The organism is Pseudomonas syringae (genome assembly GCF_002157375.1).
Lineage (GTDB): Bacteria > Pseudomonadota > Gammaproteobacteria > Pseudomonadales > Pseudomonadaceae > Aquipseudomonas > Aquipseudomonas syringae_T.
Map to the genome: position 1 here is coordinate 1 of NZ_MTSA01000018.1, position 56,648 is coordinate 56,648.

55 protein-coding genes, 2 tRNA genes and 2 pseudogenes (1 of these 59 running past the window's edge) are annotated in these 56,648 nt (G+C 57.9%); 31 read left to right on the forward strand and 28 right to left on the reverse strand.

Annotated elements, in window-relative coordinates; translation table 11 throughout:
- Positions 1-973, reverse strand: a 973-nt coding sequence (gene tnpC / locus BW686_RS20920; RefSeq protein WP_143514209.1) for an IS66 family transposase, incomplete at its 3' end; no start/stop codon positions are given.
- Positions 974-991: 18 nt separating this feature from the next.
- The gene (gene tnpB / locus BW686_RS20925) at positions 992-1,351 is read right to left on the reverse strand and encodes an IS66 family insertion sequence element accessory protein TnpB (RefSeq protein WP_245399245.1); all 360 of its coding nucleotides are present in this window, start codon (positions 1,349-1,351) and stop codon (positions 992-994) included.
- Between the two features lie 355 nt (positions 1,352-1,706).
- Here tnpB and BW686_RS26925 point away from each other — a divergent pair, with 355 nt between their 5' ends.
- On the forward strand, positions 1,707-1,958 hold the full coding sequence (locus BW686_RS26925; protein WP_179149342.1) for a hypothetical protein: 252 nt from the start codon (positions 1,707-1,709) through the stop codon (positions 1,956-1,958).
- A 30-nt stretch (positions 1,959-1,988) separates the two neighbouring features.
- Positions 1,989-2,174 (forward strand): annotated as a pseudogene (locus BW686_RS20940) (transposase domain-containing protein); the annotation flags it as partial.
- Between the two features lie 68 nt (positions 2,175-2,242).
- Here BW686_RS20940 and BW686_RS20945 read toward each other — a convergent pair.
- From BW686_RS20945 to BW686_RS20955, 3 genes are read right to left on the reverse strand one after another with little or no spacing between them, the layout of a single operon-like run.
- Positions 2,243-2,533, reverse strand: a complete 291-nt coding sequence (locus tag BW686_RS20945) for a hypothetical protein (RefSeq protein ID WP_084919401.1) — start codon at positions 2,531-2,533, stop codon at positions 2,243-2,245.
- Positions 2,530-3,057, reverse strand: a complete 528-nt coding sequence (locus BW686_RS20950; protein WP_084919402.1) for a DUF2778 domain-containing protein — start codon at positions 3,055-3,057, stop codon at positions 2,530-2,532. Before BW686_RS20950 ends, BW686_RS20945 begins: the two co-directional genes overlap by 4 nt.
- Before the next feature lie 19 nt (positions 3,058-3,076).
- Positions 3,077-3,577, reverse strand: coding sequence for an Hcp family type VI secretion system effector (locus BW686_RS20955; protein ID WP_084919403.1), 501 nt, complete (start codon positions 3,575-3,577; stop codon positions 3,077-3,079).
- A 452-nt stretch (positions 3,578-4,029) separates the two neighbouring features.
- Between BW686_RS20955 and mntA the strand changes: the two genes are divergently transcribed.
- The 8 genes and pseudogenes from mntA (at position 4,030) to BW686_RS20995 (ending at position 11,699) form a co-directional block, all read left to right on the forward strand.
- Positions 4,030-4,401: a type VII toxin-antitoxin system MntA family adenylyltransferase antitoxin gene (mntA, locus tag BW686_RS20960; protein WP_084919404.1), complete on the forward strand. Its 372-nt coding sequence runs from the start codon at positions 4,030-4,032 to the stop codon at positions 4,399-4,401.
- Positions 4,355-4,612, forward strand: a pseudogene (gene hepT, locus BW686_RS20965) (type VII toxin-antitoxin system HepT family RNase toxin); the annotation flags it as partial. The gene mntA and the pseudogene hepT, both read left to right, overlap by 47 nt.
- Before the next feature lie 114 nt (positions 4,613-4,726).
- Entirely contained in the window at positions 4,727-5,209 is a 483-nt protein-coding gene (gene gvpU / locus BW686_RS20970; RefSeq protein WP_084919406.1) for a gas vesicle accessory protein GvpU, read from the forward strand.
- 312 nt (positions 5,210-5,521) lie between these two features.
- The gene (locus BW686_RS20975; protein WP_084919407.1) at positions 5,522-7,213 is read left to right on the forward strand and encodes an NAD-dependent malic enzyme; all 1,692 of its coding nucleotides are present in this window, start codon (positions 5,522-5,524) and stop codon (positions 7,211-7,213) included.
- A gap of 236 nt (positions 7,214-7,449) precedes the next feature.
- Entirely contained in the window at positions 7,450-9,087 is a 1,638-nt protein-coding gene (locus BW686_RS20980) for a phosphoethanolamine transferase (protein WP_084919408.1), read from the forward strand.
- 184 nt (positions 9,088-9,271) lie between these two features.
- Positions 9,272-10,405, forward strand: a complete 1,134-nt coding sequence (gene rnd, locus BW686_RS20985) for a ribonuclease D (protein WP_084919409.1) — start codon at positions 9,272-9,274, stop codon at positions 10,403-10,405.
- Complete coding sequence (locus BW686_RS20990) at positions 10,402-10,695, forward strand: YcgL domain-containing protein (protein WP_084919410.1); 294 nt, start codon at positions 10,402-10,404, stop codon at positions 10,693-10,695. The genes rnd and BW686_RS20990 overlap by 4 nt, the downstream gene beginning before the upstream one ends.
- 71 nt (positions 10,696-10,766) lie before the next feature.
- Positions 10,767-11,699, forward strand: a complete 933-nt coding sequence (locus BW686_RS20995) for a D-2-hydroxyacid dehydrogenase (RefSeq protein WP_084919411.1) — start codon at positions 10,767-10,769, stop codon at positions 11,697-11,699.
- Positions 11,700-11,766: 67 nt separating this feature from the next.
- Here BW686_RS20995 and BW686_RS21000 read toward each other — a convergent pair whose 3' ends face one another.
- The gene (locus tag BW686_RS21000; protein WP_084919412.1) at positions 11,767-12,360 is read right to left on the reverse strand and encodes a nitroreductase family protein; all 594 of its coding nucleotides are present in this window, start codon (positions 12,358-12,360) and stop codon (positions 11,767-11,769) included.
- A 211-nt stretch (positions 12,361-12,571) separates the two neighbouring features.
- Here BW686_RS21000 and BW686_RS21005 point away from each other — a divergent pair, with 211 nt between their 5' ends.
- Positions 12,572-13,021 carry a YcgN family cysteine cluster protein gene (locus BW686_RS21005; protein ID WP_084919413.1) on the forward strand — a complete coding sequence of 150 codons (450 nt, stop codon included), beginning with the start codon at positions 12,572-12,574 and terminating at the stop codon, positions 13,019-13,021.
- 4 nt (positions 13,022-13,025) lie between these two features.
- Here the strand turns inward: BW686_RS21005 and BW686_RS21010 are convergent, their stop codons facing one another.
- The 7 genes from BW686_RS21010 to BW686_RS21040 all read right to left on the reverse strand — a co-directional run bounded on the left by BW686_RS21010 (position 13,026) and on the right by BW686_RS21040 (position 20,014).
- A complete protein-coding gene (locus BW686_RS21010; RefSeq protein ID WP_084919414.1) occupies positions 13,026-13,406 on the reverse strand; it encodes a YgaP family membrane protein in 381 nt (126 codons plus the stop codon).
- Positions 13,407-13,497: 91 nt separating this feature from the next.
- A complete protein-coding gene (locus tag BW686_RS21015; protein WP_084919415.1) occupies positions 13,498-13,998 on the reverse strand; it encodes an RNA methyltransferase in 501 nt (166 codons plus the stop codon).
- Between the two features lie 72 nt (positions 13,999-14,070).
- Positions 14,071-14,946 carry a copper resistance protein B gene (locus BW686_RS21020; protein ID WP_179149343.1) on the reverse strand — a complete coding sequence of 292 codons (876 nt, stop codon included), beginning with the start codon at positions 14,944-14,946 and terminating at the stop codon, positions 14,071-14,073.
- A gap of 11 nt (positions 14,947-14,957) precedes the next feature.
- A complete protein-coding gene (locus tag BW686_RS21025) occupies positions 14,958-16,679 on the reverse strand; it encodes a copper resistance system multicopper oxidase (RefSeq protein WP_084919416.1) in 1,722 nt (573 codons plus the stop codon).
- 281 nt (positions 16,680-16,960) lie between these two features.
- Positions 16,961-17,335 carry a YajD family HNH nuclease gene (locus BW686_RS21030; protein ID WP_002552611.1) on the reverse strand — a complete coding sequence of 125 codons (375 nt, stop codon included), beginning with the start codon at positions 17,333-17,335 and terminating at the stop codon, positions 16,961-16,963.
- A 65-nt stretch (positions 17,336-17,400) separates the two neighbouring features.
- Entirely contained in the window at positions 17,401-17,877 is a 477-nt protein-coding gene (locus BW686_RS21035) for a cyclic nucleotide-binding domain-containing protein (protein WP_084919417.1), read from the reverse strand.
- Between the two features lie 76 nt (positions 17,878-17,953).
- A complete protein-coding gene (locus tag BW686_RS21040) occupies positions 17,954-20,014 on the reverse strand; it encodes a S9 family peptidase (RefSeq protein ID WP_084919418.1) in 2,061 nt (686 codons plus the stop codon).
- A 132-nt stretch (positions 20,015-20,146) separates the two neighbouring features.
- Here BW686_RS21040 and BW686_RS21045 point away from each other — a divergent pair, with 132 nt between their 5' ends.
- The 3 genes from BW686_RS21045 to BW686_RS21055 all read left to right on the forward strand — a co-directional run bounded on the left by BW686_RS21045 (position 20,147) and on the right by BW686_RS21055 (position 22,057).
- Entirely contained in the window at positions 20,147-20,623 is a 477-nt protein-coding gene (locus tag BW686_RS21045) for an MFS transporter (RefSeq protein WP_084919498.1), read from the forward strand.
- 74 nt (positions 20,624-20,697) lie between these two features.
- Positions 20,698-21,486 (forward strand): class II glutamine amidotransferase, encoded by a 789-nt coding sequence (locus tag BW686_RS21050; RefSeq protein ID WP_084919419.1) that lies wholly within the window; start codon positions 20,698-20,700, stop codon positions 21,484-21,486.
- 46 nt (positions 21,487-21,532) lie between these two features.
- Positions 21,533-22,057 carry a DUF2937 family protein gene (locus tag BW686_RS21055; RefSeq protein WP_084919420.1) on the forward strand — a complete coding sequence of 175 codons (525 nt, stop codon included), beginning with the start codon at positions 21,533-21,535 and terminating at the stop codon, positions 22,055-22,057.
- A gap of 134 nt (positions 22,058-22,191) precedes the next feature.
- Here the strand turns inward: BW686_RS21055 and BW686_RS21060 are convergent, their stop codons facing one another.
- The 3 genes from BW686_RS21060 to BW686_RS21070 all read right to left on the reverse strand — a co-directional run bounded on the left by BW686_RS21060 (position 22,192) and on the right by BW686_RS21070 (position 25,517).
- Positions 22,192-23,370 carry a vWA domain-containing protein gene (locus BW686_RS21060; RefSeq protein ID WP_084919421.1) on the reverse strand — a complete coding sequence of 393 codons (1,179 nt, stop codon included), beginning with the start codon at positions 23,368-23,370 and terminating at the stop codon, positions 22,192-22,194.
- A gap of 39 nt (positions 23,371-23,409) precedes the next feature.
- On the reverse strand, positions 23,410-24,255 hold the full coding sequence (locus tag BW686_RS21065) for an AAA family ATPase (protein ID WP_084919422.1): 846 nt from the start codon (positions 24,253-24,255) through the stop codon (positions 23,410-23,412).
- A 191-nt stretch (positions 24,256-24,446) separates the two neighbouring features.
- On the reverse strand, positions 24,447-25,517 hold the full coding sequence (locus BW686_RS21070) for a DUF748 domain-containing protein (protein ID WP_084919423.1): 1,071 nt from the start codon (positions 25,515-25,517) through the stop codon (positions 24,447-24,449).
- A gap of 127 nt (positions 25,518-25,644) precedes the next feature.
- On the opposite strand from BW686_RS21070, the gene cysK reads away from it, so the two are divergent.
- Positions 25,645-26,619, forward strand: a complete 975-nt coding sequence (cysK, locus tag BW686_RS21075; protein WP_084919424.1) for a cysteine synthase A — start codon at positions 25,645-25,647, stop codon at positions 26,617-26,619.
- A 174-nt stretch (positions 26,620-26,793) separates the two neighbouring features.
- Entirely contained in the window at positions 26,794-27,732 is a 939-nt protein-coding gene (locus BW686_RS21080; protein ID WP_084919425.1) for an aspartyl/asparaginyl beta-hydroxylase domain-containing protein, read from the forward strand.
- A gap of 54 nt (positions 27,733-27,786) precedes the next feature.
- Here BW686_RS21080 and BW686_RS21085 read toward each other — a convergent pair whose 3' ends face one another.
- On the reverse strand, positions 27,787-31,260 hold the full coding sequence (locus BW686_RS21085) for a hybrid sensor histidine kinase/response regulator (protein ID WP_084919426.1): 3,474 nt from the start codon (positions 31,258-31,260) through the stop codon (positions 27,787-27,789).
- Between the two features lie 243 nt (positions 31,261-31,503).
- On the opposite strand from BW686_RS21085, the gene BW686_RS21090 reads away from it, so the two are divergent.
- Positions 31,504-33,378 carry an MFS transporter gene (locus tag BW686_RS21090; RefSeq protein WP_084919427.1) on the forward strand — a complete coding sequence of 625 codons (1,875 nt, stop codon included), beginning with the start codon at positions 31,504-31,506 and terminating at the stop codon, positions 33,376-33,378.
- Between the two features lie 401 nt (positions 33,379-33,779).
- Here the strand turns inward: BW686_RS21090 and BW686_RS21100 are convergent, their stop codons facing one another.
- The gene (locus BW686_RS21100; RefSeq protein ID WP_084919428.1) at positions 33,780-34,730 is read right to left on the reverse strand and encodes a bile acid:sodium symporter family protein; all 951 of its coding nucleotides are present in this window, start codon (positions 34,728-34,730) and stop codon (positions 33,780-33,782) included.
- A gap of 105 nt (positions 34,731-34,835) precedes the next feature.
- Positions 34,836-35,756, reverse strand: a complete 921-nt coding sequence (gene rdgC / locus BW686_RS21105; protein WP_084919429.1) for a recombination-associated protein RdgC — start codon at positions 35,754-35,756, stop codon at positions 34,836-34,838.
- 171 nt (positions 35,757-35,927) lie between these two features.
- Between rdgC and BW686_RS21110 the strand changes: the two genes are divergently transcribed.
- The 6 genes from BW686_RS21110 to BW686_RS21140 all read left to right on the forward strand — a co-directional run bounded on the left by BW686_RS21110 (position 35,928) and on the right by BW686_RS21140 (position 39,739).
- A tRNA-Val gene (locus tag BW686_RS21110) sits at positions 35,928-36,003 on the forward strand.
- A 21-nt stretch (positions 36,004-36,024) separates the two neighbouring features.
- Positions 36,025-36,101: transfer RNA gene (locus BW686_RS21115), tRNA-Asp, on the forward strand.
- 359 nt (positions 36,102-36,460) lie between these two features.
- Entirely contained in the window at positions 36,461-36,856 is a 396-nt protein-coding gene (locus BW686_RS21120; protein ID WP_084919430.1) for a hypothetical protein, read from the forward strand.
- A gap of 357 nt (positions 36,857-37,213) precedes the next feature.
- A complete protein-coding gene (locus tag BW686_RS21125) occupies positions 37,214-37,675 on the forward strand; it encodes a lipid II-degrading bacteriocin (RefSeq protein ID WP_143514210.1) in 462 nt (153 codons plus the stop codon).
- Positions 37,676-38,103: 428 nt separating this feature from the next.
- Positions 38,104-39,294 (forward strand): CaiB/BaiF CoA transferase family protein, encoded by a 1,191-nt coding sequence (locus BW686_RS21135; protein WP_084919433.1) that lies wholly within the window; start codon positions 38,104-38,106, stop codon positions 39,292-39,294.
- 55 nt (positions 39,295-39,349) lie between these two features.
- A complete protein-coding gene (locus BW686_RS21140; protein WP_084919434.1) occupies positions 39,350-39,739 on the forward strand; it encodes a VOC family protein in 390 nt (129 codons plus the stop codon).
- A 24-nt stretch (positions 39,740-39,763) separates the two neighbouring features.
- Here BW686_RS21140 and BW686_RS21145 read toward each other — a convergent pair whose 3' ends face one another.
- Positions 39,764-40,279 carry a hypothetical protein gene (locus tag BW686_RS21145; protein WP_084919435.1) on the reverse strand — a complete coding sequence of 172 codons (516 nt, stop codon included), beginning with the start codon at positions 40,277-40,279 and terminating at the stop codon, positions 39,764-39,766.
- 249 nt (positions 40,280-40,528) lie between these two features.
- On the opposite strand from BW686_RS21145, the gene BW686_RS21150 reads away from it, so the two are divergent.
- From BW686_RS21150 to BW686_RS21170, 5 genes are all read left to right on the forward strand, one after another.
- The gene (locus BW686_RS21150; RefSeq protein WP_084919436.1) at positions 40,529-41,944 is read left to right on the forward strand and encodes a DUF4329 domain-containing protein; all 1,416 of its coding nucleotides are present in this window, start codon (positions 40,529-40,531) and stop codon (positions 41,942-41,944) included.
- A gap of 206 nt (positions 41,945-42,150) precedes the next feature.
- Positions 42,151-42,915 carry an FKBP-type peptidyl-prolyl cis-trans isomerase gene (locus BW686_RS21155; protein WP_084919437.1) on the forward strand — a complete coding sequence of 255 codons (765 nt, stop codon included), beginning with the start codon at positions 42,151-42,153 and terminating at the stop codon, positions 42,913-42,915.
- A gap of 365 nt (positions 42,916-43,280) precedes the next feature.
- Positions 43,281-43,730, forward strand: a complete 450-nt coding sequence (locus tag BW686_RS21160; protein ID WP_005892166.1) for a YkvA family protein — start codon at positions 43,281-43,283, stop codon at positions 43,728-43,730.
- A 99-nt stretch (positions 43,731-43,829) separates the two neighbouring features.
- Positions 43,830-44,171, forward strand: a complete 342-nt coding sequence (locus BW686_RS21165) for a helix-turn-helix domain-containing protein (RefSeq protein ID WP_084919438.1) — start codon at positions 43,830-43,832, stop codon at positions 44,169-44,171.
- The gene (locus tag BW686_RS21170; RefSeq protein WP_179149344.1) at positions 44,168-44,539 is read left to right on the forward strand and encodes a hypothetical protein; all 372 of its coding nucleotides are present in this window, start codon (positions 44,168-44,170) and stop codon (positions 44,537-44,539) included. Before BW686_RS21165 ends, BW686_RS21170 begins: the two co-directional genes overlap by 4 nt.
- A 27-nt stretch (positions 44,540-44,566) precedes the next feature.
- On the opposite strand, the gene BW686_RS21175 is transcribed toward BW686_RS21170, so the two are convergent.
- Together BW686_RS21175 and BW686_RS21180 are read right to left on the reverse strand one after the other, a co-directional pair.
- Positions 44,567-46,339: a GGDEF domain-containing protein gene (locus tag BW686_RS21175; RefSeq protein WP_084919439.1), complete on the reverse strand. Its 1,773-nt coding sequence runs from the start codon at positions 46,337-46,339 to the stop codon at positions 44,567-44,569.
- Between the two features lie 132 nt (positions 46,340-46,471).
- A complete protein-coding gene (locus tag BW686_RS21180) occupies positions 46,472-48,553 on the reverse strand; it encodes a carboxy terminal-processing peptidase (RefSeq protein ID WP_179149345.1) in 2,082 nt (693 codons plus the stop codon).
- A gap of 137 nt (positions 48,554-48,690) precedes the next feature.
- Here BW686_RS21180 and BW686_RS21185 point away from each other — a divergent pair, with 137 nt between their 5' ends.
- Positions 48,691-49,653 (forward strand): NAD(P)H-quinone oxidoreductase, encoded by a 963-nt coding sequence (locus BW686_RS21185; RefSeq protein WP_084919441.1) that lies wholly within the window; start codon positions 48,691-48,693, stop codon positions 49,651-49,653.
- Between the two features lie 22 nt (positions 49,654-49,675).
- On the opposite strand, the gene BW686_RS21190 is transcribed toward BW686_RS21185, so the two are convergent.
- The 6 genes from BW686_RS21190 to BW686_RS21215 form a co-directional block, all read right to left on the reverse strand.
- Entirely contained in the window at positions 49,676-50,329 is a 654-nt protein-coding gene (locus BW686_RS21190) for an HAD family hydrolase (RefSeq protein ID WP_084919442.1), read from the reverse strand.
- A 70-nt stretch (positions 50,330-50,399) separates the two neighbouring features.
- Entirely contained in the window at positions 50,400-51,389 is a 990-nt protein-coding gene (locus BW686_RS21195) for an ABC transporter ATP-binding protein (protein WP_084919443.1), read from the reverse strand.
- Between the two features lies 1 nt (position 51,390).
- Positions 51,391-52,188, reverse strand: a complete 798-nt coding sequence (locus BW686_RS21200; RefSeq protein ID WP_084919444.1) for an ABC transporter permease — start codon at positions 52,186-52,188, stop codon at positions 51,391-51,393.
- The gene (locus tag BW686_RS21205; protein WP_084919445.1) at positions 52,175-53,017 is read right to left on the reverse strand and encodes an ABC transporter permease; all 843 of its coding nucleotides are present in this window, start codon (positions 53,015-53,017) and stop codon (positions 52,175-52,177) included. The genes BW686_RS21200 and BW686_RS21205 overlap by 14 nt, the downstream gene beginning before the upstream one ends.
- Entirely contained in the window at positions 53,014-53,820 is an 807-nt protein-coding gene (locus tag BW686_RS21210; protein ID WP_084919446.1) for an alkaline phosphatase family protein, read from the reverse strand. The genes BW686_RS21205 and BW686_RS21210 overlap by 4 nt, the downstream gene beginning before the upstream one ends.
- Positions 53,821-53,898: 78 nt before the next feature.
- Positions 53,899-54,966, reverse strand: coding sequence for an ABC transporter substrate-binding protein (locus BW686_RS21215; RefSeq protein ID WP_084919447.1), 1,068 nt, complete (start codon positions 54,964-54,966; stop codon positions 53,899-53,901).
- A gap of 353 nt (positions 54,967-55,319) precedes the next feature.
- Here BW686_RS21215 and BW686_RS21220 point away from each other — a divergent pair, with 353 nt between their 5' ends.
- Entirely contained in the window at positions 55,320-56,039 is a 720-nt protein-coding gene (locus BW686_RS21220; protein WP_084919448.1) for a UTRA domain-containing protein, read from the forward strand.
- Between the two features lie 490 nt (positions 56,040-56,529).
- Positions 56,530-56,648 carry the beginning of a beta strand repeat-containing protein gene (locus tag BW686_RS21225; RefSeq protein WP_084919449.1) on the forward strand. The gene runs 3,661 nt beyond the window's last position, so only the first 119 of its 3,780 coding nucleotides appear in the window; its start codon is at positions 56,530-56,532; its stop codon lies off the right edge, out of view.

Sequence of the window (56,648 nt, forward strand, 5' to 3'; positions counted from 1 at the left end):
CAAACTTGCGACGCGCATGGGCCCAGCACCCTAAACGCTCAACTCCAGCTTGGGCGCCCAGTGCGTTGTAACCGGCATAATCATCGGTCATGACGTAGCCACGATAGCCATCGAGCAGGCGCGTAGACACCTCCTGCGCTCGGCTGGTGGAGTCGTCAAAAAGGATCACCGGCTTATCCGGCGGGCCGCCGGTTTGCACCCACATCCATGACTGGCTGCCTGGCTCGCGGTCAGGCTCTTTCAACACCTGCACCCGCGTTTCATCGCAATGGATGACCCGGCTGGCCAATAGGCTGTCGCGCATTAAATTCAGCAGCGGCTGAAAGTGTTCGCCGCACTGGATAACCCAGCGTGCCAAGGTCTGGCGAGGGATATCGATGCCGTGGCGGCCCAGTACTTTTTCAAAGCGGTGAAGCGGCAAACCGTCCACATATTTAGTGGTCAGCAGCATCGCCAGAACGCTCGGGCTGGCCATGCTTTTTTCAATCAACTGAGCGGGCTTGTCCGCAGTCACCGGTGCAGTCTCGCAGTCGCGGCAACCGTAGACTTTACGAACGTGTTTGATCACCCGTATCTGCATCGGGACGATTTCAAGTTGCTCGCTGATTTCCTCGCCAATGGCGTGTTTGCGGCAACCGCAGGTACAAGTCAGCTCATGCTCGGGCAGTTCGTGGATGACTTCGATGCGCGGTAGATCGGCAGGCAATGGGTTGCGCTTGCCACGGCGCTTTGAGGGTGCGACAACCTCTTCTTCAGTGGTCTCGCACGCCAACTCGACCTCGTGCTCCGCTTCATTGAACAACGCCATTTGAGGCGTTGCCGGATCGACGGCCTGCTCTGATTTCCGGCCGAACAGGCGCTGCCTTAGTAGTGCAACTTGCTCTTCGAGCACGCCCACCCGGGACTGCATCTTCGCAAGCATCTGCTTGAGCAATTCAGGATCATCAGGAAGGTTGTCGGGCACGAAATTCATGCCCGGGATTATACCGAATCAGGCCACGAATCGCGGCGTCAAAACCTGATGGGGACGGTTACGCCAAAGGTCAAAGCCGTCGAGCATCCAGTTGAGCTCCTGGACAGTCAGGACAATTGCTTCGTCGGTTTGATCGGGCGATGTTTTGAAACGCTCAGACTCCAGGCGCTTGAGCCAAAGGCAGAAGCCGTTGCGCTCCCAGTACAAGATCTTCACGCGGTTGCGTGGCTTGTTGAGGAAGACGAAAAGCACGGGGTCGAACACCGCGACCTTAATGTCCAACTCAACCAAGGCCGCCAGACCGTCGATGGATTTTCGGAAGTCGACGGGCTTGGGGTACAGATACACTTTTTCGACTTTTGCATCGGGACGCATCATGGTTGGCGGGCTCCAGAAAGAAATCGGGAGCACAGCATCCGGGATCAAGCAGCGGCTTTGAATGTGGGGTTCATGGAGCGCTTACAAATTTTTGCCGTCTTTAGGTAATTTCAGTCACATCTTTGGCTGTTGATTGCTAATTCAGCTCCTTTTTATACATGTTTCTGACGTGTCAAATCCTCAAGCACGTTCTTCTGGTCATTCAGGGCTTGGAGAGACCGAATATCCGCTTCTAACGATAACGGTTGAGTCATGGAAAGGGCTGTTGCAATTGCCAGACCCATTTCCATACAGGCGAAAGCCCCACTCATGGCCATAGTTACCGACCGTATAAAGCTCCACATTTTCGAACCGTGTGAAAACCACTCCATCGTCAAAACATATCGTCCTTGAAGATTGGGAATTAATTGGCGTTCAAGCCACTGTCGCGTGTCAAAAGGCGGCGCTTCCAGTGGATTTCCTTGAGCATCATTTCTTCTTTGTCGGTGTGCTTGTCTGCGATTTCGAGGATGCTGAACCTGAAATTTTCTGCGAAATCCTTCCCGCGCTTGGTGTGCAGATCTCGAATGCGTGTGTTCCCACTGTGCCCGCTATTGGCGTAGTTTGACCATCGATCCATAAGCCCCCTGTGCCGGTCAGCGACACGCCCAAAGGCGCGACGGCCAGCGCTCAACTTTACAGTTTGGTCGAGACGGCCAAAGCCAACGGCCAAGAGCCTTATGCGTGGCTGCGCCACGCACTGGAGCGTCTGCCGCAAGCCAGGAGCGTAGAAGATTTCGAGGCCTTGCTGCCGTGGAGCTGCACGCCGAAAATTCCAAGATAGCCGTAGATCCCCACCTTTAAAATGTAGAGTTCATGGAGCGCTTACTGTTCAGTACAGTGATACAGCTCCTATTTTTTAAGTGTTCCTTGATACCGTCTTGAAGTGATGATCGAAGCCACGCAGCCAAGTATTGTCACAAAACCCAAAGAACCGATGAGCAGTACACTGATTATTAATGTTTCTGCCTGCTCGGATCCATTGACGTTGAAGAGATCAGAGAGAGTTGTATATAGCGCTTCACCGATAGAGGTTTCCAGTCCTTTTTGCACCAGCCCGCTTCCAATAAGGTATCGTGTGAGGAAAGACGCTATCAAAAAAATCACGAAAAATTTAATGAGTGCTTTAAGGATACTCATCATTTTCTTTCTCTCGGGTCTATTACGTCTAAAATGCCGAAGTATTTCTGTCCGGATCCTTGAAGTCTATCTCCCTCCATGTTGTGGAGGTATTTGCTTAGCTGATCAAATGCTATTTTAGATGTCATGGTGACACACCCTTCGCTTCGGCCCAGTGGGCCGACAGGATGTATTCTGAAATTTGCTCTTGTTACGTCATTGACGGTTGTTTGATCATCAATGCGCCCATCATCTCGGTAAAGTGACAACCAGCCACTCCGATCAGTTCGCGCATAAAAATCCTTTATTGGATCTCTGATCCAACCCAGCATCCCACCACGCTCCCTGTCCAGTATGTAATATCTGCCGGGCGGCAGCGGTCCAAACTTAGCATTGCTAATCTCGGCTGGGTCATTGACAAAGCCTTCTCTTCCTGAGAAGGCCTCATAGCCCTCATTATTGCTGCAGTGCAACATACTGGTTGTCTGGCCATTCAACTCATAGGTGCAATACGCAATCTTGTTCGTGTCAACAGTTGGAGAAACCATGAACGCAATCCTCTTGGTTTCAGGCATATACTTTATTGGCTATACCGTCCCAGCCACCTACAACCTGGCCTCCGCCCTGACCATCTGTACGTTTTTGGTGCGTATACGTCATTTTCATACGACCATAGTTTAAACGTATTGTTTTCGTAGGAAAACCGCCCTCAACGCTACCATTTCCGTTTAGCGTAACCGATGAAATAATCACTTCTTCAAGTGTGATTTCCAAATACTTTATCTTTTCTGCTCCTGCTCGATTGACTGCAATAGTAACTTCTTTGAAGTGCTTCCCGCTGCAGCATGCCTCATGAAGCTTTGGTGTGGATTTGTCCACAGTCTTGCGAAAAAATAGATCACTCATACGAGCTCGGCCACCTGTGGCTCCGCCAGCGCTTGTCGAAGTGACCGAAGCGGATTGGCTTGCTCCTACGTCGAAATCCTCCATCTCAATCCAGTCTTTGAATTGAGCGTCAAGCGTTTCGCCGGGGATACCTTCCATTTTCAAATAAGCGTCAAAAGCCATGAGGTTTTCATCCTTCCATGTTGGTTGTTTATGTGATTCTCAGCGCGGCACTTTAGATCAAGGGTTGCTTTGTTCAGGCGCTGGGTCAACTGGTCGAGTGATACAGTTGCCCATGCTGGAGTATACTCAGCCAGTTTTATGTAGTACCAATCCGTTAGCTATGTAAGTGCTTTCCTGTTTCGACCCTTTGCCAAATGCCGCATAACACCTGCATCCTGCTCACAGATATCAACATCCGAAGAGTGCAACTCGAATAGTGGACGCGCAAAGCACTGCTGCCGTGGAAATGCTCGCCAGAGATGCCGCGCTAATCCCAATCCTCATTTTTTGTCAGGTGGGGTTCGTGGCGTGGATACGTTTTTTGGGTTGTAGGCTGGTTTCCACAAATCTTGAGCAAGAATCCGACCCGGCTTCTGTTAGGGGCTGTCTAGGCCATATTTGAGACGTTGAATATGAACACCCACAGCTTGCTCACACACCTGCAATCCCGATTGCCTGACCTATTGGCTGTCTACCTGTTCGGCAGTCAAGCGACCGGTCACGCCAGCTCCGAGAGTGACCTGGATCTGGCCGTGCTTGTGTCTGGCACTCTTGATCCTGTAGCGCTGTGGCGTCTGGCGGGGGAAATTGCAGATATCGTTTATTTGCCTGTGGACCTGATCGATCTGCGTGCAGCTTCGACCGTCATGCAGTATCAGATCATTACCAGAGGCCGCCGTCTTTGGGCTAAAAATGAGGCTGCGGGAATTTTCGAGGCGTTCGTGCTCAGCGAAAAAACCTCACTTGATTGCGCAAGGGCTGGGCGTACCACAAAGCGCTCGTGATGTTTTCGCACTGCTTCATCGTGGGGGATGGCTTACTCCGTCATTACTGCCCGTCATGAAGAACATGGTCGGGTTCACGAATGTCGCGGTACACGAATATCAAACGCTGCAATTGCCGATCACTGTGGCGATCATTACTCAGCATCTGGGTGATTTTCTTCTGTTCAGCTCAGCGATTTTGCGCGGGGACGCGGCGAGACCGAATGGCTGAACTGCTTAGACAGCCCCTTGCCCAATCTCTATTAATCGCCCATCCCCGGTTTCCCTTTCGCCCGATCTGATCTATACCTTGGGTTCAACGTTTTGTGAGGCGAGGAGCTATCAGATGTCAGACGTAGATCAAGTACCAAAGGCGCAACCTTCTCCCAGCCAGAGCCATGATGACGTGATTGCCCAGTTCAAGTGGCAAGGCAAGCAGATCGACTGGCTGCTTCAGTGGCTGGTCAAGTTCGTGGCGAACACCAAGGTCGAGATGGGCGTGACGCTGTCGGTGGGCGGGAATCTAGTGTCTGGGCATCTGATTTCTCACGACACGTATTTCGAGCAGTTGGCCGAGGATATTTCCGCGCCGTTCAGTCAGTTTGCCAACGGCACTGACGCGTCGATGAAGGAAATGATCCTGTCCTTCAAACCGGGAGAGTCTTCGGAAGACACGCCGGCGTTCCACTTCATTCACCTGAAGGATTGCCGGACCTATTCCACAGATGGCAACCCGATCTGTGAAGCGGGTGTGCTGTGGCGGGGCCGGATCTCCGCGGTGGACGGTTTTACCATCGGGCTTATCGCCGGTAAGCCAGGCGGGGCCTGACGCCTGCATGCCCTGGCAATCGCCAGGGCTTTTTCATTCAATCGAGTGACAGTTTCCAGCGTGCGGCACGCGCTTGCTGGTCGTAGAGAGCTGTGCGTCGAATAGCATCACCTGGCCATTCTCTGCGCGACAAAATGCCGCAACCGCTCCCCGGACGAGTAATATGTGCCTCCTGACTTCACACGCCGAAAGGTTTTCGGCATGGCCTGATTGAGCACTGGCTACACGAAAAAACAATAAGAAAGCAGCCAGGCTGCCCGCCTCGGTCGACGTACAGAATTAATGAGTAGACGAAAAAGGCGACTAGAAAAAATGACCAAGACTTCGCGACCTTTATACATTTCCTACGCAGGTCCATCGCTGCTGGAAATGCCGCTGCTGAACAAGGGCAGCGCTTTTACCCCGCAGGAGCGGGTTGAATTTAATCTGATCGGGCTGCTGCCGCAGAACGTCGAGACCATCGAAGAGCAAGTCACCCGGGTTTACAGCCAGTACAAACAGTGCGCGAGCGACCTGGACAAGCATATTTACCTGCGTTCGATTCAAGACAATAACGAGACCCTGTTTTTCCGCCTGCTGGATTCGCACCTGGACGAGATGCTGCCGATCATTTACACCCCGACGGTGGGCCAGGCATGCCAGGAATTCTCCAAGATTTACCGCACTCATCGCGGCCTGTTCATCTCTTACCCTGAACGCGACCGCATTGACGACATCCTGCGCAGCGCCACCAAGGACCGGATCAAGATCATTGTCGTGACCGACAGCGAGCGAATCCTCGGACTGGGCGATCAGGGCATCGGCGGCATGGGTATTCCGATTGGCAAGCTGTCGTTGTACACCGCCTGTGGCGGCATCAGCCCGGCCTACACGCTGCCAATCGTGCTGGACGTCGGCACCAACAACCGCGAGTTGCTTGACGACCCTATGTACATGGGCTGGCGTCATGAGCGTGTGTCGGGCAAGGAATACGAAGACTTCATCGCACTGTTCATCGATGCGGTACAGCGCCGCTGGCCGGATGTGCTGTTGCAGTTTGAAGATTTTGCCCAGGCCAACGCCATGCCGCTGCTCGAGAAGTATCGGGATGAGTTGTGCTGCTTCAACGATGACATCCAAGGCACCGCTTCCGTGGCCGTGGGAACATTGCTGGCGGCGTGCAAGGCCAAGAATGAAACCCTTGGTCAGCAGAAAGTGGTGTTTGTCGGCGCGGGTTCGGCGGGTTGCGGGATTGCCGAGCACATCATCGCGGCAATGCGCATTGAGGGGCTGAGCGAAAGCGAGGCGCGCCAGCGTGTATTCATGGTCGACCGCTTCGGTCTGCTGACCGAGGACATGGGTAACCTGCTGGACTTCCAGCAACGTCTGGCGCAGAAAACCGCAGACGTTGCCGGCTGGACGGCAGGTGCGGAAGACTTCCCGCAGTTGCTGGATGTTGTGACGCATGCCGGTGCCACCGTATTGATCGGCGTGTCCGGACAGCGAGGTCTGTTCACTGAGCAGGTCGTGCGTGAGTTGCACAAGCATTGTGCCAAGCCGCTGGTGATGCCTTTGTCGAACCCGACTTCCAAAGTCGAAGCGACGCCGGAAGACATTCTGCGCTGGACTGACGGCCATGCGCTGGTGGCGACAGGTAGCCCGTTTGCGCCGGTCGAGATCAACGGTCGCACCGTACACATCGCTCAGTGCAACAACTCCTATATTTTTCCAGGCATCGGTCTTGGCGTCGTGGCTTGCAAGGCATCGCGCATCACCGACCGGATGCTGATGGCAGCGTCCAATGCGCTGGCCGAGTGCTCACCGATGGTGACGGGGCAGGGCGATGCGGTCTTGCCGCCGCTCAAGGAAATCCAGCAGGTCAGCCGCAAGATTGCGTTCGCGGTCGCCAAAGAGGCCCAGGCCGAGGGGCTGGCGCTGGACACCTCGGAAGAGGCCTTGCTGGAAGCGATTGAACGCAATTTCTGGCTGCCGGGCTATCGCGCCTATCGCCGTCGTTCGGTCTGATCGAGCGCAGTCGAGAAAATAATGTCTCCGCGAGGCTGCTTGCGGAGGCGTTTTTGTTGCAGCGTAAGGGCGGGCTCGTGCGCGAGTAGCGTTCCCTGTGAAATAACCTTCATTCAACCCAACCGTCTCACCGTTTTCACATAAAATTGATGATGCGCTGCTTACAGTGCGCGCCATCGGGGAACTGCCTGGTTCCTGCTACACCCGATGCACATTAATTAGATAAGCAGACCCCAATGCCGACACCCAGAACTGTTCGTCCAGAGGTTGTGACCCTCCTTGCCAGTGGCTTTCTGTTACTGGGTTTCAATATCAATTTGTGGCAGCACCTGTTTGCGATTACCAGTTCAGATGCCAAAGGCATTGCGATGCGTGTCGCGTTTGGATTGATGATCTTCTGTGTGTTCAATATAAGCCTGACGCTGGTGGCCTTCCGGGCCGTGTTTAAACCGGTCATGATCTTTTTGTTTATGGTCAGTGCCGGCGTGGTGTATTTCATGACCGAGTACGGTGTCATGATTGACGCGGGCATGTTTCGTAACTTCGCCGAAACCAACGTGACGGAAGTTCAGGGGCTGCTGTCCCTGAAACTGGTGTTGTCGATCGCTTTATTGGGCGTCTTGCCTTCGCTGATACTGTGGAAAATGCCCATCCGCTATCGTCCCTGGCACCGGGAACTGTTCAGCAAACTGGTGGTTATTGTGGTCTGTTGCGCCGCCATCGGCGCTGCGGCACTGGCAAATTATCAAGGCTTGTCTTCATTGTTCCGCAACCATCACGAGCTGCGCCTGATGGTGGTGCCGAGCAATTACATTGGCGCCTCAGTGGGTTATCTGCGCGAGCAGGTGGTCTCCGCTCAACGTCCGTTCGTCAAGATCGGCGAGGACGCCAAACGCTCGCCGGACTGGGCGACGCATGCCCGCAAATCCCTGACGGTGCTGGTGGTGGGCGAAAGTGCCCGGGCCGAGAACTTCGGGATCCTGGGTTATGGCCGCAACACCACGCCGACGCTGAATAAAGAGAGCGGGTTAGTGGCGTTCACCGATGTTTATTCCTGCGGTACTGAAACCGCAGTCTCGGTGCCTTGCATGTTTTCCAATATGGGGCGCAAGGATTACGACGCGACCGTCGCGCACAATCAGGAGGGCTTGCTGGATGTGCTCAAGCGCGCGGGCATAGAGGTTGTGTGGCGCGATAATCAGGCGGGCTGCAAAGGCACGTGTGATCGGGTGACGTTCCAGGATGTCAGCAACCTCAAGGACCCCCAGTTGTGTAACAGCCACGAATGCCGGGACGAGATTCTGTTGCAAGGCCTGCAGGGTTTTATAGACAGTCTCGATAAGGACACTGTTCTTGTGTTGCACCAGATGGGCAGTCATGGCCCTGAATACTACAAGCGTTACCCCAAAGAGTTTGAAACGTTTACCCCTGTGTGCGAAAGCAATGCGCTGAACAATTGCAGTCGCGACACGATCGTCAATGCCTATGACAACACGCTGCTGTACACCGATCACGTGTTGTCCAGTTTGATTGACTTGTTGCGCAAGAATCAAAACAAGGTCGATACGGCCATGGTGTATCTGTCGGATCATGGCGAATCACTTGGCGAGTACAACCTGTTTCTGCACGGTACGCCTTATGTGCTGGCCCCCGATCAGCAAAAACACGTGCCGATGCTCATATGGTTGTCTGACACGTATCAGAAGTCTTTTGCGGTCAGCCCGGAGTGCCTGGCAAAGGAGCGCAATGCACCATTAAGCCAAGACAATCTGTTTCACTCGATGCTGGGTTTGTTGAAAGTGGACACCAAGGTCTATAACCCGGGCCTGGACATGTTCGCCGGGTGTCGCAGTGAGGCAAGGGCGGCTGACTAAACGCCTCCCGCCCCACGCACCGGGGTTGGTGTGCATTGGCACGGGCGTCAGCCGGATAACCGTGCCGTGCATTCCTCCCTTTCTGCCTGTCATTTGCATGAAGAACGGCCAGACTCGGACGACAGACGCGCGATATTCTGCGATGACGATATATACTGCGCGCCATTGTTGAAGGGAGAGCCATGTGGCCATCGATATTCACTGGATTCGCGACGACGACAGCCTCGCCCGGCATTGCGCACAATGGCAGTCGCTGCCTTTTGTCGCGCTCGACACCGAGTTCATGCGGGTCGACACGTTTTACCCGATCGCAGCGTTGCTGCAGATCGGCGATGGAAAAAGCGCCTGGTTGATTGATCCGCTGCTGATCAATGACTGGCGGCCCTTGTCTGCGTTGCTTGAAAACCCCGACGTCATCAAAGTCGTTCATGCCTGCAGCGAAGACCTTGAAGTCCTGCTGCGCCTGACCGGCAGCCTGCCGGTTCCGCTGTTTGATACCCAGTTGGCGGCAGCCTACCTGAACCTCGGTTTTTCCATGGGCTATTCGCGCCTGGTGCAGGAGGTCCTCGACATTGACCTGCCCAAGGGCGAAACCCGTTCCGACTGGCTGCAACGCCCGCTGTCGGACACGCAGATCAGCTATGCCGCCGAAGATGCGGTGCATCTTGCCGAGCTGTTCGCCATCCTGCGCCCGCGTCTGTCCGATGACAAATACGCCTGGCTGCTGGACGACGGCGCGGAACTGGTCGCCAACCTGCGTCGTGAAGTTGATCCGTACGAGGTCTACCGGGATGCCAAGCTGGCCTGGAAGCTGTCCCGTGCCCAATTGGCGGTGCTGCGTGAACTGTGTGCGTGGCGTGAGCGTGAAGCACGTGCCCGCAACCTGCCGCGTAACCGCATCGTGCGCGAGCACTCGCTCTGGCCGTTGGCCAAGACCCAGCCGGACAACCTCGGCACGCTGGCCCGCATCGAAGACATGCACCCGCGCACCGTTCGCCATGACGGCGAGTTTCTGCTGGAACTGATCAAGAGCGCAGGCAGCCTGCCGCCCGAAGAGTGGCCACCGGCATTGCCCGAGCCGCTGCCCATCGATGCTGCCGGGGCGATCAAGCGTTTACGCGCGATTGGCCAGCAGTACGCCGAGCAACTGGACATGGCGCCTGAACTGATGCTGCGCAAGAAGACCCTCGAAGCGCTGCTCAAGAGCGGCTACCCCGACGGTCCTTACCAATTACCTGATTCGTTGCGTGGCTGGCGTCGCGAGTTGATGGGCCAGGCGCTGCTGGACAGCCTGGCCACACCCGGAGAACAGTCTTGAAGCGTATCTGCTCGATTTATCGCAGCCCGAAAAAGAACGAGATGTACCTTTACGTTCTCAAGAGCGATGTCCTCAAACGTGTGCCGCCCGAGCTGCTGGTGGCCTTTGGCAAACCGGTTCATGCCTTCGATCTGGTGTTGAGCCCCGAGCGTACGCTGTCGCGTGAAGACATCAATCTGGTGCTGGAGAACCTCGACAGCCAGGGCTATCACTTGCAGATGCCACCGGCTGAAGATGAGTACATCGAGCATTTGCCCGAGGAACTGTTGCGCCGCAACGATCCCATGTGATCATCGCTTACGTTGTAAAGCGGCCCACATCGGTTGTGGGTTGCCTGTCCTGTTTTTAAGGTTTTTGAAACATGCGCGTTCTGATTGCCGAGCACGATTACCCCGTTTATACCCAATTGTTGCGCAAGGCTGCGCCTGAGCTGGACGTCTTGAGCAGTGGTGACTCCGCCGAGCTGTCGCGGATGGCCAGCGATTGCCCGGTCTGGCTGGGACAGCCGGACCTGATGGCCAACCTGTTGCGCCAAGGGCACAAGCCGCAGTGGCTGCAATCCACCTGGGCGGGGATCAACCCGCTGCTGATGGGGGGCTTGCCGCAGGACTATCGCCTGACACGTGCGGTGGGCATTTTCGGTCAGGTCATGGCCGAGTTCGTTTTGACTTACATGCTCGGCCACGAGCGTGAGGTGCTGGCGCGCTTGATGAGTCAGGTCGAGCGCAAGTGGGACAACCGCACCGGTCAAAGCCTGGCGGGTCGCAAGGCGTTGATCGTCGGGGCCGGTGACATCGGCCAGCGTGTTGCCGAGTTCCTGTTACCCTTTGGCGTGCAGGTCTATGGCGTGGCGTCCACTGCGCGTACCCAGGAGCCGTTTATAGAAGTGGCCGCGTTGTCGGACATCGAGCGTCTGGTCGGCGAAATGGACTACGTCATCAACCTGCTGCCCAACACGCCGGACACTCACGATCTGTATGACGCGAAGCTGTTTGCCAGCTTCAAGCCCACGGCCCTGTTCATCAATGTCGGACGGGGCATATCGGTGGTGGATGCGGATCTGGTCGAAGCATTGAGGGTGGGGCATCTGGCCGGAGCGGTGATCGACGTCTGTCGTCAGGAGCCGCTGCCGCAGCGCCATCCGTTCTGGACCGCCTACGGGTTGCTGTTGACCGGGCACAGTTCGGCACCGACATCCCCGGTCGCCATGACCGAGCTGTTCGTACACAACCTGAACGCGTTTCAAGCCGGAGAAGCCTTGCGCGGAGAAGTGGATTTTTCGCGAGGCTATTGAGCTGGTTGCAAAAAGGCCGACGTTTTAAGCGTCGGCCTTCTTGTTTCAATGACGGCAAAAAAGCCGATTACAGCGAAAAATCACCTTCAGCCGCCAGCTCGGCCAGCGGTTTGCGCGGGCTAGGTGCTTCGCGACCTTGCAGGTAGTCCGGCAGCGTCGACTTGTCACCCAGTTTGCCGATGGCCACCGCGGCGTGCAGCGCATAGCCCTCTGGAATATTCAGCGTTGTACGGGTCAATTCCTGGTCGAAACCGGCCATGCCGTGGGTGTGCCAACCGCTCAGGCTGGCTTGCAGCGCCAGATAGCCCCACGCCGAACCGGTGTCGAACGTGTGCCACAGGGCCGGTCCTTCTTCGGTGGCGCCGGGGGCGGTGAAGGTGGTCTTGGAAATGACGATGACCAGTGCAGCAGCGTGTTGCGCCCAGCTGCGGTTGAATTCGTTCAGCAGGCCCAGGTAGCGTTCCCAGCTCGGCGTATCGCGGCGCGCATACAGAAAACGCCAGGGTTGCGAGTTGTAGGCTGATGGCGCCCAGCGTGCCGCTTCGAAAAAGCTCAGCAGCGTTTCCTGATCAATGCCTTCACCGCTGAACGCACGGGGCGACCAGCGTTCGGTGAATTGAGGATCAATGGGATGGTCAGCGATGCGAGGGTTTGTGCTCATGAGAATCCTTGATAGCGAAAGTGGGGAAACGAGCGTGGCTTGATGGGCCGTGGTCGGCAAGCATCGTCCGAACGCGCTGAAAACGCATTCACGCTACTGTTTTGCTCCCTGACTGACAAGTGCTCACTACCGACAGTCGCAAGTGCTTGGCCCGCACCCCGTGTACCTCTAGACTGGCGGCCTTTTCATTATCGATACCGTTGCCCGAATCATGGCCGCTAAAGTTGAACCCTTCTGGATTCGCAAGACCCTCGACCAGCTTGATACGCAAGAGTGGGAATCGCTCTGCGACGGGTGCGGTCTGTGTTGCCTGCAAAAACTGGAAGATGAAGAGGACAACAGCGTTTATTACACGCGGATTGCCTGCAAGCTGCTGGATCTGAAGACCTGTCAGTGTTCCGACTACCCGAATCGTCGAGCGTCGGTGCCGGACTGCATTCAACTGACGCCGGGTCAGGCTGATGAGTTCAAATGGCTACCGCCGACCTGTGGCTATCGTCTGGTCAGCGAAGGAAAGGATTTGCCGCTCTGGCACCATCTGGTGTGTGGTGATCGCACGGCTGTGCATCATGAACGTATCTCCCAATCCGGCCGCATGCTCAGCGAGAAGAATGTGGCCGAAGACGACTGGGAGGATTACCTGATATTTCGCGCAGGTTGAACGCTTAAACGACTGGTTTTGGCTCGGTCAGCGCTTCTACGCCTTTAGCGGCGGCATGCTTTACTGCATTTTCGGCGTCGTCTTTCAGCGTATTCAGCTCGGCGCCGGCACGTTCGATGGTCGAGCGTGCGCTTTGCAGGTCGCTACGGCCTTTCTCCATCAACGATTTGGCCCCGCAATGGCCGCTGATGCCGCGCGCCAGTGCTGCGCCGCCAATGGCCAGCTGGATCAGGCCCAGAAAGCCGCCGCGACGGACGCCTTTGCCCATCAACAGTACGCCGCCAGCCAGTGAGCCGATACGCTCCCAGCCTTGAACGTTCTGATCAGCGTTGTGCTTGAGCAGTTCAGGGGTGTCGATGCGTTCGATGATCGGGGTGTCGCGCATGATGGCTCTCCATGAGGTGATAGTTCGGAGGTAGTCGTTCGGTTCAGAGAAACTGACTACCCGCCAACAACACAGGTTCAATGCTTTTATGTCAGCGGTCGTTCACCGGGTCGATTTTCTCACGACCGAACTGCGGGCCTGATCGAGTATTGATCCCCTTGGCCATGCGGTCGTAGAGCACGACGTTGACGGTGGCCGCCAGATTCATGCAGCCCTCGGTAGGGATGTACACCACGTCTTCGCACCAGTCGCGGATTTCCTGATCCAGCGAACCGTCTTCCGGGCCGAAGATGTACAACGCACGATCAGGGTGCGTGTACTCGGGCAGGGCGCGGGCACCGTCTACCAACTCGACGGCAACCGGAATACAGCCCAGCGGCAGAATGCTTTTGAGGTCTTCGATGCCAATCAGCGGAATGTCCTGATGGATTTTCTTGGTGTCGGTGATGAAGTCCCGGGCGCGTTCATAGCGCTTACCGGTATAGAACACCGACGCCACGCCGTAGCAGCCTGCGGCACGCATCACTGAACCGACGTTTTCCGGGGACTTTGGGTTGTAAAGACCGATGCAGGCGTACCGTTTGTTGGCCACGGGGAGGGTGCTCTGGAGAAAACCGGGGATTATACGGCAGCGTCAGAGCAATGCCATTTGCAATTGCGCCGCTCAGAACCACATGCGTAAACCCACGACCAGCCGCGCTTCGGCAACGTCTTCACCGTCTTCGCGGGCGTAATCGGCAGTTTTGCCGTAGGACCGATCCCAGGTCACGCCCACATAGGGAGCGAATTGCGGGGTGATTTCATAGCGCAGACGAAGGCCGAACTCACTGGTCGACAGGCCTGAGCCGATGCCGCGTTGCGGGTCGTTCTTGCCGTAGGCATTCAGTTCGGCAGTGGGTTGAAGAATCAGGTTATTGGTCAGCAGCAGGTCGTAGTCGGCTTCCAGGCGTGCGGACGTCTGTCCTGCTTCACCGATAAATGCCGTGGCTTCGACATCGAGGTCTGGAATCGCCTGCCCCTGCAGGCCGAAGGCTGCCCAGGTCTGTGGGGCGCCGGGCTTGAAGTCCTGACGCGCACCGACGACCACGTCCCACGACGGGCTGACGGCATGCCCCCATAACGCCTGGATTTCTGCCTCTTCAGTTCTGCCGTTGGTTCGCTCGCCTTCGGAGCGCAGCAGCAAACGGTCGATATCGCCGCCGATCCAGCCGGACAGGTCCCAGGCCAGCGCGCTACCGTCGTTTGCGTTCTGCCATTCCAGCTTGTCGGCCAGAAAATAGCTGTTGATGGCGCTGTCGTGGACTTGATGCCCGCTGTGGCTGGTGTACACCGCAGCCCGGTCCGCATCGGTAATGGGAGGGATCGGCGTTCGGCTCTGCGCCGGAGCGTCGTTGTGGTCTGCAGCGTTCATCGGCATCGAGTGGCTGCCGTGATCCATGCCGTCCATGCCGGCAGCCAGCGTCGGCGCCCAAGGTGTCATGGCCAGGCCCGCAGTCAGCAGCAGACTTGGCAGGCGAGGCAAATTGCGCGATTCATTCAACCGTAACGTCCTCATTCTTCCACCCGCACTTCGCGGAACATGCCCATTTCCATGTGGTACAGCATGTGGCAGTGATACGCCCAACGACCCAGGGCATCGGCGGTGACGCGATAACTGCGGCGTGATCCGGGCGGCATGTCGATGGTGTGTTTGCGCACCATGAACTGGCCATGCTCGTCTTCGAGATCGCTCCACATGCCATGCAGATGGATCGGGTGGGTCATCATGGTGTCGTTGACCAGCACGATGCGAACCCGTTCGCCGTAGGTGAGCGTGATGGGCTCTGCGTCGGAGAACTTCACACCGTTGAACGACCAGGCGAATTTTTCCATGTGCCCGGTCAGGTGCAGTTCGAGGGTACGGCTCGGCTCGCGGCCATCCGGGTCTTCGAAAGTGCTGCGCAGATCCGCGTAGGTCAGGACTTTGCGGCCGTTGTCCCTGAGACCGATCCCCGGATCATCGAGTTTCGGCGAGGTGCTCATGGCCTGCATGTCGACCAGCGGATTATGGTTTTCGCTATCCGGGTGCGACTGAATGGCGGGTGTTGCCTGCATCGGCATGCTGCTGTGGTCCATGCCCGGCATCGGGTCATGGCGCATGTTGCTGTGGTCCATCCCCGCCATCCCCATGTCATCCATGCTCAGCAGCGGGCGCGGATCAAGAGGCGGGACGGCGGCCTGCAAGCCCGGTTTGCTGGTCAGCGTGCCACGGGCGTAGCCGGTGCGGTCCATTGACTGGGCGAACAGCGTGTAAGCGCCTTCAGCCGGTTCAACGATAACGTCGAAGGTTTCTGCCACCGCGATGCGCAACTCATCGACAACAACCGGTTTGACGTGCAGACCGTCGCTGGCCACCACCGTCATTTTCAGGCCGGGAATACGTACATCGAAATAAGTCATCGATGAGCCGTTGATAAGCCGCAGGCGAATGCGTTCGTCGGGTTTGAACAGCCCGGTCCAGTTCATGTCCGGTGCCTGGCCGTTCATCAGGTAGGTGTAGGTCGCGCCGCTGACGTCTGCCAGGTCGGTCGGATCCATGCCCATCTGCGCCCACATCTTGCGGTCGGACGTGGTCGCGCTCCAGCCTTTCTCGCTGACATCGTTGATGAAATCACTGACAGTGCGCTTGTTAGTGTTGTAGTAGTCCGATTGCTTCTTGAGCGTTTGCATCACATGGGCCGGGTCTTCATCGGTCCAGTCACTGAGCATGACCACATGCTCGCGCTCGTAGGTGAAAGGCTCCGGCTCTCTGGCATCGATCACCAGCGGCCCATAGACCCCCGATTGTTCCTGGAAGCCGGAGTGGCTGTGATACCAGTACGTGCCGTGCTGTCTGACCTTGAAGCGGTAGACGTACAGGCCGTCCGGCGCGATGCCTTCGAAACTCAGCCCCGGAACACCGTCCATGTTGGCGGGCAGGATGATGCCGTGCCAGTGAATGGAGGTGGTTTCGTCAAGACGGTTTTTTACCCGCAGGGTGACGGTGTCGCCTTCACGCCAGCGCAGCAGAGGGCCTGGAATGCCGCCGTTGATGGTCAGCGCGGTTCTGGCGTTGCCGGTGATGTTGACCCGGGTTTCGCCGATGGTCAGGTCGAACTCGGTGCCGGACAGCCCGTCAGGCTGCCCCGGATTCGGCATCGCCCATGCCGGACTGCGCCAAAGCCCCAGCCCGCCGAGGATGCCGCTGGCGGCAAGCCCTTTTACAAAGGTTCGTCTTGTGGTTCGGGTGGGCATCTGGGGTATCCGTCAGGCTGTTCATTGCAGGCCCGCCAGCAGGCGGCGTGGGCGGGGAGATTCCGTCAAGGGAAGGGCAGCGGGTGATTGGGGCGTGCCGGGTGTTTTGCGTGGGAGAGGCTGGGCCGGAGCAGTCACAACATATCGGCGTCCGAACCCTTGCCTTCGCTGACAAGTCAGCTCCCACTTCGACGTGCGTTCAGCCATTGCTGCTCATCACGAGGTGCGTTCAGCCTTGACTCATTCATTCCTGTGCATCACGAGGTGCATCTAGCCTCTCGTTACTCGTCCTTTTTCATAAGCCCCGCCAGTGCGGCGAACGGGTTGTGGGTGGCCTTGGCGGTCTTCGGCGTGCTCAGCGAGCCGTCGGCGAAGTATTGCTGGTCGGTGTAACGCGAGTGCTCGTTGTCGTGGCAATACAGGCACAACAGCTCCCAGTTGGAGCCGTCCTGCGGGTTGTTGTCGTGATTGTGGTCGCGGTGATGCACGGTCAGTTCGCTGAGGCGCTTGCCGGCAAACTCGCGGGCGCAACGACCGCAGACGTGCGGGTACATGCGCAACGCCTTGTCGCGGTAACCCATTTCTCGGTCGCGCTGGGCGTCGGCCAGGATGCGGTCCAGCTTGGCGGTATGGGAAGGAGGGTTGGCCGTGCTCATGGTGTCACCTGTACGTGTGCGCATTAAAAGCGGAATAGGGCGAGTTTAGCGCCAGATGGGCAAACTCACACCTGCTGCGACAGTAATTGGCCGTCGACCATGCGCAAGCGCTTGGACAACGAGATGGCCAGGGCGCGAATGATCTTGGCGGCGATCTTCGGCGCATCGTCGAGCATCTTGTCCAGCGAGTCGCGTCCCAGGTTCAATAACTGGCAACTGGTCGCCGCGATGCAACTGGCCGAGCGACGCTCGCCATCCAGCACCGCCATTTCGCCAAATGCCCGGCCACGCCGCAAGACCGCGATTTCCACCTGCTGACCGTCACCGGCAAGCTTCTGCACGGACACGGTGCCCTGGTGGATGATGCACATGAACGTCCCTGCATCGCCCTCGGCAAAGATGGCTTCGCCTTTTTCGATATCGGTGATGCTGAAATACCCGGCCACGTTGAAGAAATCGCCGGGCAGCAGGGTGTCAAACAGGCCGCAATCGAGCAGCATGTCGCGTATCGCGTTGTTCAGGTTGGACAGTGGTTCTGACATGTTCGGTCTTGTAATCCTGACGAAGGGGCAACTCCGCTGCCCCCGATCCTAGTAAGACAGGTGTTTCACACCAAGTTCATTCGGCGATCTGCAATACCTTGAAGATAAACGCGTACTCCAGTGCCACGTCGCGCAAGCCCTGATAGCGACCGCTCATGCCGCCGTGTCCGGCACCCAGCTCGGTCTTGAGCAGCAGCAGGTTGTCATCGGTCTTGCGGTCGCGCAGCCGGGCGACCCATTTGGCAGCTTCCCAGTACTGCACGCGGCTGTCGTTGTAACCGGCGATGACCAGCATGGCCGGGTAAGCCTGAGCGCTGACATTCTCATAAGGCGCATAGGCCTTGATGCGCGCGTAGACGTCCGGTTCTTGAGGGTTGCCCCATTCATCGTATTCAGTGACGGTCAGTGGCAGATCCGGGTCGAGCATGGTGTTCAACACATCCACGAACGGCACCTCGGCAATCGCCGCCTTGAACAGCTCGGGGCGTTGATTGAGGACCGCACCGATCAGCAGGCCACCGGCGCTGCCGCCGCTGATCACCAGTTGCTCGGCGCTGGTCAGGCCTTGTGCGATGAGATGTTCGGCGCAAGCAATGAAGTCGCCGAAGGTATTTTGCTTGTGTTCCTGCTTGCCGTTGCGATACCAGGCTTCGCCCAGTTCGCCGCCGCCACGCACGTGTGCGATGGCGAACGCCACGCCCCGGTCCAGCAGGCTCAGGCGCGCGTGGGAAAACCACGGGTCCAGGCTTTCGCCATAAGCGCCGTAGCCATACAGGTACAGCGGAGTCGACTTGCCAGCCAGTTCGCGTTTGACCACCAGGCTGATCGGCACCTGAGTACCGTCGCTGGCTGTGGCCCACAAACGCTGGCTGACGTAGGCATCGGCGTCAAAAGTACCCAGCACCGGGGTTTCCTTGAGCACCACTTGCTCGCCGGTCGCCAAGGTCAGCTGACGCACTTGCGCCGGACGGTTCAGCGACTGATAACGCAGGCGAACCCTGTCGCTGTCGAATTCCAGCGTGTCTTGCACATACAGGCTGTAGGCGGCGTCCGGCAATTGCACGCGATAGGCCGGCAGATCCTGAGGGCGGACTTCGATCACCGGCAGGCCGCCTTCGCGCAGGCTCAGGCTGATACCTTTGGCGTTGAGGCTGACGCCTTCGAGCATCACCTGGTCGTCATGCGCCACCAGTGTCTGCCAGTCATCCCGCACCGGCACGCTGCCAGCCTGCTCTGGCGCATGGTAAAGCGCGAAGTTGATGCCGCTCTGATTGCTGCGGATGAACCAGCTCCAGACGCCATTGAGCAGGCCGTGATCAGGGTAGTACTCGTGCCCTTCGACGCGCGGCGCCAGGCAGGTGAAGTCCTGCTCGGGATGATCGGCATCCAGCACCCAGGCTTCGCTGGTGGTCTTGCTGTTGAGCAGGATGACCAGTTGGCGCTCGGAACTGGTGCGGAAGCAATGCAGAAAGAAACGGCCGTCCGGCTCGTCGAACACCAGGTTTGCCGAAGCGTCGCCCAATGCATAACGATGCAGCTTGCCCGGACGGTGAGTGTCGTCCAGCTCACCGAAAAACAGCGTTTGGCTGTCGTTGGCCCAGGTCATGCTGCCGTCGCTGTTTTCAAACGGCAGGCTGCTGACCTGGCCAGTGCTCAGTTCCTTGACGAACAGTTGATAGATTTCATCGCCACTGGTGTCCAGGCTGTAAGCCAGACGCTTATGGTCCGGGCTGATGCTGAACGCGCCCAGCGAAAAGAAGCCGCCATCGGCCATCGCATTCGGGTCCAGCAGCAGCTCTTCGCGGCTTTCATCCACGGTGTTGGCGTCGTCAGCCGGGCGCGGGCAGCGATAGTGCCGGGCATATTCATCGCCTTCGGTGGTGCGCGTGTAATACAGGTACGGCCCCCAAGGGGAGGGCAGCGAAAGATCGGTTTCCAGAATACGGCTCTTGATCTCCTTAAAAAGGTGTTCGCGCAGTGGGGCCTGGTCCGCCAGTTGTTGTTCCTGCCAGGCGTTCTCGGCCTTGAGGTAGTCGAGCACTTCGTCGGTGTCGCGATTCTGTAGCCAGGCGTAGGGATCGGAGCCATCGGCCTGGCGAGCGATCGGGGCGCTGGAGGTTGCATTCGAAAAGGACATGCTGGGCTCTCTGTTAAGGCATCAATCATGGAAATATCGGTACACGCTGAACCGATTACTGAAGCGAGGCAAGCCGCGTCAGGCAAAAGCCGTTATCATAAGCGCCTCTTTACCTGCCTTACCACGGACGTCATGACCGAAAACGACTATCTGATCGCCTGGAGCGTCTACGCCTTCGCCGCGTTGGGTTGCCTGCTGGTATGGTTCCTGGCGACCCGCTGGATGTGGCGGTACCTCAAGGAACCCTTGCTGGTGGCCGTCGCGGTGCTGCTGTTTACGCCGACCATGGTCGACCCTGCCAAGGACGCGATGGCGCCGGCCATTGCCATCACCGCGCTGGACCTGATGTTCAAGGTCGGCAGCAATGTCTGGGCTGCGGTGTCGGATCTGGCCATGTATGGCATGTTCGCGCTGTGTGCGTACCTGCTGTTTGTGCTGATCCGCTGGCCGATCGAGCGTAGCCGTAAGGCGCGTCAGCCGCAGCCGGTTGCCCAGCCCGTCGAAACAGACCCCGCTGACGAACCGTTTGCCGAAGACGATTCGTTCGCGCGCAGAACCGCTGCACCCCTTCCTCCGGCCAGAGGCACGCGGGTAGAACCGCGGTTGTAGATCCCGCTTCGCTGGCAGCGCCGTTGTGTGCGGCGCATGACCCGCCGCAAACGTCTTGAAGCGAGAACCTGAGCATGTGTGAACTACTGGGCATGAGTGCCAATGTCCCGACCGATATCGTTTTCAGCTTCACCGGGCTGATGCAGCGCGGCGGCCGCACTGGCCCGCATCGCGATGGCTGGGGCATTGCCTTCTATGAAGGCCGTGGCCTGCGCCTGTTTCAGGACCCGGCCGCCAGCAGCGAGTCGGAAGTCGCGCAACTGGTGCAGCGTTACCCCATCAAGAGCGAAGTCGTGATTGGCCATATTCGTCAGGCCAACGTCGGCAAGGTCTGCCTGTCCAACACTCATCCTTTCGTACGCGAACTCTGGGGCCGCAACTGGTGCTTTGCGCACAATGGCCAGTTGGCTGACTTCACACCGGGCGTCACGTTCTACCGGCCGGTGGGCGATACCGACAGCGAAGCGGCCTTCTGTGATTTGCTCAATCGTGTCCGCGAAGCGTTCCCGGAGCCGGTCGAGATCGAAGAGTTGCTGCCTTCGCTGATCCAGGCCTGCACTGAATACCGTAGTAAAGGCGTGTTCAATTGCCTGTTGAGTGACGGTGACTGGCTGTTCTGCTTTTGCAGTACCAAGCTGGCACATATCACCCGTCGCGCACCGTTCGGTCCCGCCCGGCTGAAGGACGTCGATGTGATCGTCGATTTCCAGGCCGAGACCACGCCGCACGACGTGGTGACGGTCATCGCCACCGAACCGTTGACCGAGAACGAAAACTGGAACCGCTACGAGCCGGGCCAGTGGAGCCTTTGGCGCAAGGGCGAGTGCGTCGTACAGGGATCGGTCGCTACCGATCAGCCATAAGACGCCTGTTCACCTGAACACTGGATAGAAAAGAAGAGGGATATTGATGCTGCGAAGTTATCTGCGATTGGTCCTGTTCACGGTGGGCCTGCTGTTCGGGGTACAGATTCCCGGTTTTATCAGTGACTACAGCAAGCGTGTCGAGGCGCATCTGATCGAAGCGCAACAGGCCGTTAAAGGCTACAACGCCACGGCGCAGCAGTTCTTCAAGGGCGATATACAGGCGCTGATTCAGCACTACCGCAACAGCGAAGACCCTGTTTTCCGAACCGATGCGGACAACATCGATACGTTGATGACCCGAACTCACATCCTTGAGCGTCAATGGCTCGGGCTTCAGGGCGCCTGGTATTCCAGGGCCATCTTTGTCGCGACATCTGCCGATCCGGATATTCGTCGCGAAACCTTCAACGGCTATACGTGGCAAGTACTGCTGGCACCTGAAGTGATCGCTTGGGGCATCATTACCGCGTTGCTGCTGGCACTGGTGATCGAGAGCGTCGTGTTGTTGCTCGGCTGGGTGGTCAGTGGCGGACGGCGCAAGCCGCAACTTTCAAGGGACCGGCACTGACGGCTGGCACACGCACGTGCCAGGCTCTGTAAGTCAGGCTTTGTAACTAAAGTGGCTGCGCTCAGTGATGTTTGATTACAAACAGGCTTGAGCGCGAGCCCGATCTGAACGGCGTGTACAGGACTCCAATCCCCTCACTTCGCCAGGTGACGCATGCCTTCTTCCAGCCCGCGCAAGGTCAGCGGGTACATCTGGCCTTCGATCAGGTCGCGCACGATATGCGTGGACGTGGTGTATTCCCAGGCATCCTTGGGGTAGGGATTGATCCAGATGATCTTCTTGAACTTGGCCATGAAGCGTTGCATCCACACATAGCCTGCTTCTTCGTTCCAGTGTTCGACACTGCCGCCGGGCTGCGTGATTTCATAGGGCGCCATCGAGGCGTCGCCGATGAAGATCACTTTGTAGTCCGCGCCATACTTGTGCAGCAGGTCCTGGGTGGACGTGCGTTCAGAACCCCGGCGCAGGTTGTTCTTCCACACGGATTCGTAGATGAAGTTATGGAAGTAGAAATACTCCATGTGCTTGAACTCGGTCTTGCAGGCCGAAAACAACTCCTCGCACACTTTGACGTGCGCATCCATCGAACCGCCGATGTCGAACAGCAGCAACAATTTAATGGTGTTGCGTCGCTCGGGGCGCATTTGAATGTTCAGCAGGCCTGCATCACGCGCGGTGTGGTCGATGGTGCCATCGATATCCAGTTCGTCTGCTGCACCCTGACGGGCGAACTTGCGCAGGCGTCGCAACGCGACCTTGATGTTGCGTGTGCCCAGCTCAACCTGATCGTCCAGGTTCTTGTACTCGCGCTGATCCCAGACCTTGACCGCCTTGCCCTTGCGTTCCCCGGCGTCGCCGACACGAATGCCTTCCGGGTTGTAACCGCCCGAACCGAACGGGCTGGTGCCGCCGGTGCCGATCCACTTGTTGCCACCGGCGTGGCGTTCCTTCTGCTCCTCCAGGCGCTTCTTGAACTCATCGATAAGCTTGTCTAGGCCGCCCAGCGACTGGATTTGCGCGCGCTCTTCGTCGCTCAGCGAGCGCTCGAACTCCTTGCGCAGCCAGTCTTCAGGAATAAGTGCCTGCAAGTGATCATCGAGCTTTTCCAGGCCGTTGAAGTACGCACCGAAGGCCCGGTCGAATTTGTCGAAATGGCGCTCGTCCTTGACCAGAATCGTGCGCGCCAAAAAGTAGAACTCATCGATATCGGCAAAGATGACCCGCTGTTTCAGGGCGTTGATCAGGTCCAGCAGTTCACGCAGAGACACCGGCACCTTGGCCGCGCGCATTTCGTTGAACAGGTTGAGCAGCATGGCTGTCGCCCTTTTTCGTGGCGGGGTGGATAAAGACGATCAACGATTGCCGCGACGGCTCATGAAGGCCAGCCGTTCCAGCAGATGCACGTCTTGCTCGTTCTTGACCAGTGCCCCGGCCAGCGGCGGGATCGCCTTGGTCGGGTCGCGCTCACGCAATACAGCCTCACCAATGTTGTCGGCCATCAGCAGCTTCAGCCAGTCCACCAATTCGGAGGTCGAGGGTTTTTTCTTCAGCCCCGGCACTTTGCGTACGTCGAAGAACACGTCCAGCGCCTCGCTGACCAGGTCTTTCTTGATGTCGGGGTAATGCACGTCGACGATGCGTTGCAGGGTGGCGCGGTCCGGGAAGGCGATGTAATGGAAGAAGCAACGGCGCAGAAACGCATCCGGCAGCTCTTTTTCGTTATTGGAGGTAATGATGATGATCGGTCGCTGTTTGGCTTTGATCGTTTCATCGGTCTCGTAAACGTAGAACTCCATCTTGTCGAGTTCCTGCAACAGGTCGTTGGGGAACTCGATATCGGCTTTGTCGATTTCGTCGATCAGCAAAATCACGCGCTCTTCCGACTCGAAGGCTTCCCACAGCTTGCCTTTCTTCAGGTAGTTGCGCACGTCGTGAACCTTGTCGACGCCCAGTTGCGAGTCGCGCAGACGGCTGACGGCATCGTATTCGTACAAGCCCTGATGCGCCTTGGTGGTGGATTTGATATGCCAGGTGATCAGCCGCGCACCGAACGATTCGGCCAATTGTTCGGCCAGCATGGTCTTGCCGGTGCCGGGCTCACCTTTTACCAGCAGCGGACGCTCCAGCGTGATTGCTGCGTTGACTGCCAGCTTCAGATCGTCAGTGGCAACGTATGCCGGGGTGCCTTCGAACTTCATGGATCAATCCTTTTCGCGTGGGTGCGCATCGCCTGTCGGCACGCACGCCGTCATGTGGGCAAGCAATGCCCGGACTATAACGCGGCTGCCCGACGGCTGTGAACGCAGACGCCTCATTCAGTTCTTGAATGGGGCGTCACGCCGTGACCGGGTCAAAACGGTAACGTTGTTTTGTGAGCTTGCCTGAAAAACTAAGACCCCTTGCTGCTCTCATACCGCGCGTTGAAGGCCTGCACGAACGCATTGCGCAGAATCTGCAAAAAAGCCTGAAAGCCGCTGATGTCCTGCTGATGAACGCTGCCACTGAGGTCGACACGGGTGGCGAACTGGTTCTCGCGCTGGTTTTTCAGCACGGTTTCACTGGTGCCCACCAAGGCTTCCCAGACCGAGCGGAAAATGCCTTTGTCCTTGTTTTCGACATCCTGATGCCAGTTGAAGACATCGACATTGCGCAGCAACGGTTTGATATAGCCGCTTAGCTGGCCTTTGTTGGCCTGCGCCTCGATCACGAGATCGCCATCGCCGGCGTTGAAGTCGAACTTGCCATAGGCCGATGAAAAGTCGTTGAGCTTCTTGAGCTGGATGCCCGTGGCTCGCAGGCGGAAGTCGAAATCTTCAAAGTTGCTGAACGGGTCGAATCTGGCCGTGCTTTCCAGATTGGCATGCCCCAGCAGGCGCGCCTTGCCCTTGAACTCGGCATCGCGGTTGCCTTCTACATCCACCACGTTGGTCAGGTTATAGAAGCTGGCATTGACCTGGTCTGCATCGATGGTGACTTTTGGTGTTGAATTGAAGTTGTTGAAGGTGATGCGTCCGTTGTTGATCCGCACCTCGTTGAGGGTGATCGGCAACAGTTTGTTCAATTGAGTTCGCCAGTCGGTGCCCTGACCGGTCTGGGACGCCTGCTTGTTGTTGCCACCGTCAACAAAGTTGATTTGCGGATCAGTGAACAATGCTTCTGCCACCACCGCGTGGTCGTTCCAGAGTGAATTCCAACTGACCGCCAGTTCGATCATCGGTGCATCGACGAAAGGTACCGGCACCTTGCCGTCGGTCTTGACGATTTTCAGCCCTTTGATGCGATAGGCACCGCGCCACAGCGCCAGATCCACATCGGTGATCTGGCCTCGATAGTCACCCATGTCGGCGAGCTTGTCGTTGAGATAGTCGCGTACCAGATACGGCAGGGCGATATTGATTGCGATCAGCAAGACGACCAGAGCGGCCAGCGTCCATAGCGGCCAGCTGTAGCGACGTTTCATGACATGCGTCTCCTGTTTCAATGAAAGGATTGACTGCGTGCGCCGTCATCCGTTCGGTCGGACTGGACGCCCAAAGGTTGGCGGCATAGGCTTTGGGTCTTTAACCGATGTGTACAAGGACACCATCATGAGTCGTATCTACGCAGATAACGCCCATTCCATCGGCAATACGCCACTGGTGCAGATCAACCGTCTTGCGCCACGCGGTGTCACGATTCTGGCCAAGATAGAAGGGCGTAATCCAGGCTATTCCGTCAAATGCCGTATCGGTGCCAACATGATCTGGGACGCCGAAAGCAGCGGCAGGCTCAAGCCCGGCATGACCATTGTCGAGCCCACTTCCGGCAACACAGGGATCGGTCTGGCGTTCGTTGCCGCCGCCCGTGGCTACAAGCTGATGCTCGCCATGCCGGCCTCCATGAGTATAGAGCGTCGCAAGGTGCTTAAGGCGCTCGGCGCTGAACTGGTGCTGACCGAACCCGCGAAAGGGATGAAAGGTGCCATCGCCAAAGCCGAAGAGCTGCTGGCCAGCGACCCGGAAACCTATTTCATGCCTGCGCAGTTCGAGAACCCGGCCAATCCGGCTATCCATGAGAAGACCACCGGTCCCGAAATATGGGCCGACACTGACGGGACAATCGATGTGCTGGTGGCCGGTGTCGGCACCGGTGGCACCATCACCGGTATTTCCCGGTACATCAAACACACGGCGGGCAAGCCGATCCTTTCGGTTGCGGTCGAGCCGGACAGTTCACCGATCATTACCCAGGCAATGGCGGGTGAAGAGATCACGCCCAGCCCACACAAGATTCAGGGGATTGGTGCCGGCTTCATTCCGAAAAACCTCGACCTGTCGATCGTGGACCGGGTTGAGCGCGTGACTGACGAAGAGTCCAAGGCCATGGCCCGGCGCCTGATGCAAGAGGAGGGGATTCTCTGTGGCATCTCTTGCGGCGCGGCGATGGCAGCGGCCGTCCGTCTGGCGGAAAAGCCGGAAATGCAGGGCAAGACCCTTGTCGTGATCCTGCCGGACTCCGGCGAGCGTTACTTGTCGAGCATGTTGTTCAGCGACCTGTTCACCGATCAGGAGCTGTCGCAGTAACACATCTTCGCATGTGTACACTTCATGCGGGCAACGCAAGGGTTTATGATGGCCAGCTTGCCAGACGCCGGGATATTTCTGCCTCCCCGGCGTCTGCGGTCCTTCATTCAATATCATGCATCACTGCTGCCTGCGTGACGTTCGGCGCTATTCGCCCGCTTCAAGGAGAGCTTCATGACCTTTTCATTTGTTGCCAAGGCATCGATCCTGATGCTGTTCCTCGGCAGCACGCTGTATGTTCACCTGCGTGGGCGCGCCCGGCTGCCGCTGTTACGGCAGTTCGTCAATCATTCGGCGTTGTTTGCGCCTTATAACGCATTGATGTACCTGTTTTCCCGCGTACCGTCCGAGCCGTATCTGGACCGCAGCAAGTTTCCGGAACTGGACATCCTCAAGGACAACTGGGAAACCATTCGCGACGAAGCCATGCACTTGTTTGACGAGGGTTACATCCGCGCGGCCGAGAAGAACAACGACGCCGGTTTCGGTTCATTCTTCAAGAAGGGCTGGAAGCGTTTCTACCTGAAATGGTACGACAAGGCACTGCCGTCTGCCGAAGCGCTGTGCCCGAAGACCGTTGCACTGGTCAACAGCATTCCCAACGTCAAAGGCGCGATGTTTGCGCTGTTGCCGGGTGACAGTCACCTGAACCCGCACCGCGACCCGTTTGCCGGCTCGCTGCGTTATCACCTTGGCTTGTCCACGCCCAATTCCGATGCCTGCCGGATCTTTGTCGATGGCAAGGAGTACGCCTGGCGTGACGGGCAGGACGTCATGTTCGATGAGACCTACGTACACTGGGTCAAGAATGAAACCACCCAGACCCGGGTGATTCTGTTCTGTGACATCGAACGCCCGCTGACCAACCGTTTCATGACCCGCATCAATCGCAGCGTCAGTGCGTTTCTGGGACGTGCGACAGCACCTCAGAACCTGGACGATGAGCGTGTCGGAGGGATCAACCAGGCGTATGCGTTCAGCAAGCGTTTCAGCGACAGCTTCAGTGGCAAGGTCAAGCAGTTCAAGCGCGCGAATCCCAAGGCGTATCGCGTCCTGCGGCCGGTGCTGGCGGTTGTCGTGCTGACGTTGCTGGGTTATTGGCTGTTTGGCTAATCCGCTGCTTTATCCGGTTGTTTGCGATCACTGCAAACAACCGTTATTCCTTTTCTAGTCCAGATTCACATGCCGACTCAGCAACGCTCGCAGTGCCGCAGGCTTCACCGGCTTGGGCAGATAATCGAGCCCGGCGGCATGCACCTGAGCGATCAGCTCCGGTCGCCCGTCGGCGCTGATGAGTACGCCCGGCACTGGCTGCCCCAGACGGGTTCGTAACCAGGCCATCAGTTCAGTGCCGGTTTCACCCTCATCCAGATGGTAATCCACCAGCGCAATCTGTGGCCGTATGCCGTTATTCAACAGCACCTCGCACTCCTGGCGATTACGCGCTGTCCAGACCTGGCAGCCCCAGCGCGACAGCAGGCTGTTCATGCCGATCAGGATGCTGTCTTCGTTGTCGACGCACAACACTTGCGTACCGTTCAGCGCAGGCCGGGCGATTTCTGCCTGAGTGGCAGGCATGGGGGCTTGAGGGGCAGCCAAGTGTACCCGGACGCTGAACACACTGCCTTTGCCGGTCCATGAGCGCACCTGCAATGGGTGTTCAAGAATGCGACACAAGCCGTCCGCAATCGCCAGCCCCAACCCCAATCCCTTGGCTGCGTGGGTCTTGTGGCTGTCGAGGCGCTTGAATTCTTCGAATATCACGCTGCGCTTGTCTTCGGGAATGCCTGGCCCGCGGTCCCAGACTTCAAGACTCAGGCTGTCCCCGTAACGCCTGACACCCAGCAGAATCGGGCCTTTGGCGTAGCGAAACGCATTGGTCAGGAAGTTCTGCAGCACTCGACGCAGCAGCTTGATATCACTGTCGACGCGCAGCGAGCTGCCTCTGACGCGGAACTTCAAACCCTGCTCTTGAGCCAGCGCCTTGAACTCGGCGCCCAGGGTGTCGAATAGCGCATTGAGCGGAAACGGCTGGCGATCCGGGGTGATCTTGCCGTTTTCAAGGCGGGAAATGTCCAGCAGATCGCTGATCAGGTCCTCGGCAGAACGCAGCGAACTGTCCAGGTGCTGGACCAGTTGCTGGGCGTCTTTGGAGAGACCGTCCTGTTGATGGGACAGCGCTGCGGAAAACAGTCGCGCAGCATTCAGCGGCTGCATCAGGTCATGGCTGACGGCGGCGAGGAAGCGGGTTTTTGATTCGTTGGCGGCTTCGGCAGTGCCCTTGGCGTCGGTCAGCGCCTGATTGAGTTGCGACAGCTCGTGGGTGCGGGCGGCCACGCGCTGTTCAAGGCTCTCATTGACGCCTTTGAGCGCCTGCTCCGCCGCACGGAACGCGGTAATGTCAGTGAAACTCATGACAAAGCCGCCGCCCGGCATCGGGTTGCCGATCAGCTCGATCACCTGGCCATTGGGAAACAGTCGCTCCGAGGTGTGAGCGCGGCCCTGGCGCATCCAGTGCAGGCGTCTCGCGACGTGGACTTCGGCCTCGCCTGGCCCGCACAGCCCGCGTTCGGCGTTGTAGCGAATGATGTCGGCAATCGGCCTGCCGACACCGATCAGGCCTTCCGGGTAATTGAACAGTTCCAGGTAGCGACGATTCCAGGCCACCAGCCTCAAGGACTGATCAACCACACTGATGCCCTGGGTGATGTTCTCGATGGCGCCTTGCAGCAGCGCCCGGTTGAACTGCAACACCTCGGAGGCTTCGTCAGCGATGCGGACCACGTCTTCCAGCTGCATCTCGCGGCCTTCGATAGCCGCCTTGACCACGGCGCGGGTCGAAGAGGTGCCCAGCACGCCGGCCAGCAGTCGTTCGGTGTGTGCGATCCATTCGCCGTCGGCGTTCTGACTGGGGTTGAAGCTTTTGCCTTGCCGGTGGGCAAAGCGGATGAAGCTCTGACGTGCCCGGTCCTCACCGACAAAACGCGCTGACAGACTGAGCAGGTCTTCGATCTGAACCGCCAGCAGCGGGCGGCTGTAGTCACGTCCCTGTGTTTCCTGGCCGATGAAGCGGCCTGCTTGCCAGTGCTCGGCCACCCGCGTGCGGGACAACATCGACACCCAGGCGAACAGCGTGCAATTGCCTGCCATCGACAGCACAACGCCTTGCGTCATGGGCGAGATGGGCAGGTCCAGCGGGTTGCTGTGCAGCCAGTCCAGCAGCGGAAAATTGCTCAGTGGCCAGCCCATGCCGTGTGCTGCAACGGGCAGCACCAGGGTGTAGAACCAGATGAAGATGCCCGCTGCCAGACCCGCGAAGACGCCACGACGGTTGGCCTGCTTCCAGTACAACGCGCCGAACATGGCTGGCGCCAACTGGGTGATCGCGGCGAACGCGATCTGGCCGATGGTCGCCAGGCTGGCCGTCGACCCCAGCATCCGATAGCTGACATAGGCCAGCAGCAGAATCATCACGATGCTGATGCGTCGCACCGACAGCATCCAGTGGCGAAACGCTTCGAACGGTCGCTCGGTGTTTTTGCGTCGCAGCAGCCAGGGCAACAGCATGTCGTTGGAAATCATGGTCGACAGCGCCACGCAGGCGACGATGACCATACCGGTCGCTGCCGACGCGCCACCGATGAAGGCCAGCAGCGCGAGCGAGGGATGAGCATGCGCCAATGGCAGGCTGATCACGAACGAGTCGGGCAGCATGGAGGCCGGCAGCAGCATCTGCCCGGCCAGCGCAATCGGCACCACAAACAGAGCGGCCAGCGCCAGATACGCCGGGAACACCCATTTGGCGAGGTTGAGGTCCTGAGGCTCGATGTTTTCCACCACGGTCACGTGAAACTGCCGTGGCAGGCAGACAATCGCCATCATCGCCACGCCGGTCTGCACGAACATCGACGGCCAGTTGATCGTGTCCTGCCAGTATTCCTCAAGGCGCGGAGCCAGCTTGGCCTGATTGAACAGGTCATCGAAGCCGTCATACAGGCCGAACGTCACGAACACGCCCACGGCCATGAACGCGAACAGCTTGACCAGCGCTTCAAAAGCAATCGCCAGCACCATGCCGCGGTGGTGTTCGGTGACATCCAGATTGCGCGCGCCGAAGACGATAGTGAACAGCGCCAGAATCAGCGAGACCACCAGTGCCGTGTCCTGAGCACGAGTGCCGGTCGAGTCCGCCACCGCGCCGATCAGGATATTCACGCCCAGCACGATGCCTTTCAGTTGCAGCGCAATGTACGGCAGCATGCCGATCAGGCAGATCAGCGCCACCATCACCGCCAGTGACTGGGATTTGCCATAGCGCGCCGCGATAAAGTCGGCAATGGACGTGATGTTTTCCTGCTTGCTGATCAGTACCATCTTCTGCAGCACCCAGGGCGCCAGCACCATCAGCACAATCGGCCCCAGGTAAATCGGCAGGAACGACCATAACTGCTCGGCGGCCTGACCCACCGCACCGAAAAACGTCCAGCTGGTGCAGTAGACCGCCAGCGACAGGCTGTACACCCAGGCGCGCATGGTCGGGCGCAGCGAGGCGCTGTACCGGTCGCCATAGAAAGCGATGGCAAACATGATGGCCATATAGGACAAGGCAACGGCCGCAATCAGCCCGCTGGACAGCGACATATCGAATTCCACACCGTATCAATAGCGCGCAGTCTCGCACGATGGCCGCACTTCGTCTGTGTCGACCAAGGTCGAGCGTGGCAGGCTGTCGCAGCCTGTTTGCAAAGACCCAAGAGATGAAGAATAAGCCCCTGACGGTTTGTAAAAAGAAATGCCCTATCGACATTCGATGGACTTACGTCTTCAATGTGCCTGGGATCGGCCATTGCGCCAGTTTTCCCCAGCCTCTCAGGACCACGGACGATGAGCCAACAGTCACAATTCAGCTTGCTCGGGAAACGCCGTTTCCTGCCATTTTTCATCACGCAGTCCCTCGGGGCGTTCAATGACAATATCTTCAAGCAGTCATTGATTCTCGCCATCCTTTATAAGCTGAGCATCGACGGGGATCGTTCGATCTACGTCAATTTGTGCGCTTTGCTGTTTATTCTGCCGTTCTTTCTGTTTTCGGCGCTGGCCGGGCAGTTCGGCGAGAAATACCCCAAGGACAAGCTGATCCGGATCATCAAGTTCGGAGAGATCGTCATCATGGCGGTCGGCGCTGCAGGTTTTCTGTTCGACCACCTGGAGCTGATGCTGGCGGCGCTGTTTGCAATGGGCACGCACTCTGCGCTGTTCGGGCCGGTCAAGTATTCGATTCTGCCGCAGCACCTGCGCGAGAGCGAATTGGTGGGCGGTAACGCACTGGTCGAGATGGGAACCTTTCTGGCGATTCTGGCCGGCACGATCAGCGCCGGGGTGATGATGTCTTCCTCGCATTACGGCTGGATCGTATCGGCTGCGATCGTGCTGGTGGCGTGTCTTGGCTTCCTTGCCAGCTTCGGTATCCCGAGTGCCACCGCGGCCTCGCCGGAAATGAAGCTCAACTGGAACATCTTCACCCAGTCCTGGGCGACCCTGCGGATGGGCCTTAAGCAGACGCCTGCGGTCTCGCGTTCGATTGTCGGCAACTCATGGTTCTGGTTTGTCGGCGCGATCTACCTGACGCAGATCCCGGCCTACGCCAAAGAGTGGATGTACGGGGACGAAACGGTCGTCACACTGATCCTGACGGTGTTTTCCATCGGCATCGCGCTGGGTTCACTGCTCTGCGAGCGATTGTCCGGGCACAAGGTCGAGATCGGTCTGGTGCCGTTCGGCTCGATGGGCCTGACGATTTTCGGTTTGTTGTTGTGGTGGCACTCGGGCGGTTTTCCGCAAAATGTACAGGCCAACGACTGGCTGGCGGTGCTTTCCTACGGGCAAGGCTGGCTGGTGCTGTTCGACATTCTGGGCATCGGCGTGTTCGGCGGCTTTTACATCGTGCCGCTGTACGCACTGATCCAGTCCCGAACCCCGGTCAAGGAGCGCTCACGAGTCATCGCGGCCAACAACATTCTCAACGCGCTGTTCATGGTGATCTCGGCGATTGTTTCCATCCTGTTGCTGAGTTTCGCCAAGCTGTCGATTCCGCAACTGTTCCTCGCGGTGTCGCTGATGAACATTGCCGTCAACATCTACATCTTCAAGATCGTCCCCGAGTTCACCATGCGCTTCATGATCTGGCTGCTCGGCCATTCCATGTACCGCGTCGAACACCGGAACCTTAACCGGATTCCCGATGAAGGCGCGGCCTTGCTGGTCTGCAATCATGTGTCGTTTGTCGATGCGCTGCTGATTGCCGGTGCGGTGCGCCGACCGATCCGGTTTGTCATGTATTACAAGATCTACCAGCTGCCGGTGCTGAACTTCATCTTCCGCACCGCTGGAACCATCCCGATTGCCGGGCGCAACGAAGACATGGCCATCTACGAGCAATCGTTCAAGCGCATCGCTCAATACCTTGCCGAGGGCGAACTGGTGTGCATCTTCCCGGAAGGCAAGCTGACCACCGATGGCGAAATCAACGGCTTCAAAAGTGGCATGAGCCGTATCATCCAGGAAACCCCGGTACCGGTGATCCCGATGGCGCTGCAAGGATTGTGGGGCAGCTTCTTCAGCCGTGATCCCGGCAAAACCCTGTTCCGCCGCCTGTGGTCCCGCGTGGTACTGATCGCCGGCTCGCCGATTCCTCCTGATGTGGCAACACCCGTGGACGTCCGTGAAGAGGTGAAGGCACTGAGAGGGGCGGTGCAATAAGAGGGCCGCGCGGCACAATGTCATGCCTGGTCTTCAACCACTGCCATAGAGCGCTCTTCGAACACGACGGCACTGACGACGCAGAGTGCGACGTCAGTGACGGCTGAGCCCTGACGCTGATCCGGGGGTAACTCGGCAAGGATGCCGAGTTAGCCGCACCGGGCCAAGGATGGCCCGTTGCGGCGACCCCCGGATCAGTGGCAGGGCGAAGGAACCCGACGAAGTCGGGCCGGAAACGGAGCCAGGGGCTTTGCCTACTTTGGCCCCATCAAAGTAGGTCGCCGAGGGGCGAAAAGGTGCCTTGAGCCGTAAACATATCCAACTGACATCACAGAACCGCTGTGTGACGCAGAGCGTCACGTCCTGCGTGAGCATGCCGCCCAAGAAGTACTGCACGTGCATCAGCGATCAAACTTGCGTTCTTCCTCCTCCGGCATCTTCCTGAAATACGTCGACAGCAATGCCCCGGAAATATTGTGCCAGACACTGAACAGCGCACTGGGCACCGCCGCCAGCGGCGAAAAGTGAGCACTGGCCAGCGCGGCACCCAGCCCGGAGTTCTGCATACCCACTTCCAGTGCCAGCGACTTGCGTTGCGGCAATGGCAGCTTGAAGACCTTGCCGGTGAAATAACCCAGCAGAAAACCGAACGAGTTGTGCAGGATCACCACCGCCATGATCAACAGGCCCGACTCGGCGATTTTCGCCTGACTGGCCGCGACAACCGCGCAAACGATCATCACGATGCTCACCACCGAAACCAGCGGCAACACGTCCACGGCGTAGCGGACCCGCGCCCCCAGCACGCGCTGTGCAACCACGCCGAGCACGATCGGCAGCATGACCAGTTGCAGGATCGACCAGAACATATCCAGAAAGGACACCGGCAGCCAGGCAGACGCCAGCAGCCAGATCAAGGTCGGGGTCAGCAGCGGGGCGAGCAGGGTGGTGACTGCGGCAATCGCCACGGCCAGTGCCAGATCGCCCTTGGCCAGCCAGGCCATGACATTGGATGACGTGCCGCTCGGGCAGCAACCGACCAGAATCACACCGACCGCGATCTCTGGCGGAAGCTGAAACACCTGGCACAGCAACCACGCCATGCCGGGCATGATCACAAAATGCGCGACCACACCTAACGCCACGCGCCAAGGGTTGCGCGCAACCTCAGAGAAGTCTTCCAGCTTCAGCGTCAGGCCCATGCCGAACATGACCAGCCCCAGCAGTGGCACGATCCAGCTTTTCAGACCGATAAAGGCCTGCGGGAACAAAAACGCCAGGATGGCGAACAGCAGCACCCAGTAAGCAAAGGTATTACCGACAAACCGACTCAAGGCTGCCAACGCACGCATGGCCCGTTCCTTCCTGTTTGAATAAGCGGTGTGAAATAAATGCGCCGTCTGACAAGACGGCGCGGTGTTTCAGGCATCAGTGTTTGAAGCAGCCGCGAGCGGGTATCAGATCCCTTGCGGGATTTCTTCGCCGCCCAGTGCCTCGAACAGCTCCGGCAGAAACTCGCCGAAGGTCAGCATCATCAGGGTGAAGCTGGCATCGAGCTGGCCCAGTGCCTCGTCACCACCGTCCTGTTCGGCCTGATCCTGCAGCAGGTCTTCGAACTTCAGACGCTTGACCACCAGCTTGTCGTCCAGCACGAACGACAGCTTGTCCTGCCAGGCCAGCGACAGCTGGGTGACGACTTTGCCGGTGTTCAGGTGCAACTGGATTTCGTCGCTGGTCAGGTCCTGACGCTTGCAACGCACGATGCCGCCATCTTCGTGAGTGTCGCGCAGTTCGCATTCGTCCAGCACGAAGAAGTTGTCGGCCGCTTTCTGGGTCTTGACCCAGTCGGTCATGGTTGCGCTTGGCGAAACCTTGACCGTCAGCGGGCGCACCGGCAGTGAGCCGATCACTTCACGCAGGGTCGACAGCAAGTCTTCCGCGCGTTTCGGGCTGGATGCGTTGACCAGAATCAGGCCCTGTTTCGGCGCAATGGCGGCAAAGGTGGCGGAGCGGCGGATAAAGGCGCGAGGCAGGAAGGCCTGGATGATTTCATCCTTGAGTTGATCGCGTTCCTTTTTGTAGACCTTGCGCATCTGCTCGGCTTCGATCTCGTCGACCTTTTCCTTGAGCGCGTCGCGTACGACGCTGCCCGGCAGAATGCGTTCTTCCTTGCGTGCGGCGATCAGCATGAAGTCCTGGCTGATGTGTACCAATGGAGCGTCTTCGCCCTTGCCGAAAGGAGCGACGAAACCATAGGTGGTCAACTCCTGGCTGGCACAGGCACGAGCCGGTTTGGTCGCCAGTGCTGTCTCCAGCGCTTCGGCATCAAAAGGCACGTCCTGGGTCAGGCGATAGACAAGCAGGTTTTTGAACCACATGAGGCGAATCTCTCTTTCTATACAAAGGCGGGCATTATTCGCTCCTCAGCCGCTGCGGCCAACCCTGCACCGTGCGTTTGTAAGCCTTTGGAAGGATTATAAAAATTATTTAAAAAATCGCTTGCCAGAGCACAGATCGCTCCGTAGAATGCGCGCCACACCGAGAGTGAAGGGTGATTAGCTCAGCTGGGAGAGCAGCTGCCTTACAAGCAGCGGGTCGGCGGTTCGATCCCGTCATCACCCACCAAACTCACTTGTAGTGTTAGGCGCAGCGGTAGTTCAGTCGGTTAGAATACCGGCCTGTCACGCCGGGGGTCGCGGGTTCGAGTCCCGTCCGCTGCGCCATATTCAGCTTCAAGGCCCTTGAACTCCTTGAAGCAAACAGAAAGCCCGCCTTGTGCGGGCTTTCTGCTTTCTGTCGTCCAGAAAATCTCTGCTCGCCCTCGATTTGCATGACCTCACGCTTTACCCCTCAATCATGTAAGGCTCTTTCTTTCTTGATGTAAGTTATTTCCTTATTTATTGAAGTTGCACAGTTGTTCGTTGATATAGCCTGTTTAGCTCTTGATATTTTCTCTTTGCTGGTATTAGCTGAGTTGGTTAGTTTGATACATCAGGCCATTGGGCTGCTAAATCAAATTCCACAAACTCAAAAAGTTGCCAAATACTGGCGACATGATGCTGTATTGGGTGAAGGAATGTATATGAAAAATCGTTTAACCTTGTTGGCGGGTATCACCGCATTGACCCTGTCTGTCAGCGCTTTGGCCAATCCTGCGCTGCACACCGCGACTATCGACCCGTACGGCAATGTCATTGCTCAGTCGTCCCCGTGGATCAAGTCTGTAAGTTATAGTACTCAGAAAGATTACTTTGCAACTTATAAGATTCTCTTCAAGGAAGGTCAGTTTAAAAAGTCTCCTGGTTTCTGCTCCGTATCGTCCATTGATACCAGCGATCATGAGCGTCTGTTCTACGGCCACGCTAAGTTGGGCGGGGCCGCTACAGCAGAAGGGGTCAATGTGTTGGGGCTCATGGTTGGCAAACGCGGTGCTTCGGGTGATTCTTCGATGAGTTTTCAGTTGGCGTGCAGCAATTGATTGAGTGAGCCTCGCTTTATGCGAGGCTTCCACCCTATGGCACAGCGGACAGAAATACATGGGCTGGTAGTTGTAGATGTTCCAGCGGTTTCAAGAAATAACTAAATCGTTTAATCTTAAGTTGTGAGTGTGTTTGAAGGCTAAACGATTTTCGTTGTAGTGTGTATCAGCGTTTGCTTGTTCGTGTTGGCAAGCTGTGCGGTGTACAAGTCATATGTTCTCGCTGCGGGATTTTTAATAATCTTAGAAAAAAAGAGCAGAGCTGGGTGGTCACTTTGTTTTGTGATTTCTGTCGAGTTTTAGTCTTGCATAGAAGGCTTTCGAGTCTCTCAGAAAACGCCAGTGAGCGTTGGCGCCATGAACACCGGAACATCAGGGTGCATCAAAGTACCCGTTTTAATTATTGGAGAAAGAATGCCTATAGCGTTACCGAGTGCCGTAATTTATGCCCATTCACCTGGCGGTGGCCTATCAAGCGCCGACAACCCTATGACAGTTCCGGGCCGTTACGCTATCAACTCTCCGTTTAGCTACAATACGTTCAGTAAAGCGCCGATCAATTTGCCGGTCGCTGGTGTGTTTGGGCGTGTGAATGGTAATATTATTGGGGATTTAGTCATTCATGCGGATAATACGTACACGTTTACCGGGCACTATACGCTCAATAAAGATATCTATGATGCTGATAAGAGTAATCGCTCATACTGGCAAGAGACGTTGACTACGTTTTTGCATGATTTGGGGAATACCTTTGGGCACGTTGACTACACCATCAATATTATCGGCACCCAGCCGGTTGTTTTCTCCGGGAGAAAGTAATGTTCGTATCGGGTGGCAAATTAATGCCATTGTGTATCTTTTTTGTTTTTGTCCTGTTGGGTGGTTGTAGCGAATCCGATCTGGAGCCCTGCCCGGATAGAGGCGAGGCGTTTTTTTCCGAGTCGATCAACCGGTATTTGAGTGCTCATGATCGCTCGGCAGACGTAAACAGATTTACTTATGCCGGAGCTCCCCGATATGACGAGCATACGAACTGGTGGATGGTCCCGTTTGACCTAAACGGGGAGCGTTATCTGACAATGCTGAGCTGTGATGGCAAGCTGGAACTAAGTGGTCGCCCGTAATATTGGCGTTTTGATAGGGATCGTCTCTGAACTGACCCTTTTGTAGGGGGCCAAACCTCCGGCTTTCCATCTTCTCAATTTGCGCAGATCATTCCTCCATTCCCTCACAAGAACGGACGTGTCATGAACCTACCTCTGCAAGGCATCAAAGTAGTAGAGCTGGGGCAGCTCATCGCCGGGCCTTTTGCGGCGAAGATCCTGGCCGAGTTCGGTGCCGAGGTCATCAAGGTCGAGCCGCCGCTGACCGGTGATCCGTTGCGCAAATGGCGTTTACTGCACAACGGCACCTCGGTGTGGTGGGCGGTGCAGTCGCGCAACAAGCAGTCGGTGACGCTCGATCTGCGTCAACCCGAGGCGCAGGAGATGGCCCGCCGACTCATCCGTGACGCCGATGTACTGGTCGAGAACTTCCGCCCCGGCACGCTTGAGGGCTGGGGGTTGAGCTGGGAAACACTGCATGCGCTCAACCCGAAGCTGATCATGCTCCGGGTTTCCGGCTACGGGCAGACCGGCCCTTATCGTGACCGGCCGGGTTTTGGCGTGATCGGCGAGGCAATGGGCGGTTTGCGTCATTTGTCGGGTGAGGTCGGGCGTACGCCAGTGCGTGTCGGGGTGTCGATCGGTGATTCGCTCTCGGCGTTGCATGGCGTTATCGGCATTCTGCTGGCCCTGCGTCATCGCGAGCAGAATGGCGGAAGCGGTCAGCAGATTGACGTGGCGCTGTATGAATCGGTGTTCAACATGATGGAAAGCCTGATTCCCGAATATTCGGTGTTCAATACGGTCCGTGAGCCGGCTGGCAGCAGCCTGCCGGGCATCGCGCCGACCAATGCTTACCGCTGCAATGACGGCAAGTACGCGTTGATTGCAGGTAATGGTGACAGTATCTACCGTCGGTTGATGGAGAAAATCGGTCGCATGGACCTGGCCAGCGATCCTGAACTCGAGCACAACGATGGTCGGGTCAGGCACGTGGCGCGCATTGATGCGGCCATCTCGACCTGGACCGCCGAGCGCTCGCTGGATGACGTGCTGGCGGCGCTCACCGAGGCGCGTATCCCGGCGGGGAAGATCTACGACGCTGCGGACATCGCCAGCGACCCGCATTACCAGGCGCGTGAAATGTTGCTGCAAAGCGCGCTGGAGGATGGCACCCCGGTTACCGTGCCCGGCATTGTGCCCAAGCTGCTGGACACGCCGGGACAGGTTCGGACACCGGCACCGACGCTGGGTCAGCACACCGATTCGGTGCTGGAAGCGCATGGAATCGACGCTGCCACTCGCGCAGAATGGCGTCGACTGGGCATTATCTGATCCAGAACTTAGCCACTGACGTAAACAGAACTCTCTTCGAAACGGAGCTGATCCCGTGATTGATCATCTGGACCATCTGGTACTGACCACCACCGACGTTGATGCCTGCAAGGATTTTTACGTACGCGTGATGGGCATGACCCCTGAACGTTTTCGTCAGGGCCGTCTGGCATTCCGCTTCGGCAACCAGAAAATCAACGTGCATGAGCGCGGCAAAGAATTCGAGCCCAAGGCCCATCTGCCTGTACCGGGCGCGTTGGACCTGTGTTTCATCGCCAGCATTCCGCTCGAGCAGGTGATCGAGCACCTGGACGAGCAGGGGTGGCCGATTGTCGAAGGGCCGGTTGAGCGTACGGGGGCGACCGGGCCGATTCGCTCGGTCTATGTGCGTGACCCTGACCTGAACCTGATTGAAATTTCCGAACAGGTCCATTCCGGCGTCTGATCGGTGTCATGCCCGGTCAGCGCATCAGCAGCCTTTCGCGGGCGCTCCTGCCTTCGGCACGAATGCGCTTTTGTCGCCTGGCTTGGTGATGACGTAGGCACGTCGCCACGGCTGGTCGTCTATCAGCTTCCAGCGGTGGCCGGGGCCGGTAGTGTCCTGTGCGAGCAGTACTTCCCCCGGGTGCAGCACGAAATTCTCGCCACCGGTGGTGGAAAATTCGAGTGTGCCTGAAAGGGTGATCACGTATTGCTCTTCAGGCGCGGCATGCCAGTCGTACTTCGAGTGCGCCGGGGTTTCCTTGAAGTGCAGGGCGCTGACGTCGGTTATCGCCTTCTGATCAATAGAGCCTTCAATGACGTGCGACAGATTGTCAGGCCCCGTACACAGCCTGAATGCCTTGATGCCCTCTGTCACCACGATGGGCGGTTTGGCGGCGTAGGCAGCGCTGACTGGCAACATGACAGCCGCAGCAATCGCTGCGTAACCCGCGAGTCGGTGGACCGTCGAGCGCTCGCGGCGAAAACGATGGGTTGATGGCATAGAGCGTTCCTGAACGCGACACACAGCGTGAGCCCTGATCGTCTGTCGCGATACTCGACACAGGGGATGGGCAGACTCGCCCGTTCCGGGAATCGAATCACATTCAGGATCGGTTAAAAATTATCTTTAATTTCATGTCGATGCGCCTTCCTGCAACTTTCGGTCGTGTCATATCCCTCTATGTCACCTGATGCCTCCGGCTTCCTTAAGCTCATGACTCAATCAGTCAGGCTTTCAAGGAGCCTTCGGATGCACCTTAGAAAAATACGCAGCAAACGTTCTGTCGATCATCGTTCTTATCCCGGCATGCCAGCCCTCAGCGCACCGTTCGATCACCCTGACGAGGCGGCGCGTTACGTACATGAGCGGATAGGCAACCGACGTGATCGTGAATACGGCGGCTTCATTCTGGTTCGTGAGGACGGCAAGTACGTCGCCACCGAGCCCATGAACGGCAGTCAGTTCAGCTTTGACCCCAACGAAGTGTTCCCGCGCAATGAGCAGGAAGGCTACGTGCTCTATCCTGAGGGGCATGACGACTATGCAATCTACCATTCTCACCCCTCACTCCAGGCCGGGCTGCACGAATGGCCGGAAAGTGAAAAGGTCACCTACCCGAACAGTTTTTCGGCGGGCGACATTTATGCGGTGATCGCTGATCAGGAAGTGTGCCCGGCGACTTACCTCTCAGGGCCTGACGGTTCGCTGATCAAATACACCCTGTCTCATTCTGCCGCCGAGGCAAAACTGTTCGAGCGTGTGGCAGGCCCGGTCAGCATGCCCCACGTCAGCACACTCAGCCAGGTTCACAGGGCGTTGCAGAACCTCACGCTCATGCCCAGTGATGTGGTTCGTCTACTGGCGGTCGCCGGCAATCTGGAAGTCGTGGTGCCCAGTCGCCTTTGGGGCAAGGTCGGTAAAGTGTCTGGCGATTGGCGACCGTACCCTGATCAGGCCGCTCCTGACGTTGCGGCGCCCCGGCCCATCGCTGTTTGCGAGGCTATATGGCCACCCAAAGCGCTGAGCCTCAGCCCCGACTTTGCCAGTGCCGACGCGGCCGCCCGTTACGCCCACGGTCGGCTGGGCGCGCGCGTTCACTCTCCGATCATAGGGGGTGTGCTGTTCAACCCAGCCACACGGACCTACCGGATCGACGAGCCGATTCTGGAGGACGGCTATCCGGCCTATGCGCCGTGTTCGCTTTTTCATCCGGATGCCTATTACCGACCCCCTTTGCCGAGCGGTTACCGAATCGACGGGATGTATTTTTCGCCTGCCAATCTGCCCGGCGAAGGCGGGCATGAGACGCCGCGCCCGTTTTTCGATCCTGACGACCTGCATCGTATGTTCAGTTATCGACACAAGCCTGCACAGCCACCCAAGGGTTTGCCGATTCGCTACGGGTTTGAGATGTCGGCGGTTTATTTCTCGTCGGCTGATGGCGCATTGCTCTGTTACACCCCCAGCCGCTCCGCTCAGGAAAACCAGCTATTGCGAAGCGTATCGCGGGTGTATTCAGGGGCCGAGTCGATCCAGGCGCAACGCGTTGCCGGCACGATCAGCGCAAACGAATTCATTCGTCTTGTTGCGCGGGCCGGTCAGCTTCGCGTGCTGCAGACAAGTGAAAGCTGGCCCGATGCCGGGACGATCACTCCGGTGCCTTGAAGCGTTCGCATCAAAATGGCGCGTTACACCGATGATTCCAAAACTGAACTGCAACTGAACAATGCAGTGTCGATCCGGGAAAACCTTTGGATACCTGAACTTATCGGCTTTTTCTCCCTCTCATGCCGGTAGCCATTGATCGCGGCGGCCTGATAAGCTCGCGGCTTTACTCGTTTGCCCTTTTGGCGCATGAACAAGGAATTAGCATGAAACAGCATCGGTTGGCAGCGGCGATTGCCCTGGTCGGTCTGGTACTCGCAGGTTGTGATAAGCAGGCCAGCACCGTAGAGCTGAAAACCCCAGCACAAAAAGCGTCCTATGGCATCGGTCTGAACATGGGCAAAAGCCTGGCTCAGGAAGGTATGGACGATCTGGACTCCAAGGCTGTGGCTCTGGGTATCGAAGACGCTGTCGGCAAGAAAGACCAGAAGCTCAAAGACGAAGAGCTGGTTGAAGCCTTCTCTGCACTGCAGAAGCGTTCTGAAGAGCGTCTGGCCAAGATGAGCGAAGAAGCGTCGGCAGCCGGCAAGAAGTTCCTCGAAGAAAACGGCAAGAAGGATGGCGTGGTGACCACGGCCTCCGGTCTTCAGTATCAGATCATCAAGAAAGGCGATGGCCCACAGCCAAAACCGACTGATGTTGTGACTGTTCACTACGAAGGCAAGCTGATTGACGGCAAGGTCTTCGACAGCTCTGTTGATCGCGGCAGCCCGATTGACCTGCCAGTGGGCGGCGTGATCCCGGGTTGGGTTGAAGGCCTGCAACTGATGCACGTCGGCGAGAAGGTCAAACTCTTCATCCCGAGTGATCTGGCTTACGGTGCCCAGAGCCCGAGCCCGGCAATCCCGGCCAACTCGGTACTGGTTTTCGATCTGGAATTGCTCGGCATCAAGGATCCGGCGGCTGCACAGGCGCCTGATGCTGATGAAGAAGAATCAGCTCCAGCGGCTTCGGCTCCGGCCAAGAAGTAACGCAACACCTGGCTACGAAAAACGCCCTGTCTCGACAGGGCGTTTTTTTGTCTGGCTTATTTCCCGAACGCTTGGCCTTCCGGGCAGTCCCACTATCATGGTTATAGGCGCGAACAGTGTTAGACAGTCCGACAGGATCAAAAAAGTCGATCCAGCCGGGAGGTCAGGCAACAGGCTTTGCGAATTTTTTGTGAGTAAAAAACGCCCGATTTAACCGTGGCCCCCCGCTAACGGGGGGTTCAGGCGTGAAAAAAGCGGCTGTTCACAAGGTTATCCACAATAATTGTGGATAACCTTGGCACCAGGCAGGCAGATTCATATGAGCCGTGGTCTGCCCAGACATATTTTGCTGAACGGGAGTGGGTATGAAAGCACCGTGGAATCTGATCCGTTATCTGCCCGGCGCTCGCCGCCTGCTGGCCGCCGGGCGGCTGCCGGGGTTGTTGTTTGCCGTGGCGCGCAAGGGCAACAGCGAAGGTAACCGCCTGGGCAAGCTCAAGGAAGACCTGCGTCTGCTTCAGGCGTTGTGTCTGGCCTACTGGCGTGGTGAATACCGCAGCATCAGCCCCAAGGCGATTCTGTCCATCGTCGCAGGCTTGATGTACTTCCTCAGCCCTCTGGACGCGATACCTGACTGGATTCCGGGCCTCGGTATGCTGGATGACATCGCCGTGCTGGCCTGGGTCACGAAGCATTTGAGCGATGAGCTGGATGCATTTCGTGCCTGGCGAGCGCAGCAGTCTCCTGAAAAACTGATCGTCGTCGAGCAACTGCCCAAGACTCAGGCGCTTCTGGAGAAAGAGCGCAAGGTGTGAGTCTCATGGATTGAACACAGGACATAGTGTTCCACTGTTAAGATGTCAGCATCTGAGTCAGTCTGTTCAGTATGCAGTCTTGTCGTACAAGGGGAGTCTATGGACCTTCAAGTGATATCTCGTGATGGCGAGCCGGAGTACGCGGTGCTTCCGTGGGCTCAGTACCAAGCGCTTCTCAAGGCGGCAGGCCTGATCAGCAAAGCGGATCCGCTGGCGGCCGCGTCTCGCGTCGAGACAGACTCAAGTGAACTCCCCGGTTTTGACCAGTTGGGTGCATTGCGCGAGGCCAAAGGTCTTGAAGGCGCCAGCCTGGCGCGTTCCGTCGGTATCAGCCCGTCTTATCTGGATTTGATCGAAAAGGGTGTCCGTGAGCCGGATGCCGCTATCAAGCGCAGCCTTGCCTGGGAACTCGGGGTGCCCGGCTGGAAAGGTGAGTCATGAGCGTGCGCATCAGCCGTCAGCACTGGGACGGGCTGTTAAGTGAGCTCGATCACGCACGCCGCCAGCGTCATCTGCTGACCTATCGCGCATTGCTGGAACGCTTGCAACTGCCCAGCCCTGCCATGCAGACCCTGACTGCGGCCCTTGAACACCTGGCTGCAATGGACGCCCGAGCCGAACAGCCTCTGCGCAGTTCGCTGGTGATCAGCCAGGGAGCAAGCCGTCTGCCGCGTCCCGGCTTTTTTGAATGCGCCGAACGCCTGGGACGCTTTTCCGGCCCCTCAGACGGTGTCGCGGCGGCGTCCTGGCACGCATCGGAAGTGGTGCGGGTGTTCGAACACCGCTACCCGGAAGTGGAAGAGCAGTAGGCGGCTTCAAGTCAACCTGATCTGCCCTCACGCCCGCAGCAGCAAGTCCATCCGCGTCGAGTCGATCACATGGATGCTCGCGCCCGCGATGTCTTTGGCGAAGTGTTTGGCTTGTGAGGCCAGGTCTGCCAGTTGGCTGGCGTCGACGTGGGCGCAGCTCTCTTCATGCAGGTGTACCACGCCAATCGACAGTGACAGCAGAGGAAACTCCTGACGCTGCCCTTGACGATTGAGGGCGACAAAGCAGCCCGCTTCCAGGTGTTCGGCGCGGTAGAAGCGACGGCATTGATTCTGAAAGTCGTCCAGCAGGCTTTTCAGCCGCCGTTCCCAGTCGTCAAACCCCAGCACCATCAGAAAATCGTCTCCGCCGATGTGCCCGACAAAATCGCGGCTCGGGTCAATGCGGTCGTTCAGGCACTGCGCCAGGCAGAGCAGCACTTCGTCGCCACGGGCATAGCCGTAAATGTCATTGAAGGGTTTGAAGCTGTCGATGTCGACGTAGCAGATCATCGATTCGCGGCCCTGTTGCAACAGGCGGGTCAGGCATTGCTGAATCGGGACGTTTCCGGGCAGCAGGGTCAGCGGGTTGGCATAGCGGGCCTGCTGGATCTTCATCTCGGTAATCAGTTTCAACACGTCGATCACCCGGCCCAGCCCCAGGTAGGTGCCGTTGAGCGTAATGATGAAGTCTTCTTCAATGCGCTGCCTGGCACGGCTCGTCAGCAGCCGGCTGACTTGCTGCAACGACTGGCTGACTTCCACCGCCAGGAAATCATCGCTCATCAGGCGGCTGATCGGCTTGCGGGCAAACAGTTCGGTGCCGAACGGCTTGAGCAGGGCCTCGGACAAGGAGTGCCGATGCACGATGCCACAAGGTCTGGCGTCGTCATCCAGCACTGCCAACGAATTGAGGTTGGCCTGCCTGCGGAATGCTTCAAGCACTTCAGCCGTGGGGGTGCCTTGGCTCACTGATGGTTGCGGGTTCAGCAGGGCCGAAAGATCTGCCGCCTCTTCGTTCAGGGGGGCGATGGCGGTCTCTGCCTTGGGCAGCATGGCGCGGGTATCGCGAGGCGGGCGCTCCTGGGGGCGGGCCAGCAGATAGCCTTGCACCAGATCCACGCCCATGTCCTTGAGTATCGCCAGCTCTTCCGGCAGTTCGATCCCTTCGGCAATCACCGTCGCTCTGGAGGCTTTGGCCATTTGCAGCATGGAGCCGACAAACTCGCGTTTTACCGCATCCTGATGAATGCCGTCGATGAAATGCCGATCGATCTTTACATAGTCAGGCCGCAGCTCCGACCACAGTCGCAAGCTGGAATAGCCGGCGCCGAGATCGTCCAGCGCAATGGAGAAGCCCATGTCGCGGTAATGGTGCAGCGCGTTGTACAGCAAATTGAAATCATCGGTCGGCATTTGCTCGGTCAGCTCGATGACAACGTCCTTGGGGGCGATCTGATAGCGGCGCAGCATTTCCAGGGTGCGACCAGGCGGGTGCGATGTTTCAAGCAGCGATTCAGGCGAGACGTTCAGGAACAGCTTGCCTGGCAATTTTTGCTGACTGAAGCGGCGGCATGCGCTGTCTCTACAACTCAGCTCCAGCTCGCTCAGACGGCCGGCCTGACGGGCAATGGCAAACAGGTTGAGCGGGGAGTGCAGCGGGCTGTTGGAAGGGCCTCGCGTGAGGGCCTCATAACCCAGGATTCGACGCTCGGACAGCGAAATGATGGGTTGGAACAAGCTGTGCAAATCACCACGAGCCAGAATGGAACTCAGTGCGCTCAACTGTTCGGTTACGGTCATGGTCGTCTCGAGGGGTCATAAAAGAGGGAGCAATGAAAAGGGCTGAACGCTTGCACGTTCAGCCCCGTATTTCACGACAGCTTCATGACTGTTTGATGACGTTGAAACTAAATAGCCATCAACGAGTCGGTCTTACTTTTTCGCCACCGCAGCACTCAGTCCCAGATAGTCGATCAGGATGCGCCCGGTCTCGGCCAGGTAGGCGTCGTCCTCGGGTTTGGTCTTCTCGTCTTCGACGGGCAGTGCGTCTTCATCTTCCTTTTTCAGCTCTTTGAGCGGCTCTTCACCCTTGGCCTTGCGGCGTGTGTTTTCCAGTGCGAGCTGCTTGCTTTCGATGGAGGCGTGTTCAGCGCGACGGTCGGCTTCATTGAGGCTGACCGTCTTTTCGTTCATCAGCTTCTTGGCCAGTGCAAGGCGATCTTCAATGAACACAAACTCGGCGTCTTTGGCCGAGCGTGCTTCATGACGGGCCTGCAACTGGGCAAGGAACGGCTTGAACGGATCGATGGCGGGCTTGATCGCCGGTTTGATGCTGTCCCATGGCATGGCTTCGGGCAGCGCGCTCTCGCCGATTTCCTTGGTGTCGATCAGCGACGGATAAGTGATGTCCGGCACGACGCCCTGATGCTGCGTGCTCTGACCGGAGACGCGGTAGAACTTCGCCAAGGTCAGCTTCAGCTCGCCATGATTAAGCGGCTGAATGGTCTGCACGGTGCCTTTGCCGAAGGTCTGGCCACCGATGACCAGCGCGCGGTGATAGTCCTGCATGGCGCCGGCAAAAATCTCTGACGCCGAAGCGGACAGGCGGTTGACCAGCAGCGCCATCGGGCCTTTGTAGAAGGCACCTTTGGCTTCGTCTTCCAGCACGTCGACCTTGCCGTCTGCGTTACGCACCAGCACGGTCGGGCCTTTGTCGATAAACAGGCTGGTCAGCTCGGTGGCTTCCTGGAGCGAACCGCCGCCGTTGTTGCGAAGGTCCAGCACCACGCCGTCGACCTTCTCGGCCTGCAGTTCAGTGAGCAGTTTCTTCACGTCACGGGTCGTGCTCTTGTATTCCGGATCGCCAGCACGGTAGGCCTTGAAGTCCAGATAAAACGCCGGAATGTCGATGACGCCAAGCTTGTAATCCTTGCCGTCCTGCTTGAGGTGCAGGATCGACTTCTTGGCCGCCTGTTCTTCAAGTTTCACCGCTTCACGGGTGATGGAGACGATCTTGCTGGTCTGGTCGTTCGGTGCGTTGCTGGCCGGGATGATCTCCAGACGCACCACGGAGCCTTTCGGACCGCGGATCAGCTTGACCACTTCGTCCAGACGCCAGCCGATCACGTCGACCATTTCCTTGTCGCCCTGCGCCACGGCAACGATCTTGTCAGCGGGCGCGACCTGCTTGGTCTTGGCCGCCGGACCGGCCGGCACCAGGCGCACGATCTTCACGTTGTCGTTATCGCTCTGCAACACGGCGCCGATGCCTTCCAGCGACAGGCTCATGTTGATGTCGAAGTTTTCCGCGCTGTCAGGCGACAGGTAGTTGGTGTGCGGATCGTAAGACATGGCAAAGGTGTTGATGTAAGCCTGGAAGATATCTTCGGCGCGGGTCTGGTTCAGACGAGCCTGCTGATTCTTGTAGCGCTTGGTCAGGGTTTCCTGAATCTTCGCCGGGTCTTTGCCGGCGATCTTCAGGCGCAGGACTTCGTCCTTGATACGCTTGCGCCACAGTTCATCCAGCTCGGCGGTATCTTTAGGCCACGCGGCGTCCTTGCGGTCCACCAGCAGGGTTTCCTTGGTCGTGAAGTCGAGCTTGTCGACGCCTTTGCCCAGTTCTGCCAGGGCGAAGTCCAGACGCGCCTTGATGCGGTCCAGATAACGCTTGTAGATCGTGAAGCCAGGGTTCAGGTCGCCGCTTTTCAGGAAGTCATCGAACTGGAACTGCCACTTGTCGAACTCGGCAATGTCGCTGGCCATGAAATAGCTGCGCGAGGGGTCCAGTTGCTTGATGTAGCTCTGATAAATAATCGCTGAACGCTTGTCGTCCAGGGGCGGCTTGCTGTAGTGATGTCGCTTGAGCAGCTCAACCACGTTGAGACTGGCAATCACTTCGTCGCGGTCAGGCTGAAGATTATCCCAGCTATTGGCGGCAAATGTGCTGGCTGACATCGGCAAAACGCTAAGGCCGACAAACAGTGCGAGGGCAGTGCTGGGAAATAGTTGCTTCATGCTGATTCGACGCGAGGACAATTGATAACGCATATTAGGCCGTCTGTGAGGTCGCCGGTTCCCTTGGACCCGGCCGCATAATGCAAAAGCCCGGGCAAACAGCCGCGGGCTCAGTCTGGACTCACTATGGAGGCACTGTGAAGGCATTGCAAGGCGTTGAAGGTCATGTGGAATGGGTCGAGGAGTCAAGTCCGGCCCTCGATGTGGGACAAGTACGTATCAAAGTGGCGGCGGCAGGTTTGAATCGCGCCGATTTGTTACAGCGCGCCGGGAAATATCCGCCGCCGCCAGGCGTGACCGAAACACTGGGTCTGGAGTGCTCGGGTGTGATCGCCGAAGTCGGTGCGGGAACGTCCTGGCAGGTTGGAGACCGCGTCTGCGCGCTGTTGGCAGGCGGGGCAATGGCCGAAGAAGTGGTGGTCGATGCGCGGCATGTGTTGCCGGTGCCTGAAGGGTTGTCGCTGCACGAGGCTGCGGCCATTCCGGAGGTGTACGCCACCGCCTGGCTGAACCTGTTTCAACTGGCCGGTTTGCAGCCCGGTGAAAAAGTGTTGTTGCACGCGGGCGCAAGTGGGGTTGGTTCAGCCGGTATTCAGCTTTGCAAGGCGTTCGGCAATCCGGTCTGGGTCAGTGTCGGTTCGACCGAGCGTCTGGCTTATTGTGTCGAACTGGGTGCGCAGGGCGGGGTTGTGCGCAGCGAGAGTCTGGAAGGCCTGAACGACTTTGCACCGTTCAACGTCATTCTCGATCCGGTCGGCGCCAGCTACGCCGAACTCAATGTCAAACTCTTGGCCCTGGACGGCCGCTGGGTGTTGATCGGCGTCATGAGCGGGCGCGAGGCGCAGGTGGACCTTGCGCATGTGCTGGGCAAGCGCATCCAGTTGATGGGTTCGACGTTGCGCAGTCGTGACGAAACGTTCAAGGCCGATCTGATCCGCGATCTGGGGCAGCACGTCTGGCCGCTGTTCACCGAAGGCCGCCTCAAGCCGCAACTGGCAAAATCCTTTGCGATCAAGGATGCCGAAGCGGCGTTCGAAGAGCTGGCGACCAATAACGTGTCCGGCAAGATCGTGCTGGTGATTGACGAAAGTCTGGTGTAACGGGGCGGTGCTGCTGCCGGGTTCAGTTCCAGTGATGCACCGGCCAGCCCGCTTGCTGCGCATGCTCCAGTAGCACGGCGTCGGGGTTGACCACGTGAGGGTGGTCAACCTTGAGCAGCAGAGGCAGGTCATTGCGCGAGTCGGAGTAAAAGCTTGCGCCCTCAAGGTTTTCCCCTTCGGCATCCAGCCACTCCATCAGGCGCGTGATCTTGCCTTCCCGGTAGGTCAGCACGCCGACCGTGGCACCGCTGTACACGCCATGCTGCACGTCCAGCTCGATACCCAACACCTCATCAATGCCCAGGCGTTCGGCAATCGGTTTGACCAGATGCACCCCTGACGCCGAGATCACCAGAATCCGGTCCCCCCTGGCGCGATGCTGGGCGATGCATTGACAGGCGTCGCTGTAGATGATCGGCTCGATCACATCCTCGACCCACGGCCCGACCAGATGATCGATTTCTTCAGGCGTGCGGCCAGCCATAGGTTCCAGACTGAATGCCATGAAATCTTCCATCGCCAGTTCGCCCGCGCTGTAGGCGGCCATCAGCTCGTCGTTGCGCTGCATGAAGGACGTCGGGTCGACCCAGCCCAGGCGACCCATCTGTTCGCTCCAGAGCGTGGCGCAGTCGCCACCGATCAGGGTTTCGTCGAGGTCAAAAATGGCCAGGGGCATGTGCTTCTCCTAAATATTGATCAAATCGGCCGTCGGCTTCTGGCTTCGAACGGCACGTTAAAGCCCGGCATCACTCCAGTGCGCACAACGCTGACGGCTCGATGTTCAGCGTCACGCGTCGGCCATCCGGGTGCAGATCATCGGCGCTGCGGTTCAGGACGTCGACCACCAGGTCTACACCGCGAGCCTGTATGCGGTAACGGATGACGTTGCCGAGCAGACTGTGACTGCGGACTTCGCCTTCCAGTTCGCCCGTCAGGCTCAATTGGATCGATTCGGGGCGAATGGCCACGCGGCTGGCGATCGGACGTTGCATCAGGCGCGTGGCGTCGTCGGCGTCCAGCAAGTTGTAATTGCCGATGAAGCCGGCGGCAAACACGTCTACTGGCGCGGTGTAGAGGGTTTCTGCATCGCCACTCTGCACGATCCGGCCCTGATTCATCAGGAAAATACGGTCTGACAGGGTCAGCGCTTCTTCCTGATCGTGGGTCACGAAAATAGTGGTCAGGCTCAGTTCTCGCTGGATGGCGCGGATTTGCTCGCGCAAGTGTTTGCGTATCCGCGCATCCAGCGCTGACAGCGGCTCATCGAGCAGCAGCAGGCGCGGGCGGGTGACCAGCGAGCGGGCGAGGGCCACCCGTTGACACTGGCCACCGGACAGTTGATGCGGATAGCGCTTGGCGAAGTCGTGCAGTTCGACCATCCGTAGAATCTCGGCGACACGCTTTTCGCTATCGTCCGCACCGACTTTCTGCATGCGCAGGCCAAAGGCGACGTTCTGTTCCACCGTCATGTTGGGAAACAACGCATAGCTCTGGAACACCATGCCGATGTTGCGCTTTTGAGGCGTGAGCGGTACCAGGTCGCTGCCGTCCAGCAGGATACGGCCGCTGTTGACCGGGGTCAGCCCGGCGATGCAGCGCAGCAGGGTGGATTTGCCGCAACCGGACGGACCGAGCAGGGTGACGAACTCGCCTTTCTGGATGCTGCAATTGATATCGCTGAACACCGACGTGCTGGCGTAGCTTTTTTGCAGGTTTTCAATGCTGACAAAACTCATTTCAGTCTTTGTCCTTGTTCAGTCGATTGGCGGCCCAGGTCAGCACCAGCACGAAGAAGAAATAGGAAATCACCAGCGCGCTGTTGAAATGACCGCTGCTGTTACGCATGTTGTTCAGGTAGACCTGCAGGGTTTCGTAACGGGTGCCGACCAGCAGGTTGGCGAACACGAACTCGCCGAACAGAAAGGAGAACGACAGCAGCAGGGCAATCATCAGGCCCTTGCGCAGGTTGGGCAGCACGACCATGAATGCCGCTTGCCAGGTGCTGGCCCCGAGCAGTTGCGCAGCATCCATCAGGTCGGTCAGGTTGATCGCCTGAAGGTTGTTGGTGATTGCGCGGTACATGAAGGGCAGGGCGACCGTGAAATAGCAGCCGATCAGAATCCACGGCGTACCGACCATCGCCATCGGGCCTGAGCCATAGAGCTGCAGCAGGCCCACCGATGACACCACAGGCGGCACGGCAAAAGGCATCAGGATCAGGATGTTCATCAACCCGTCCAGACGCGGAAAGTAGTAATGCACCACGAACAGCAACGGCAGGATCAGCACCACCGACAGAATCAGCGCGCCGAAGCAGACCAACAGCGATTGGCCGAACGCCATCAGAAAGCGCGGGTCACTCCACAGCGCCACGTACCACTTGAACGTCAGGCCACTGGGCAGAATGGTTGCCGACCAACTGGTCGCGATCGAGTACAGAAAGGTGCCGGCCAGCGGCAGCAGCAGGATCAGAAACAGCAGGTAGACCACGGCCTTGTGGTAGAAGCCTGCAGGCCCTCGTTCAGCGCGTGACATGGTAGCTCCTTTTCAACAGCCACTGATGGATCACGGTGACCAGCGTCATGAGGCCGACCAGAATCATCGCCAGCGCGCTGGCCATGTTCGGGTCCAGCGTTATATCGCCTGCCACCATTGCGGCAATGCGGATCGGCAGTACGTTGAAGTTGCCGGTGGTCAGGGCGTAGACCGTGGCGTAGGCGCCCAGCGCATTGGCCAGCAGAATCACGAAGGTGCCGAGCAGTGCAGGTGTCAGGACCGGCAAGCCGATGTAGCGCCAGAACTGGTAGCTGCTTGCGCCCAGCAGCGCCGCTGACTCGTTCCAGTCCTCGCGCACGGCATCGAATGCGGGGTACAGCAACAGCACGCCGAGCGGAATCTGGAAGTAGGTGTAGAGAATGATCAGCCCGGCTTTGGAATACAGGTTGAAGTCATCGATGATGCCGGCCTGTTTGAGGATCAGCGTCAGCGCGCCGTTGAAGCCCAACAGGATGATGAAGGCGAACGCCAGCGGGACACCGGCAAAGTTGCTGGTCATGTTGGCGAACGAGTTGACGAAATCCCTCAGTCGCGAATCCACCTTGCGCAGCGAATAGGAGCCGAGGACGGAAATGATGATGCCGAACAGGCTCGACCAGAAGCTGATCTCCAGGCTGTACTGGATGGCCTGGCGATAGAACTTAGAGCTGAACGCCCTGACGAAATTGTCCCAACCCCAGCCCGCGTCGCTTTGCAGGCTGTTGATCGCTACCCAGAGCAGCGGCGCGATCTGAAAGACGATGAAGAACAGCGCAAAAGGCACCAGGCACAAGAGCGCCAGCCATTTGCCTCGGGAAAATCGGGTCAATTGAGAATCTCCCGGCAGACCGGCTTGTCATGGGGGACGCCGAGCAGCTCGCAGATCGTGCCGCACAGGTCGGTCTGGCGCGGCGCTGCATCGGCATTCAGGCTGAACGCGTCACCCAGCACGAACAGCGGCACCTCGCGTTCTTCCGTTAGCAGGCCGTTGTGCGAGCGGTCATTGTTCATGCCGTGGTCGGCGGTCACCAGCACCTGATAACCCGCGTCCAGCCAGCGTTGCAGGTAATCCGCCAGAATGATGTCGGCACTTCGGGCGCTGTTGCGGTATTGCGGTGTGTCGAGACCGTGCTTGTGCCCGGCGTCGTCGATATTCATGGGGTGTATCAGCAGAAAGTCCGGCGCGTGCTTCAGGCGCAGGCTCTCGGCGTCGGCAAACAGGTGCGAGTCCGGGTAGTGATCGGCCCAGTAGAACAGCCCGTGCTGAATCGGCAGTTCGGGGGCGTCGGTATAACGGTCTCGTGCTGCGTCGAATGGCGTACGGTTGTACAGCTCGCTGACCCAATGATAAGCCGCCGCTGCCGTACTCAACCCTGCGTCACGGGCATAGTGAAAGATGCTGCGTTCACGGGACAGGCGCGAGACATTGTTATGCACGATGCCGCTGTCGATGGGCGCGACTCCGGTCAGGATGCATTCGTACAGCGGTCGGGAGAGGGCGGGCAGCTCGCACTCCAGTTTGTAGAGCGCTGCACGACCGGCCGTGTGCCAGGCCTGAAGATGGCCCATCGCGTGGCGGGCCACGTCGTAGTTGAGGCCATCGAGCACGATCAGGATGACGTTGCGTTTCATGGGCGACTCGCTCTGGCAAAACGGGCGAGACATGCTCGCCCGGTGGACACGACTTCATCCTTGAGTCGCAGCGGAGGATCAGTTCATCTCGATGATGACTTGTTCGTTCCACTTCTGAGGCAGGGCTTTGGACGTTTTTTCCCAGGCGGCTGCGTCTTTGATCGGTGTTACGTTCTTGTACTGTTCATGCGGCAGCAACTTGGCTTGTACGTCTTCAGGCAATTTGATGTGCTCGGCACGAATCGGACGTGCATTGCCTTTGGCCAAGTTGATCTGACCGGCATCGCTGAACGTGTATTCACGCGCCAGCTTGGCAGCGTTCGGGTGCTTGGCGTATTTGTTGATGATGGTGGTGTAGCCGGAAATCACCGAGCCGTCCGACGGGATCAGCACGACGTAATCATCAGGCTTGGTCATCTTGGCCTTGTAGCTCAGGCCGTTGAAGTCCCAGACCACACCCACTTCGATTTCGCCTTTTTCCATGGTCTGGATGGTCGGATTGGCCAGCGAGAGACGCTTTTGCTTGGCCAGCTCGGTGAACAGTGCCAGGCCCGGCTCGATGTTGGTTTCATCGCCTTTCATGGCGAAGGCCGCTGCCAGCACGCCGTTTGCGGCTTGTGCAGCGGTGCTCACGTCACCAATCGAGACTTTGTATTTGCCGGTTTTCAGGTCAGCCCAGCTTTTGGGTATTTCAGAGCCGTGCAGCAGGTTCTTGTTGACGATGAAGGCGATGGTGCCGGTGTAGGCCAGCGCCCAGTGGCCGTCCTTGTCCTTGGCCCAGTCCGGGATCTGCTCCCAGGTGGTCGGCTTGTAGGGTTGGGTCACACCTTTTGCAGCAGCAATAGGGCCGAACGCGGCACCGACGTCGCCGATGTCACCGCTGGCGTTGTCTTTCTCCGCCTCGAACTTGGCGATCTCCTGGGCCGAACTCATGTCGGTGTCCATATGCTTGAGACCGTATTTGGTTTCAAGGTCTTTCCAGATACCGCCCCAGTTGGCCCAGTCATCCGGCATGCCGAGACTGTTGACCGCGCCTTCGGCCTTGGCCGCCGCTTCCAGTGTTTTAAGATCTGTGTCCGCAGCCATGACCAGGGAACTCATTGCCATGGCTGAACCGAGGAGTGATGCCAACAAAAGATGTTTCATTCGGAGCTCCTGTGAACTTCTTTAGCGGAAGTCTTCATCGCGGATGGTTTGGTCTAGATCAGCAATACCTGAGCCAAGTTAGGCGTGTTGCATGACATTTTCGTGTCGGGGATGGCGGAGATTTCCGTTTTTCCCGCGGCCTGGCAGTGCTTCGGGCTAAGCGTAGACCATTGCAAAGTTCCTGATTCATTGGGGTTCAAGGCTTTTTCGACGCTGTCTGGCATGGATCGTGATAAGCCATGTCACAGGACGGTCATCTGGCCAGCCTAGGCTTGCAACGATGGAGTTAACGGCGGTTGCAGCACTGATGTGTGCTCCGCGAGAGGGCTGGTCTAGTCCAGACGGGTACAGGAATGCGCGAAGATGTACCACGAGCGGTTACAACCATCTGCAACGCTCTGCAGGAACAGATAGAACATGGCTTGTTGCCGCACGGCAGCAAACTGCCTGCCGAACGCAAGCTCAGTGAAGTGTTCGACACCACCCGCATCACGCTGCGTGAGGCGCTTTTGCAACTGGAGGCCCAAGGGCTGATCTACCGCGAAGAGCGGCGAGGCTGGTTCATATCGCCGCCGCGCCTGGCTTACGACCTGATTCAGCGCAGTCATTTTCACGCGATGGTCTGCGCGCAGGGAAGGGTGGCACACACTCAGTTGCTTTCGGCGCGTCTGCAACCGGCTTCAGCCATGATCTGCGAGATGCTGGAGCTGCCCGCGCTGTCGAGCGTGATCCAGATCTGCCGCGCGCGGCGTATCGATCAGCGTCTGGTGCTTTACGTGGAGCATTATTTGAGGCCGGAACTGTTCCCCGGCATTCTCGAACATGACCTGAACGAGTCGCTCACCGAACTGTACGCACGGGGCTATGACATTCACTACGGTCAGGTGCGCTTCGATATCGTGCCCACTGCGTTGCACGCCGAAGCAGCCGCTGCGCTGAAGGTTTCCCTCGGCAGCCCAGGCCTGCGCATTGCGCGGGTCAACTATGACCGCAATGACCGGCTGATCGACTGCGACCTCGAGTACTGGCGACATGATGCGATTCATGTGCGTGCCAGGGTGAGAGCCGACTGATCGCTCAGCGTAAATCTCCAGAATACGTAACCCCTCCCCAAGCGTCAGGGCATAGATGTCGCTGTATTCAGGACGTTATTAGTTGTCGGGTTAGATGATATGCCCACGCCCCTTATTGTTTTCTGATGCCCCCGGTTTAATAGGTTTTTCCGTGCGTGCGCATGAGTGAACGAATAAGCGATTTAAAAATTTAATGAAAAAGTGACTGTAATGGGCGGCGGGGCGAGCGTAATTTGAAAGGTTTTGTGGTCCTGAAATAGCCTGTTCTTATGGCGGTTCTTAAAAAGAAATAAGTAAAAAAGACAATGTTCATGAAGTATTCTTAGTGTGTTGTGGTAAGTTCTTAGTGCGGCGAGGCGTTGCGCTAGTTGGCAGGTTACTTTGGCGTCTTCTCCGTGTTCGGGTGCGAGAATGACACGGTGGTCGACAGTTAGAGTGTGAATCGATAATGGCGACTGCTTTCATTTAAGGGATCTATGAGGGCGCTGTAATGAATATCGAAAAAGCGTTGGTATTGCGCACGTGTGCAAATAACATGGCCGACCATTGCGGTCTTATATGGCCTGTATCAGGAAGTGTGGAGTGCAAGTACTGGCAACCTGCAAAAGG

Bases quoted from the DNA above. Each gene is read 5' to 3' on its own strand.
- BW686_RS21180 (WP_179149345.1), bottom strand. From the start codon at position 48,553: ATGAAGCAACTATTTCCCAGCACTGCCCTCGCACTGTTTGTCGGCCTT.
- BW686_RS21165 (WP_084919438.1), top strand. From the start codon at position 43,830: ATGGACCTTCAAGTGATATCTCGTGATGGCGAGCCGGAGTACGCGGTG.
- BW686_RS21120 (WP_084919430.1), top strand. From the start codon at position 36,461: ATGAAAAATCGTTTAACCTTGTTGGCGGGTATCACCGCATTGACCCTG.
- BW686_RS20980 (WP_084919408.1), top strand. From the start codon at position 7,450: ATGCCGACACCCAGAACTGTTCGTCCAGAGGTTGTGACCCTCCTTGCC.
- BW686_RS21005 (WP_084919413.1), top strand. From the start codon at position 12,572: ATGGCCGCTAAAGTTGAACCCTTCTGGATTCGCAAGACCCTCGACCAG.
- BW686_RS20975 (WP_084919407.1), top strand. From the start codon at position 5,522: ATGACCAAGACTTCGCGACCTTTATACATTTCCTACGCAGGTCCATCG.
- BW686_RS21050 (WP_084919419.1), top strand. From the start codon at position 20,698: ATGTGTGAACTACTGGGCATGAGTGCCAATGTCCCGACCGATATCGTT.
- BW686_RS21090 (WP_084919427.1), top strand. From the start codon at position 31,504: ATGAGCCAACAGTCACAATTCAGCTTGCTCGGGAAACGCCGTTTCCTG.
- BW686_RS21045 (WP_084919498.1), top strand. From the start codon at position 20,147: ATGACCGAAAACGACTATCTGATCGCCTGGAGCGTCTACGCCTTCGCC.
- BW686_RS21190 (WP_084919442.1), bottom strand. From the start codon at position 50,329: ATGCCCCTGGCCATTTTTGACCTCGACGAAACCCTGATCGGTGGCGAC.
- BW686_RS21125 (WP_143514210.1), top strand. From the start codon at position 37,214: ATGAACACCGGAACATCAGGGTGCATCAAAGTACCCGTTTTAATTATT.
- BW686_RS21085 (WP_084919426.1), bottom strand. From the start codon at position 31,260: ATGTCGCTGTCCAGCGGGCTGATTGCGGCCGTTGCCTTGTCCTATATG.
- BW686_RS21035 (WP_084919417.1), bottom strand. From the start codon at position 17,877: ATGTCAGAACCACTGTCCAACCTGAACAACGCGATACGCGACATGCTG.
- BW686_RS21065 (WP_084919422.1), bottom strand. From the start codon at position 24,255: ATGAAGTTCGAAGGCACCCCGGCATACGTTGCCACTGACGATCTGAAG.
- mntA (WP_084919404.1), top strand. From the start codon at position 4,030: ATGAACACCCACAGCTTGCTCACACACCTGCAATCCCGATTGCCTGAC.
- BW686_RS21155 (WP_084919437.1), top strand. From the start codon at position 42,151: ATGAAACAGCATCGGTTGGCAGCGGCGATTGCCCTGGTCGGTCTGGTA.
- BW686_RS20995 (WP_084919411.1), top strand. From the start codon at position 10,767: ATGCGCGTTCTGATTGCCGAGCACGATTACCCCGTTTATACCCAATTG.
- BW686_RS20950 (WP_084919402.1), bottom strand. From the start codon at position 3,057: ATGGTTTCTCCAACTGTTGACACGAACAAGATTGCGTATTGCACCTAT.
- BW686_RS21135 (WP_084919433.1), top strand. From the start codon at position 38,104: ATGAACCTACCTCTGCAAGGCATCAAAGTAGTAGAGCTGGGGCAGCTC.
- BW686_RS21200 (WP_084919444.1), bottom strand. From the start codon at position 52,188: ATGTCACGCGCTGAACGAGGGCCTGCAGGCTTCTACCACAAGGCCGTG.
- rdgC (WP_084919429.1), bottom strand. From the start codon at position 35,756: ATGTGGTTCAAAAACCTGCTTGTCTATCGCCTGACCCAGGACGTGCCT.
- BW686_RS21080 (WP_084919425.1), top strand. From the start codon at position 26,794: ATGACCTTTTCATTTGTTGCCAAGGCATCGATCCTGATGCTGTTCCTC.
- BW686_RS21010 (WP_084919414.1), bottom strand. From the start codon at position 13,406: ATGCGCGACACCCCGATCATCGAACGCATCGACACCCCTGAACTGCTC.
- cysK (WP_084919424.1), top strand. From the start codon at position 25,645: ATGAGTCGTATCTACGCAGATAACGCCCATTCCATCGGCAATACGCCA.
- BW686_RS21040 (WP_084919418.1), bottom strand. From the start codon at position 20,014: ATGTCCTTTTCGAATGCAACCTCCAGCGCCCCGATCGCTCGCCAGGCC.
- BW686_RS21170 (WP_179149344.1), top strand. From the start codon at position 44,168: ATGAGCGTGCGCATCAGCCGTCAGCACTGGGACGGGCTGTTAAGTGAG.
- BW686_RS21030 (WP_002552611.1), bottom strand. From the start codon at position 17,335: ATGAGCACGGCCAACCCTCCTTCCCATACCGCCAAGCTGGACCGCATC.
- BW686_RS21145 (WP_084919435.1), bottom strand. From the start codon at position 40,279: ATGCCATCAACCCATCGTTTTCGCCGCGAGCGCTCGACGGTCCACCGA.
- BW686_RS21100 (WP_084919428.1), bottom strand. From the start codon at position 34,730: ATGCGTGCGTTGGCAGCCTTGAGTCGGTTTGTCGGTAATACCTTTGCT.
- BW686_RS21160 (WP_005892166.1), top strand. From the start codon at position 43,281: ATGAAAGCACCGTGGAATCTGATCCGTTATCTGCCCGGCGCTCGCCGC.
- BW686_RS21025 (WP_084919416.1), bottom strand. From the start codon at position 16,679: ATGCCCACCCGAACCACAAGACGAACCTTTGTAAAAGGGCTTGCCGCC.
- tnpB (WP_245399245.1), bottom strand. From the start codon at position 1,351: ATGATGCGTCCCGATGCAAAAGTCGAAAAAGTGTATCTGTACCCCAAG.
- BW686_RS21210 (WP_084919446.1), bottom strand. From the start codon at position 53,820: ATGAAACGCAACGTCATCCTGATCGTGCTCGATGGCCTCAACTACGAC.
- gvpU (WP_084919406.1), top strand. From the start codon at position 4,727: ATGTCAGACGTAGATCAAGTACCAAAGGCGCAACCTTCTCCCAGCCAG.
- BW686_RS21195 (WP_084919443.1), bottom strand. From the start codon at position 51,389: ATGAGTTTTGTCAGCATTGAAAACCTGCAAAAAAGCTACGCCAGCACG.
- BW686_RS21220 (WP_084919448.1), top strand. From the start codon at position 55,320: ATGCGCGAAGATGTACCACGAGCGGTTACAACCATCTGCAACGCTCTG.
- BW686_RS21215 (WP_084919447.1), bottom strand. From the start codon at position 54,966: ATGAAACATCTTTTGTTGGCATCACTCCTCGGTTCAGCCATGGCAATG.
- BW686_RS21000 (WP_084919412.1), bottom strand. From the start codon at position 12,360: ATGAGCACAAACCCTCGCATCGCTGACCATCCCATTGATCCTCAATTC.
- BW686_RS21055 (WP_084919420.1), top strand. From the start codon at position 21,533: ATGCTGCGAAGTTATCTGCGATTGGTCCTGTTCACGGTGGGCCTGCTG.
- BW686_RS21150 (WP_084919436.1), top strand. From the start codon at position 40,529: ATGCACCTTAGAAAAATACGCAGCAAACGTTCTGTCGATCATCGTTCT.
- BW686_RS20945 (WP_084919401.1), bottom strand. From the start codon at position 2,533: ATGATGAGTATCCTTAAAGCACTCATTAAATTTTTCGTGATTTTTTTG.
- BW686_RS20955 (WP_084919403.1), bottom strand. From the start codon at position 3,577: ATGGCTTTTGACGCTTATTTGAAAATGGAAGGTATCCCCGGCGAAACG.
- BW686_RS21070 (WP_084919423.1), bottom strand. From the start codon at position 25,517: ATGAAACGTCGCTACAGCTGGCCGCTATGGACGCTGGCCGCTCTGGTC.
- BW686_RS21175 (WP_084919439.1), bottom strand. From the start codon at position 46,339: ATGACCGTAACCGAACAGTTGAGCGCACTGAGTTCCATTCTGGCTCGT.
- BW686_RS21060 (WP_084919421.1), bottom strand. From the start codon at position 23,370: ATGCTGCTCAACCTGTTCAACGAAATGCGCGCGGCCAAGGTGCCGGTG.